We start from the raw sequence: 57,236 nt of genomic DNA, 5'->3' as shown, positions 1-57,236 counted from the left end.
CAATTGGCCTTGTTCCAGCCAGGCCAACGCTTCAACAATCATCTTGCCGCCCAACGCAGCCAGCTTGTCGTGCAGGCTGCCGGTGGTGTCGTCGTCGGTGATCGGCAAGCTTTCAATCAGCAGCATGGGGCCGGTGTCGAGCCCTTCTTCCATCTGCATGATGGTGATACCGGTCTCGGCGTCGCCCGCTTCGATGGCGCGGTGGATGGGGGCGGCGCCGCGCCAGCGCGGCAAGAGCGATCCGTGGATGTTGATGCAGCCCAGGCGCGGGATGTCGAGCACGCTGCGCGGCAGGATCAGGCCGTAGGCAGCCACCACCATGACGTCGTGCGGCGTCGCATGCAGCAGCTCATGCGCTTCTTTGGCGACGTCGGGATACTTGCCGTCCAGCCGCAGCGAGACCGGCTGCGCTACCGGGGTACCGTGCTTCTGCGCACACTGCTTGACCGGCGAGGCCTGCAATTGCATGCCGCGGCCGGCGGGGCGGTCGGGCTGGGTCAGCACCAGCGTGATGTCGTGGCCTGCAGCGTACAGCGCTTCGAGTGCGACGGCGGCGAATTCCGGCGTGCCGGCGAAAATGATCTTCATGGGGACTCCAGATGCTGCCGCCGGCAATCACCGGCGGCAGCAGAAATTACAGGTTGCGTTTCTTGTGCGGGGCGCGCGCGAATGCCATATCGTACAGCCAGTTGGGCGCCATCCTGAGCAGCTTGGCCACTACGCCCATCTGCCACGGGATGACACGGTAACTGGCGCCGTCGGCAATCGTGCGCAACGCGCGTGCGGCGAATTTTTCTGCCGTCAGCAGGAAGGGCATGCGGTAGTGGTTGACCTGGGTCATCGGCGTGTCGATATAGCCCGGCGCGATGGTCACCACCTTGATGCCGCTGCTGCGCAACTCCACGCGCAGCGATTCGCAGTAACTGATGACCGCGGCCTTGGATGCGCTATAGGCCTCGGCGCCCGGCAGGCCACGGATGCCGGCCACGCTGCCGATGCCGACCAGCCGGCAGCGGCGGCGCTCATCCTCGGGCAGCGCCTTCATGCGCGCGACGAAAGGCGTGAAAGTTGCAAACGTGGCGGTGACGTTGACCGCCATGATGCGCGCGAAGGCGGCCAGGTCTTCGCGGTACTCGGTCAGCGTGCCTTGCGAGATGCCGGCATTGGCGATCACCACGTCGGCGCCGCCGAACTCGGCCATGAAGGCATCAGCCGCCGCTTGCAGCGCTGCGTGGTCGGTAACGTCGAGTACATAAATGCGATGGCGTTGCGGATCAGGCAGGCTGGCGCGCAAGGCCTCCAGTTCGGCCGCGCGCCGCGCCACCAGCCCCAGCGTCGCCCCCTGCTGCGCATAGGCGCGCGCCAGCGCCATGCCGATGCCGCTGGAGGCGCCGGTCAGGAAAACGCGCTGCGCTTTCGTCGTGCCGTGGGAATCTGCCATGTCGGCTCCTGTCTGTTCTGATGAATACGAATGGACAGCTGGAAATGAAAACGGCCCGCGGCCTTGCGGACGCGGGCCGTTTCCGGATCGGCTGCGCTTACTTCTTCTTCGCTGCGCCGGCCGCCTTCTCGGCTGCGGCCTTGGCCACCAGGTGGTCCATCACCTGCAACGCGGCTGCCTGCTGCATCGACTCCGGCTGGTTGGCCAGCGCCACGCCGACCACGGCCGGCGAGGTGACGTAACGGCCGTCGATCGCGATCATCGGTACGCCGTCGACCTTGTAGGCTTCCTGCAGCTGTGCTGCGCGGCGGGCCTTGGTCTGCACGCCGAAGGAGTTGTACAGGTCGAGGAATTTCTGCTTGTCCAGGCCGATCTTCTCGATATAAGCCAGGATGGTCTTGTCGGTGTTGATGCGCTGCCCTTCAACGTGGATAGCCTGGAAAATCTTCGGCGTCAGTTCTTCCGCACGGCCCATCGCTTCCAGTGCGTAGTACAGCTTCTGCTGCGGCACGAAGCTGTCGCGGAAAGCCACCGGCACCTTCTTGAAGTTGATCTTGTCGCCTTGCTTCTTGACCCAGGCCGTCAGCGACGGATCCCAAGCGGCGCAATGCGGGCAGTCGAACCAGAAGAACTCCGTGACCTCAACCTTGTTGCCCGAATCGGTAGGCTGGGCTTGGTCCAGCACGCGGTAGTCGGCGCCCACTTGCGGGTTGGCCGGCGAAGCGCCCGCATTCACGCTGGCCGACAGGGCCAGCACGCCAAAGCTGACTGCCGCCAGCAGCTGTTGATAGAAACGCATGAAATTACCCTTCTCTGATGGATATTCGAAAAGGGCCGATGACACGGCCCCCGAATCCGACTAGCCCGCCAGCTATCCCCAGTTGCCGGGACGAATCGGATTCTTGTTTGAGGGACTACCTGGGAATGCGGACGATCGCCGCATCAACCCCGTTATCGGACAATTTGCTGCGCGTCCGGTTCATCGATTCTGCTTGCTCGAAGGGGCCGATACGCACGCGGTACAGCACCCCGCTGTCGGCGGTGCGCTCGGTGACCTTGGCTTCGAAGCCGAGCAGGGCCAGCTTGGCGCGGGCGCTTTCCGCATCAGCCTGGTCGCGGAAGGCGCCGGTCTGCAGGAAGTAGGTCCATTTGTCGTCGACGGCATCGTTCTTGGCTGGCGCCTGGGCAGCAGGCTTGGCGTCCGCAGTCTTCGTTTCAGCCGGCTTGGCCGGCGCGGCCGGCGGCGGCGGGACAACCGGCTGGGCTGCGGCCGTGTTGGGGGGCACCGGCGTCTGCGATTGCGGCTGGTCGCGGTTGGCGTCGCGGTTGCCGTACAGCGGACGGTTGGGGTCGGCGGCCTGGGCCGGGGTCGGATCGGCGCGTTCCGGCCGGACGACCTTGTTGACGAAGGGAATCGGCGACTTGGTGATCATCAGCGCCACACCGACGGCAATGCCCAGCCCGACGATCAAACCCAGGATCAGGCCCAGCAGCGTGCCGCCGGCCTGTTTGTGATGTTTCGCGTTCAACTGTTTCACGTTTCTCTTGATTAGCGGCTTGGTTAGCAATTTACATTCTGGCCGGCGCCGATACGCCCAAGAGCGCCAGGCCATTGCGCAGCACCTGGCGGGTAGCGGCCATCAGCGCCAGGCGTGCAAGCCTGGTTGGGACATCGTCGACCAGCACGCGTTCCGCATTGTAGTAGCTATGCAGTTCGCCTGCCAGATCGCGCAGGTAGAAGGCCACCTGGTGCGGACCCAGCTCCTGCAGCGCATGCGCCAGCATCTCCGGGTATTCGGCCAGCTTGGCCAGCAGTGCAGCCTCGCGCGGCGCGGTCAGCGGCGACAGGTCGGCCACGTTCTTGAGTTCGTCTTCGTTGCCGCCCCATTTGCCCAGCACGGTGCAAATGCGCGCGTGGGCGTACTGCACGTAATAGACCGGGTTTTCGTCTGACTGCGCCAGCGCCAGGTCGACGTCGAACACGAATTCTGTGTCGGCCTTGCGCGAGATCAGGAAAAAGCGCACCGCATCGCGGCCGCGGGTCAGGTCTCGTTCTGCGCCTTCAGCCGCTTCGCCGGTCGACCATTCGATCAGGTCGCGCAGCGTGACGTAGGAGCCGGCGCGCTTGGAGATCTTTACCTCTTCGCCATTGCGCATGACGGTGACCATCTTGTGCAGCACGTAGTCGGGGTAACCCTGCGGGATGCCTACGCCGGCGGCCTGCAGGCCGGCGCGCACGCGCGCGATAGTGCCGTGGTGGTCGCTGCCCTGGATATTGATGACCTTGCCGTAGCCACGCTGCCATTTGTTGATGTGATAGGCGACATCCGGCACGAAGTAGGTATAGGTGCCGTCGGTCTTCTTCATGACGCGATCCTTGTCGTCGCCATAGTCGGTGGTGCGCAGCCACAGTGCGCCGTCCTGCTCGTAGGTCTTGCCGGCCTTGACCAGCGCCTCGACCGCAGCAGCCACCTTGCCGTCGGCATACAGCGAGGACTCAAGGTAGTAATTGTCGAACTTCACGCCGAAGGCCTGCAGGTCGAGATCCTGCTCGTGGCGCAGGTAGGCCACGGCGAAACGGCGGATCGACTCGATGTCCCCGACATCGCCGCTGGCGGTGACCGGTTCGCCGTCGCTGGCGGAGACAGTTTTCTTGTCGAGGAAATCGCGTGCGATGTCGGCAATGTAGTCGCCGTTGTAGGCCGACTCGGGCCACTCGGCGTCGCCCGGCTTGAAGCCGCGTGCACGCGCTTGCACCGACGTGGCCAGCGTAGCGATCTGCACGCCGGCGTCGTTGTAGTAGAACTCGCGCAGCACGTCGTAGCCCTGCACTTCCAGCAGCGACGACAGCGCATCGCCGAGCGCGCCCTGGCGGCCGTGGCCGACGTGCAGCGGACCGGTCGGATTGGCGGAGACGAACTCGACCAGCACCTTCTTGCCTTCGCCGGCACGGCTCTTGCCGAAGTCGGCGCCCTGTTCGTGGATCGCCTTCACCACCGCCTGCTTGGCGGCAGCCGCCACGCGCAGGTTGATGAAACCGGGACCGGCGATCTCCGCCGATTCGATCAGGCCATCGCGCGCCGGGTCGGCCAGCACGGCAGCCACGATGGCTTGCGCCAGTTCGCGCGGGTTCTTCTTGAGCGGCTTGGCCAGTTGCATGGCGATGTTGCAGGCGATGTCGCCATGCGACGGGTCGCGCGGGCGCTCCAGCGTGATGCTGGGTTGCAGGTCGGTGCCGGCGACGAGCGGCTTCAACGCGGACGAAAACAGGTCGGAGATGCTTTGTTTCTGTTGTGCGAGCATGGGAATGGCAAAAAGACTGAAGCGGATCAGCGACGGAATCACACACGCCACGATAAGTCAGTATTTACTTATTGATTGAGCAGCCGAGATTATACCGGCTTGCCGATCCGCTTTGCGCCCGGGGACGCTGCCATTCCAGCTTTTTGCAGCCTTGCTCAGCCCGGCACCGGGCCCGTCCGGACGTGTCCAGCCAGTGAACGGCGATAAAGATGCACGATTCGCAACAATCGGCCGGCGAAGATACCTGCAAAGGCGCCATACAACGCGGCCAGCGGCAGGGCAAACCAGACGTTGGACGCCAGTTGCGGATGCAAGGCCAGCATGATCGCGGCGCTGTATTTGACGGTAAAAATCCCCAGCGTCAGCAACAATGGCATCCAACTGCCGCGCTGGGCGATCCGGTGGCGCGCGGCATCGACGCGGATGGCGGCAGCAGCACGGCTATGGAAACTGAAAAAGCCGGTGGCCAGCATGGCGACGGCACCCAGCGCGGCATTGACCGGATGGGCGCTGAAACTGAGCAGCAAGCCCGACAACGACAAGCCAAGCATCACCACCGGCATCGCCAGCGCCTTGACCAGCGGGATTTCCCGGTCGCGGCTGGCCTGCCAGCCACGGTACAGCAGGAAGGCCAGCAAGGGCCAGACCCATAAGGGAGTGTGCGTAACGATGCCGGTGATCATGAGATGCTCCTGTGCAATGGATGAGTGACGGGAGCAAGCTTAGTGGCCGGTGCGGCGCCGGCACAGCGCCTTGCGACGAAATGCATGGCGCCGGCGGGCAAGCGCGCTGGCGGCGGCGTGAAATGCGGCTTAGAAAGGTTCTTAGATATCGACCGGATCGACCTCAAGCGACCAGCGCACCCGCGTCTTCACCTGCCTGAGTTCGGCCAGCCACTCCTTCAGGAAAGCCTGCAAGGCAGGGCGCGAGGGGCATTCCACCAGCAATTGCGCACGCTCGACGTTGGCCACGCGCATCATCGTCATCGGGATGGGTGCGTTGATGGTGATGGCGGGCGCCTCCAGCATGACGGCAGCCTCCTGCAGGAAGCCGATGGCCTGCTCCAGCTCACGCGCCTCGGCGCGCAGCAGCGCCTGGTACATGAAGGGCGGGAAACAGGCTTGCTGGCGCTCTTCCAGCAGCGTACCGGCGAAGCCGTCGTAGTCGTGGCGCATCACCGCCTGGTACAGCGGATGGTGCGGATAGCGGGTCTGGATCAGCACCTCGCCCGAGCTGCCGTCGGCCGACAACCCGGCGCGGCCGGCGCGGCCGGCCACCTGCATCAGTTGCGCGAACAGGCGCTCGCTGGCGCGGTAGTCGTGCGAAAACAGCGCGGTGTCAGGGTTCATCACGCCCACCAGGGTCAGTTTTTTGAAGTCGTGTCCCTTGGCCACCATCTGGGTGCCGATCAGGATGTCGACCTCGCCGCGGTGCACGCTGTCGAAGGCAATCTGGGCGGAGCCCTTCAGGCGCGTCGAATCGGCGTCGATGCGCAGCACCCGCGCCTCCGGGAAGATCGCGTGCAAGCCTTCTTCCACGCGCTGGGTACCGCGCCCCAGCGGCTGCAAGTCGATGTTGCCGCAGGTCGGGCAGGACTTGGGGATGTGCAGTTCCAGGCTGCAATGGTGGCAGCGCAGGCGGCGCTCGGGCCGATGCACCACCATGAAGGCGTCGCAGCGCATGCAGTTGCTGATCCAGCCACAGGCATCGCAGGCCAGCACCGGGGCGTAACCGCGCCGGTTGAGGAACAGCAGCGACTGCTCGCCATTTTCCAGCCGCTTGCGGATGGCGCCGATGAGCGTGGAAGTCAGCCCGTCCTGGGGCTTGTCGCGCTCCATGTCGACCACCTTGACCTTGGGCAGCACCGCCTGCTGCGCGGCGCGCTGGCGCAGCTCCAGGCGGCGGTAGCGGCCGGCCTGGGCATGCTGCCAGGTTTCCAGCGACGGCGTGGCCGAGCCCAGCACCACCGGGATGCTTAGCTGGTGCGCCCGCCACACGGCCAGGTCGCGCGCGGAATACCGCAGGCCTTCCTGCTGCTTGTAGGACGGATCATGCTCTTCATCGATGACGATGAGCTTGAGGTGAGGCAATGAAGAGAGAATGGCCAGGCGCGTGCCCAGCACAATATGCGCCTGCCCGAGGTGGGCCGCCAGCCAGCTGCGGGTACGCTCGCCCTCGGCCAGCCCGCTGTGCAGCGACACCACATTCAAGTGGGGGAAGCGCGCGCGGATATTGCCTTCGAGTTGGGGAGTGAGGTTGATTTCCGGCACCAGCACCAGGATCTGCGCGGGCGCCTCCTCCGGCGCAACAGGCTCGCCCGTTGCAGTCCTGGCATCGGCCGCACGTTTCAGGATGGCGGCAGCAGCCTGCAAATAAACTTCGGTCTTGCCGCTGCCGGTGACTCCGTACAGCAGCAGCGGCGCGAAACCCTCGGCTTGGGCGATGACGTCGACCGCCTGTTGTTGTGCGGCATTGAGCGGCGGCGCGGCGCCGAACTGCATGGGATCTGCGAGAACCTCGGCCGGTTGCGCCGGCTCGTCCGCCTGCACGATGTCGGCGGCCTTGGCCTTCGCCTTGCGCTTCTTGGGAGGCGCGGCCATCCGACCCAGCGCCTTGAGCGCCTTGTCCAGCGCCACCGTAGTCAATGCGCGCAGGTTCTTGGGCAGGCCCGGCAGCATCACCTCGCCCAACGGACGCTGGTAATAGTCGGCGGCAAACCCGCACAGCGCCAGCCAATGTGCCGACAACGGCGGCAACTGGCTGCGTACGGCAATCACATCCTTGATCTTGTCTGCGCTGAGTTCTGTCCCGGCCGCATGGCCGACCACCACACCAACCGTTTCGCGCCGCCCGAAAGGCACCACTACCAGTTGGCCGACGACGGGAATCGCCTCATCCTCCCGGCCACGCCAACAATAATCGAAGACGGTATGCAAGGGGGTATCGAGCGCGACTTGGAGGATGCACTGTTCCACGAACTTAATGTAATTCCTGAAAAACTGAGCTAACTATAGGTTTCAGCGGTATTTTTTGACCTATCCACAAATCCTGTGGATAACTTTGGGGACAAGTCGCTATTGACAGGCTTTCCACCAGACTGGAGGCGGCTTTCAATAAATTGCCCAAATCAAAAGCAAAAAAATAATTCAATAAAATCAAATACTTATATTTTCCCTTGGCGAGCAGAAAATTTATTTGCTAATTTTTTTTCAGCCGCCGTCCCAAGCTCTTCCATGTGCATAAGTCCTAAATGCACTAGACCACCGCAATCATTTGTCAAGGGTTAGTCATCGGCCATGACCCATCATTTTTCACACTTGCCCGGCCAGAACGACCGCGCGTATTTAAAGTAAAACTTCACAAGTACGCGTAAGCGGCGGTTTACTAAGCGCTTTTAAGGTTATTCACAAATCCTGTGGATAACTTTGTTGAAAAGTGCCTCTTGACAGCCTGCGAGCCCGCCAAGGCTGGGCCTTTCAATAGATTGCCCAAAAGCGGGGCAAAAAATAACATCAATAAAATCAATTACTTATAAACACAGTCCCGCCAAAGAAATTCGCATGTCGATATTAGCGATTCTTAATTAGGAGCAAGTCCAAAATGTGCATAAGTCAAAAGGACTTATCAAAAGACTCATGGCCTGCGCCATGCCGGCTCACGTTACCGCAAAGTACGGTAAATCAGGCCCGGACGTATCAGCCGCGCTCCCCGGACAACCATCAAAGCCTCATGCTGCGGCTGATTTCGTGGACTGCGCTAGCCAGTGTAGTCACCGCCTCGGGCGGGGTATGCTGGGAAATGCCGTGGCCGAGATTGAAGACATGGCCGTTGCCCGCGGATGGCTTGCCGAAGGATTCCAGCAGCTTGCGCACCTCGGTGCGGATGGCTTCGTCGCCGGCGAACAGCACGTTGGGGTCGAGATTGCCCTGCAACGCCACCTTGTCGCCGACACGGCGGCGAGCCTCGCCCAGGTTGACCGTCCAGTCCAGGCCAACGGCGTCGGCGCCGATGGCGGCGATCTGCTCCAGCCACAAGCCGCCGCCCTTGGTGAACACGATCACGGGGATGCGCGCGCCGTCCTGCTCCCGCTTCAACTGGCGTACCACGTCAGCCATGTAGGCCAGCGAGAATTGCTGGTAGATGCCATCGGCCAGGGCGCCGCCCCAGGTGTCGAAGATCATCACCGCTTGCGCGCCGGCATCGATCTGCGCGTTCAGGTAGGCCGCCACTGCAGCGGCGTTGGTCCTGAGGATGTGGTGCATCAGGTCCGGGCGGCCGTAAAGCATGCTCTTGACCAGGCGGAAGTCGTCCGAGCCGCCGCCTTCGACCATGTAGCAAGCCAGCGTCCAGGGGCTGCCGGAAAATCCGATCAGCGGCACACGGCCGTCGAGCTCGCGGCGGATTTGCGTCACGGCATCGAACACGTAATTAAGTTTGGCGAGGTCAGGCGTCTGCAGCGCCTTGACCGCCGCTTCGTCGCGCAATGGACGCTCGAACTTGGGGCCTTCGCCTTCGGCGAAATACAGCCCCAGGCCCATCGCATCCGGTACGGTGAGGATGTCCGAGAACAGGATGGCCGCGTCCAGCGGGTAACGCTCCAGCGGCTGCAGCGTGACTTCCGTGGCGTAATCGGGGTTGGTGGCCAGGCCCATGAACGAGCCGGCGCGGGCGCGCGTGGCGCGGTATTCCGGAAGATAGCGGCCGGCCTGGCGCATCAGCCACATCGGTGTGTAATCGGTCGGCTGGCGCAGCAAAGCGCGCAGGAAAGTATCGTTTTTCAGCGGAGCAAATCGGGACATGGTCGACCTGGGAAGATAGCGAACGGCAAACCTCCATTATCTCATCCAAACCGGAAAAGCCCGGCTAATTATCGGTATTGGCCTGCACCGATATTGACCTGGATCGTCGCTGCCGCACATGGCGATACTTGCTTCCTGCGCCGGATTTCTCCGCGATCAATGGCCCCGTGAAAGGCGAATCGCCCTGCGAAAGCGCAAGCATTTTTGTTATGATCGGCGGGCAACAACAAGACAAACAGGCGGCACGCCATCACTCAAAAAATCACGCGCCGCATTGCCAAAAACCCATCAGGAGACAACATGAAAAAGTTTCTCGGCGCCGCCTTGCTGGCCGCCCTCACCCTCGTTTCGCTGTCGATGCGCCCGGCCCTCGCCGCCGACGGCGACGCCAATCCATCACGCCTGGACCAGGTGATCAAATCCGGCAAGCTGCGCGTATGCATGACCGGCGACTACAAGCCGTTCACCTTCTACCGCCCCGACCAGACTTTCGAGGGCATGGATGTGGAGCTGGCCACATTGCTGGCCAAGTCGCTGGGGGTGGAAGCGCAGTTCGTGAAGACCACCTGGAGCAACCTGATGAATGACTTCATCGCCCAGTGCGACATCGCCATGGGTGGCGTCTCGATCACGCTGGAACGCCAGAAGAAGACGGCGTTCTCGGCGCCGACCATGGTGGATGGCAAGGCGCCGGTGGTGCGTTGCGCCGACAAGGACAAGTTCCGCAACTTCGACCTGATCGACCAGCCGGGCACACGCGCCATCGTCAATCCCGGCGGCACCAATGAACGCTTCGCACGGGCGCACTACAAGCGCGCGACGCTGACGCTGCATCCCGACAACGTGACGATCTTCCAGCAGATCGTCGACGGCAAAGCCGACGTGATGGTGACCGATGCCAGCGAGACCATGTGGCAGTCCAAGCTCCATCCCGAATTGTGCCCGGTCAATCCCCAACAGCCGCTGCAGTTCGCCGAAAAGGCCTACATGCTGCCGCGCGGCGATCTCGCTTTCAAGGAGTATGTGGATGCTTGGCTGCACCTGGCCAAGGCCACCGGCGAGTACCAGCAGGTTTTCGACAAGTGGCTGAAGTAAGCATGCACGCAGGCCGGCCTTGAACCTTGCCTCGTCATCCCGGCGCAGTCCGGGATGACGGCGGTGCGTTCACTCGAATTTGAGTTTCTTCAGTTCAGGCTTCGGATCCGGGAACTTGAGCTTCAACGCCTCCAGCGTCTCCAGCACGATGTTGGCGATCACCAGGTTGCGATGCGTCTTGGCATCGGCCGGCACCACGTACCAGGGCGCATGTTCCGTGCTGGTGGCGCGCAGAGCATTTTGGTAAGCCTGCTGGTAGGTATCCCAGCTCTTGCGCTCTTCAATATCCTGAATCTCGAATTTCCAGTGCTTGTTGGGATCGTCGATGCGCGATTGCAGGCGCACCTTCTGTTCGTCCTTCGAGATATGCAGGAAGAACTTGAGGATGACCGTGCCGGTCTCGCTCAGCAGCCGCTCGAAATCATTGATCTGGGCGTAGCGGCGCTTGCACTCCTTGTCGTCGATCCAGTCGTGCACGCGCGTGATCAGCACGTCTTCGTAATGGCTACGATTGAACACGACGATCTCTCCCGCCGCCGGCACCTGCTGGTGGACCCGCCAAAGATAGTCGTGCGCCAGTTCGATCGACGTCGGCGCCTTGAAGTTGGCAATACGGATACCTTGTGGATTGACACCGGCAAACACATCGTTGACCGTGCCATCCTTGCCGCTGGTGTCCATTCCCTGCAGGATCACCAGCAACTTGTGCCGGCGGCCGGCATAGAACATCTGCTGCTGCTCGCCGATGGCAGCGGCGAGGCGGCCGATCTCGGCCTTGTCCTGCTCCTTGTTGCCGGACGACAGCGGCTTGGACGAAGCGCTGCTGTCATTGATCTCCACCTTGCCGTCGGCGATGAATTGCTCTGCGATTTTTTTTGGCATGCCTGGTCCCTTCGGTTGTTGTGGGGATACCCTTGTTACGACTCGCTGCCTGCATTACCCGTGCGGCCACGCATTCAGAGCACGCCGAGGTAATTTCCCATCCGGTGCTCGATCTTGATGCACTTGTCCATGATCACCTTCAACCCGGCAGCACGGGCCTTGGCGGCGGCTTCCTCGTGAAAGATGTCGAGCTGCATCCAGACGCATTCGGCGCCGATGGCGATGGCCTCATCCACCACCGGCGGGATGTCGGACGATTTACGGAAACAGTCAACGATGGCGATGCGCAACCCTTCTTTCGCCAGCGCCGCCGCCGCTTCCTGCAAGGTGGCGTGGCAATGTTCACCCAGGATGGTCTGGCCGGCATACATGGGATTGACCGCGACAATGCGATAGCCTGCGGACTGCATATAAGCTGCGACATCGTAACTGGCTCGCACGGGGCGATTGGACAAACCGACCACGGCAATCACCGGCTTGCCGCCGGCATGGGATGAGAGTGGCTGTGCGTTGCCAGTCTGCGGCATGAAGTTCTCCTGTCTCTTTCGGTTCCGGCGATATGTGCTTGCAATGAAGAGCGCCGTTTATATTTGTCCAGACTAGCGCAATATGCGCCAACGCGCATCCATCAGCCATGCGCGCCAATGAAAAAAGGCAGCCGAGGCTGCCTTTTGACTTCTTGCTTGCGCCATTCCTTTCGGAGATGGCGATGCCGACGAATCAGCGCTTCTGACGCAACTTCTGGATCGCGGCCAATTGCGCCACAGCGGCAGCCAGTTCGGCTTGCGCAGCAGCGTAATCGATCTTCGAATCGCGATTGGCCAGTGCTTCTTCCGCCAGCTTCTTCGCTTCCGTTGCCTTGGCTTCGTCCAGGTCGGCGCCGCGGATCGCGGTGTCGGCCAGCACGGTCACGGTATCCGGCTGAACTTCCAGCAGGCCGCCCGCCACGAACACGAACTCCTCGGCTGCCTGGCCCGGCACCTTGATACGGACGGCACCTGGCTTGATGCGCGTGATCAGCGGAGTGTGGCGGGGATAGATACCCAGCTCGCCCGCTTCACCCGGCAACGCGACGAATTCAGCCTCGCCGGAGAAGATTTCCTCTTCCGCCGAAACCACGTCCACGTGAATAGTATGTGCCATGTCGTTTCCTATCCGATTGACCGCTTCCGTTCATCAGCAATGAACGGAAGCGGCGCCGAAAATCAATGAATGCTTAGTTGATCTTCTTGGCTTTTTCGATTGCTTCTTCGATCGTGCCGACCATGTAGAACGCTTGTTCCGGCAGGTGATCGAGTTCGCCGCTGGCGATCATCTTGAAGCCCTTGATCGTGTCCTTCAGCGAAACGTACTTGCCGGGCGAACCGGTAAACACTTCAGCAACGTGGAAAGGCTGCGACAGGAAACGCTGCATCTTACGAGCGCGCGCCACCAGCAGCTTGTCTTCCGGAGCCAGTTCGTCCATGCCCAGAATCGCGATGATGTCGCGCAGTTCCTTGTAGCGCTGCAGGGTACCTTGAACAGCGCGGGCTGTTTCGTAGTGTTCCTGGCCGACCACTTGCGGGTCCAGCTGGCGCGAGGTCGAATCCAGCGGATCGACCGCAGGGTAGATACCCAGCGAAGCGATGTCACGCGACAGAACGACGGTCGAGTCCAAGTGGGCGAAGGTGGTTGCAGGCGACGGGTCGGTCAAGTCATCCGCAGGGACGTACACGGCCTGGATCGAGGTGATCGAACCGGTCTTGGTCGAGGTGATACGCTCTTGCAGGCGGCCCATTTCTTCGGCCAGTGTCGGCTGGTAGCCCACGGCGGAAGGCATACGGCCCAGCAGCGCGGACACTTCGGTACCGGCCAGGGTGTAACGGTAGATGTTGTCGACGAAGAACAGAACGTCCTTGCCTTCATCACGGAAGCCTTCAGCGATGGTCAGGCCGGTCAGCGCGACGCGCAGACGGTTGCCCGGCGGTTCGTTCATCTGGCCGTAAACCATGGCAACCTTGGAGTTGGCAGGGTTTTCCAGATCCACGACCTTGGCTTCAGCCATTTCGTGATAGAAGTCGTTACCTTCACGGGTACGCTCACCAACACCGGCGAACACGGACAGACCGCTGTGCGCCTTGGCGATGTTGTTGATCAGTTCCATCATGTTCACGGTCTTGCCCACACCGGCGCCCCCGAACAGGCCGACCTTGCCGCCCTTGGCAAACGGGCACACCAGGTCGATCACCTTGATGCCGGTTTCCAGCAGCTCTTGCGATGGCGACAGTTCGTCGTAGGCAGGAGCCTTGCGGTGGATCTCAGCGGTTTGCGCGTGGCTCACCGGACCGCATTCGTCGATCGGGTTGCCCAGCACGTCCATGATGCGGCCCAGGGTCGCAGTGCCGACCGGCACGGTGATTCCATGGCCGGTGTTCGTGATGGTCAGGCCGCGGCGCAGACCGTCCGACGAACCGAGCGCAATGGTACGAACCACGCCGTCGCCCAGCTGTTGCTGGACTTCCAGGGTCAGTTCAGAACCTTCCAATTTCAAGGCATCGTAAATCTTGGGCATCGCATTGCGCGGGAACTCTACGTCCACCACAGCGCCGATACACTGAACGATTTTGCCATCAGCCATTTTCGTTCCTTCAATAGATAAAATTTAAAATCTGATTCGCATCGCTGCGTTACGTCTGCCGCTATCAGCCAACCGCGGCCGCACCAGCAACGATTTCCGACAGTTCTTTGGTGATCGCTGCCTGGCGGGTCTTGTTGTAGACCAGCTTCAGCTCTCCGATCACACTGCCGGCGTTGTCGCTTGCAGCTTTCATCGCCACCATCCGCGCCGATTGCTCGGACGCCATGTTTTCAGCGACAGCCTGATAAATCAGTGCTTCAACGTAACGCACCAGCAGCTCGTCCACCACGCTTTGCACATCGGGCTCATAGATGTAGTCCCAGGAGTGCGAACCCTCGTCAGCCTTGAGCTTGTCGCTGGTCAGCGGCAGCAATTGCTGCAGGGTTGCTTCCTGCTTCATCGTATTGATGAACTTGGTGTACACCAGGTACACCGCGTCCAGCTTGCCTTCCTGGTATGCATCGAGCAGCACCTTCACGGGGCCGATCAGCTTTTCCAGGTGAGGCGTATCGCCCAATTGCGTTACGTTGGCGGCCACGCGGGCGCCAATACGATTCAGAAAACCGAGACCCTTGTTGCCAATGGCAACGGTCTCGATTGCAAGGCTCTGGCCTTCCAGTTCACGAATCTTCGCAGTCAGCAGACGCAGCGAATTGGTGTTCATGCCGCCGCACAGACCCTTGTCGGTCGTCACGACGATGAAACCAACGCGCTTGGCGGTATCCTGCTTGACCATGAACGGATGCGTGTATTCCGGATTGGCCTGCGACAGGTTGGCCGCAATATTGCGGATCTTGTCGCTGTATGGGCGGGCAGCGTGCATCCGGTCCTGCGCCTTGCGCATTTTGGATGCCGCGACCATTTCCATCGCCTTGGTGATCTTCTTCGTATTCTCTACGCTCTTGATCTTGCCACGTATCTCTTTACCTGTAGCCACGAGTAAGACTCCTTATAGCTTCAGTAAAAATTAGTACGCGCCGGATTTTTTGAAGTCAGCGATGGCAGCTGCCAGGGCCGCTTCAGCATCCTTATCCAGTTGCTTGGTGTCTTCGATCTTCTTCAGCAGGTCAGCATGGCTGGTCTTCACGAAGTTGTGCAGACCGGCTTCGAATGCCAGGATCTTCTTCACTTCGACGTCGTCCATGTAGCCCTTGTTGACCGCGAACAGCGTGACGGCCATGATCGAGATCGATTGCGGCGTGTATTGAGCCTGCTTGAGCAGTTCAGTCACACGTGCGCCGCGATCCAGCTGCTTGCGGGTAGCTTCGTCCAGATCGGAAGCGAACTGCGCGAACGCAGCCAGTTCACGGTACTGCGCCAGGTCGGTACGGATACCGCCGGACAGGCCCTTGATGACCTTGGTCTGAGCAGCGCCACCGACGCGCGACACCGAGATACCGGCGTTGATCGCAGGACGGATACCGGCGTTGAACAGCGAAGTTTCCAGGAAGATCTGGCCGTCGGTGATCGAAATCACGTTGGTCGGAACGAAGGCAGACACGTCGCCGGCTTGTGTTTCGATGATCGGCAGTGCAGTCAGCGAACCGGTCTGGCCCTTGACTTCGCCATTGGTGAACTTCTCGACGTAGTCGGCGTTCACGCGGGCTGCGCGCTCCAGCAGGCGGCTGTGCAGGTAGAACACGTCGCCCGGGTAAGCTTCACGGCCCGGCGGACGGCGCAGCAGCAGCGATACCTGACGGTAAGCCACGGCTTGCTTGGACAGGTCGTCATACACGATCAGGGCATCTTGACCGCGATCGCGGAAGTATTCGCCCATGGCGCAACCCGAGTAGGCCGACACGTATTGCATCGCTGCCGATTCGGAGGCGGTTGCGGCGACCACGATGGTGTATTCCATCGCGCCGTGCGCTTCCAGTGCGCGCACCACGTTCTTGACCGACGAAGCCTTCTGGCCGATCGCAACGTAGATGCAGGTCATGTTCTGACCCTTCTGGTTGATGATGGCGTCGATCGCGACGGCGGTCTTGCCGGTCTGGCGGTCGCCGATGATCAGCTCACGCTGGCCACGGCCAACAGGCACCATCGAGTCGATCGACTTCAGGCCGGTCTGCATCGGTTGCGACACGGACTGACGTGCAATAACGCCCGGAGCGATCTTTTCGATCGGGGCGGTCAGCTTGGCGTTGATCGGACCCTTGCCGTCGATCGGCTGGCCCAGTGCATTGACCACGCGGCCGCACAGTTCCGGACCGATTGGCACTTCCAGGATGCGGCCGGTGCACTTGACGACATCGCCTTCGGAAATGTGCTCATACTCGCCCAGGATAACGGCACCGACCGAGTCGCGCTCCAGGTTCAGCGCCAGGCCGAACGTGTTGCCGGGGAATTCCAGCATCTCACCTTGCATCACGTCGGACAGACCATGGATACGGCAGATACCGTCGGACACGGAAATAACCGTGCCCTGATTGCGAATCTCAGCGGTATCGCCAAGGCCTTGGATCCGGCTCTTGATCAGCTCGCTGATTTCAGATGCGTTGAGTTGCATACTAACTCCTAAAAATTTTTCTTTCGCTTACGCCAGGGTCCGGCTATTCACGCGGCCAAAGCAGCATGCAGCTGCTGCAGTTTCGCGCGCACGGAGGTATCGAACACTTCGTCGCCAACCACGACACGCACGCCGCCGATCAGGCTGTTGTCCACTTCCACAGAAGGGTTCAGCTTGCGGCCGAACTTCTTCTCCAGAGTGGAAATCACATCCTTGACCTGCGCATCGCTCATCTCGAATGCGCTGACGATATGTGCATCGGCCGAACCTTCCTGGGCGTTTTTCAGCGCATGGAATTGTTCGGCGATCTGCGGCAACAGGGTCAGACGGCCGTTGTCGGCCAAGGTCTTGACGAAGTTCTGCGCTTCGATGGAAAGCGGAGTCTTCACTGCTGCGGCAAACACTTCGGCCAGCTTGGCATGCGAAACGGAAGGATTTTGCGCCAGGGCGTTGAGCTCGGGATGCGCTGCCACCTGGGCCATCTCGGTAACGAGATCGGACCAGGCTGCCAGGCTGCCTGCCTTGGCCACACGGAACAAGGCTTCGGCGTAAGGGCGAGCGATCGTTGCGAGTTCGGCCATATTACAGCTCTGCCTTCAATTGGTTCAGCAATTCGGCATGCGCCGCTGCGTTGACTTCGCGCTTCAAGATCTGCTCAGCACCCTTGACCGCCAGCGTTGCGACTTCGCCGCGCAGTTGTTCGCGCGCCTTGTTCACTTGCTGTTCGGCATCGGCTTTGGCATTGGCGATGATGCGGGCTGCTTCGTCAGCGGCCGTCTTCTTCGCTTCTTCGATGATCAGCTGCGCGCGCTTTTCGGCGTCGCCGATGCGCTTCTGGCCTTCATCGCGGGCCGACGACAATTCAGCCTGCACGCGCTTTTCGGCGGCGGCCAGATCTGCCTTGCCGCGGTCGGCGGCTGCCAGGCCGTCCGCAATCTTCTTGGCGCGCTCGTCGAGCGCCTTGATCAACGGCGGCCACACGAATTTCATCGTGAAGCCGGCGAGGATGAAGAAGACCACGAACTGCGCAATCAATGTTGCATTTAAGTTCACGGTAATTTCCTTCTCAGAATAACGAGTGCCGGAACCAATCGTCCGGCAGGGTGAGAGTGGCTATGAAGCCCGAATTACTTGGCGATGAACGGATTTGCGAATGCGAACAGCATGGCGATACCAACACCGATCAGGAACGCAGCGTCGATCAGGCCGGCCAGCAGGAACATCTTGGTTTGCAGGGTATTCATCAGTTCAGGCTGACGTGCGGATGCTTCGAGGTACTTACCGCCCATGATCGCGATACCGATACAAGCGCCGATAGCACCCAGGCCAATGATCAAACCGCAAGCCAAAGCAACGAAAGAGACATCAGTCATGACAATTCCTTAAGAAAAGTTAGTAAATACAAAAAATCAAAAAACAAACCAAAAAACAGGTACGGCAAGCCTTGTTGTTAGTGCGCTTCGTGCGCCTGGCCCAGGTAAACCAGTGTCAACATCATGAAGATGAATGCTTGGAGCAGCACGATCAGGATGTGGAAAATTGCCCAGATAGAACCAGCGATCACGTGGCCGACAAAGCCGAAAGCGGTCGCAGTCGATCCCAGCAATGCGATCAGCAGGAACAACAGTTCGCCTGCATACATGTTGCCGAACAGTCGCATGCCCAGGGACACGGTCTTGGCGGCGAATTCGATGATATTCAACAGCAGGTTGAACGGCGCCAGCCAGATGCCGAACGGTGCTGCGAACAGTTCGTGGATGAAGCCGCCGGCGCCCTTGATCTTGACGCTGTAATACAGCATCAGCGCCAGCACGCCCAAGGCGATGCCTAGGGTGCCGTTCAGGTCGGCGGTCGGCACGATGCGGTGATGCATTTCACCCATGCCGAAGAGACGGAAGATGCCCGAAGCCAGGTCGACCGGCAGGAAGTCCAGCGAGTTCATCAGGGCGACCCAGACGAACACGGTCAGGGCGACCGGCGCAATGAAGGTACGGTTGCCGTGCACGATGGCCTTGGACTGGTCTTCGACCATCTCCACCACCATTTCAACAAACGCCTGGAAACGGCCCGGCACGCCCGAGGTGGCCTTGCGGGCCGCCAGGTACATGAACAGGCAGGCGACTACACCACTGAACACGGACCAGAAGATGGTATCCACGTTCAGGATGGAGAAATCGACGATCTTGGTTTGGTGGTGCGTGGAGAAGTGTCCGAGGTGGTGGACAATATATTCGGAGGCTGTTGGCGCGTGCTCAGCGGCTTCTACGGTCATGGTCGATGTCTAAACAGTAAAATGAAATAACTCTTAAGCACCACGATGAAGCTCAGCATAAATGCGAGCCAGTTGACACCGTGATACAACCAAACGATCACGCCCATGAGCGCAAAAGTCGTAGCAATCTTGATAAATTCCCCGAAGAAAAACGTCATCGGGTTGGTACCACCAGGTTTACGTGCGCTGATGTGGAGTCGCAAGGCAAACAGGGCGTTGGGAACCACGCAGCAGATTCCGCCCAGCAAGGCGGACCACAGCGCCGGAAGTCCGCCCAGCATGCCTGCCACCAATGCAGCGACGACCGTGGTTACGAGCTGCAAAAGGATGATGCGCAGCATATATATCCAATATCGTGCATGCGCCGCACTCATTACGAGCAGACGGCAGCTTAAAAGCCCGGCGATTATAAAGGTTCGTTTTCAGGTTAGTCAAACCTTTTACAGCCAGATCACGGCGTTATCTCGGCCATTTATCAGCGAGATGTGGAAAATAGTGTACGAATTGAATTTTGCGCATTGCAACAAATTACGCGATGGGAAATTGCCGGATGGTTGCGATTTGTAGCAGCAGGAAAATCGATGATGCCCGATCGCGGCGCATTTTCACCCCGCCATCCAACCCCGTCGCACCTGCCGTAACCTGACAATCCTGTCAGCAAAGGGGTTTCCGCTCAATGTAGTCAAATTCGCCCTGACACACCAGCAGAAACTCATGAAAATTCAAGGATTTACCTGACAAGATCCCGCGCTCGCAATCAGTTGGCAAGCCACCTTGGCGCGAACAAGCCGTATGCAAGTTGTCCGACGACCAAGCTCGCTTTTATCATTTTATGCTGCAGCACAGCGTAGCCTCATGGCCGATATCCGCCCTACCGTAAAACCACGGTACCCGGGACGGCGGACAGCACCGCCAATTCAACAAAAAAAACGCCGCAGGGAACGTGCCCCGGCGGCGCCTGAAACGACGAAGAAAAGGCTGCGCGCCCAACCGCACGCGCAGCCCAGGTGCATCAGAAGTCGACCTTGGCCGACAGCACGAAGGTGCGGCCGGAGGAAGTACCGACATAGCCGTTCTGCATCACCCAATAGTTCTTGTCGAACAGGTTCTCGATGTTGGCGCGATAGGTCACGACCTGGCCGGCGGTCTTGGTGATGTAACGTGCGCCGACATCCATGCGGGTCCAGCCGGGCACCTTCAGCGCATTGGCGTTGCTGTACCACATGGAACCGGTATTGGTGACCCGGGTGTTCAGCGCCAGGCCGGCCAGCCATGGCGTATCCCAGTCCAGGCCCAGATTGAAGTTGTGATTCGGCACCGCGCCCACATCCTTGCCATCGGTCGCGCCATCGCCGGTATGCGATTGCTTGGTGTCGAAGAAGGTACCGCTGGCATTGAAGCGCAAGCCGCGCTGCAGCTCGCCGTAGGCGCTCAGCTCGAGGCCACGGATGCGTGCACGGCCATCCTGGGATGTATAGGTCGTACCGTTGATGGTCGTCGATGTGCTGTTGGCCTGTTCAATCTGGAAGACCGCGGCGGTCGTTGTCACGCGCCCCCAGTCGGCTTTCACGCCCGCCTCGTATTGCTTTGACTTATACGGAGGAAACTGCTGATTCGGGTTGCCGTCGTTTGCACCGGTGAACCCGCCCGCGCTGAGCGCCGCCGTGTAATTCGCATACACCGACAGGTTTTCCAAGGGCTTGACCACCACCGCCAGCACCGGAGAAATGGCCATTCTGTTGGAGGTCTGCGCGGCGTCAGTCAGGCTGTGCTGATAGACCTGCTGGCGACGCAGGCCGGCAATCAGGCGCAATCTGTCATCGATAAAAGACAGGGTATCGGTCAGCGCAAGGCTGGTCAGGCGGATCTGGTTCTGCGGCATCGGTTGGCCACGCACGCCTGCGGCGGCGGGAAGCGGAACCGGGTTATACAGGTTCGAGGTCACGCCAGTACTCTGGGAATCGAAGAAGTAATCCGTCTGCTGGTCGAGCATGTTCGCCCCCAGCATCAGGGTGTGCTTGATGCCGCCCGTGTCGAAGCGTGCGCGCAGGCCGACGTCGGCCGAGGTGGAAGTGACGCGCTGGTCATAGTAGCCGTTGTATAAAGTACCGGTGTCGCCGCGCACGTTCATGATGCTGGTGCCCGGCCAGCTTTGCGCCGACTCCGCCACGTGGTAACCGACCGCGCCGTAGGCGGTCAGCTTGTCGTTGATGTCATATTCCAGGCGCGTGGCGACGGCCTTGTCGTCGGATTGCAGCGTCGTGCCCGGATACAGGTTGGTCTTGCCGGAGGGTGCGGCCGGCATGGTGGCTAGGCTGCTGTCGATGCTGAACTGCGGACGGAAGTTGCGCGCATCCTCGTGCTGGGTGTACGCATCCAGGCTCCAGCGGACGCGGCCGCCGTTGTAGTCCAATGCGACCGAGCCCATGGTTTGCTGCTGGTTGCTGCCGGACAGGCCGGTATTGCCGTCGGCGTACAGCGCGTTGACCCGTATCCCCCATTCCTGGTTCTCCCCGAAACGGCGCCCCAGGTCGGCCTTCAAGCCGAACTGGGCATTGGACAGATAAGTCGCGGTCACGCTGGAAATGGGATCCTCCGTGGCGCGCTTGGGCACCAGGTTGACCGCACCGCCAATACCGCCAGCGGGCCCCATGCCATACATCAGCGTGCCCGGCCCCTTCAGCACTTCGATACGCTCCACCATCGCGATCGGCATACGGGTCAGCGGCACCAGGCCGTACAGGCCATTGAAGGCCACATCGTTGGCCGACATCGTGAAACCGCGGATCTGATAGCTATCGCCGAAGCCGCCATTGCCGTTGGTGTTGCGCACGGAGGCATCATTGGTAATCACATCGCCGATCGCGCGCGCCTGCACGTCTTCGATACCCTGGGACGTGTAGTTGGTGGTGCTGAACGGCGTATCCATCACACTGGCCGTACCGAGCACACCCAGGCTGCCGCCGCGGGCAACCAGGCCGCCGGCATAGGGCGCGGTGGGATCGGCGCTTTCGGTGACGGTGACGGTGGGCAGCACCGCGTTGCTGTTGCTGCCTGTCGTGGTGGTGGTAGCCGTCGCCATGCTGCTACCGGTCGAAGTCGGCGCAGTCTGCGCATAGGCCACTGGGGCAGCCAGCATCGGCGCCATCAGCACCAGATGGCGCACAGCGGAGGCCACGGCCTTCATGTGGAAAACGGAATTGTGTTGGCGCTTCGACGCCCGGACCTGCCCCATGATCTGACCTTTCGTTTGGACATAAGAAAATTGAAAAACCCGCTTTTGGGAAAAAGAAGCGTTCTCACTTCCAATGACTAACGAAAAGCCAAAACAGATCACCTCTGGGGAAATTTTATCCAGCGCCACGCGCACATGCAGGCTGCATTCCCTGCTGAAAGCGCAGGCAGCGCTAACGTGACCACCGACAAATACGGCAATGGCAACAAGCCGGCATTCTCAGCCTTTTCTTTTTGATGCCCCTGGCATTGGAATTGCTTAATGCCAACACTCATTAATTGTAGATTGTGTATTGGATATTGTATAAAATTTGAAGGCATCATAAACTGAGGCCAGCTTAGAGGCTGCAATATGAAAATTTCGAGGAGATATCAATGACGAGTCAGTACGGGGATGCAGTAACGCCCGGCAGCGAGGTGAAAGCCGCCGGCGCGAGCAGTGAATTGAAGCGCGTTGTCGCTGCTTCCATGGTCGGTTCTGTAGCGGAGTGGTATGAGTTCTTCCTTTATGGAACCGCGTCGGCGCTGGTGTTCGGCACCCACTTCTTCAAGAAGACCGGCAACCCGGTTGATGGCCTGCTGGCAGCGTTCGCTTTGTACGCCGTCGGATTTGCCGCACGCCCTATCGGCGGCCTGGTGTTCGGCTACTACGGCGACAAGTTCGGCCGCAAGCATCTGCTGCAGGTGAGCCTGGTTATCGTCGGCATCACGACGTTCCTCATGGGATGCCTGCCGACGTTCGATTCGATTGGTTACTGGGCGCCGGCGCTGCTGGTCACGTTGCGCCTGATTCAAGGCTTTGCATTCGGCGGCGAATGGGGCGGCGCAATCCTGCTGGTGAGCGAGCATAGCCCCGACAATCGCCGTGCCTACTGGGCAAGCTGGCCGCAAGCAGGTGTGCCGGCCGGCAACCTGATCGCGACCGTCATTCTTCTGATACTTTCCAGCTCCCTGTCTGAAGCGGACTTCCTGGGATGGGGCTGGCGAGTGGCGTTCTGGTTCTCCGCGGTGGTAGTGCTGATCGGTTTCTGGATTCGCCGCAAGGTCGACGACGCACCCATCTTCAAGGAAGCCCAGGCGCGCCGGGAAAAGAAGCAAGAGAAGCAATTGGGCGTGACCCATGTCCTCAAGCACCACTGGCGCCAGGTCATCATCGGCATCGGCGCGCGCTTTGCTGAAAACATCCTGTACTACATGGTGGTGACGTTCTCCCTGACATACCTGAAACTGGTGGTGGGTGCGGACACGACGCGGATTCTGAAACTGATGTTCGGCGCCAACGTCATTCACTTCTTCTTCATCCCCTTCATGGGCCTGATGTCGGACGTCATCGGCCGCAAGCCGGTCTATCTCACCGGCGCCGTGCTGACTGCCGGCTGGGGTTTCGTCGCATTCCCCATGATGGACACGGGTAACGACTGGATCATCATGTCGGCCATCGTGCTGGGCCTGTTCATCCAGTCCATGACCTATTCGCCGTACTCGGCCTTGATGACCGAGATGTTCCCGACGAATGTCCGCTATACGGCACTGTCGCTGTGCTACCAGGTCGCGCCGCTGATGGCCGGTTCGCTGGCGCCGCTCATCGGCCTCTCGCTGCTGGAGCGCTACCACTCGTCAACGCCTATCGCTCTCTACCTGGTGGTTGCAGCCGTTCTCTCGATCATCTGTGTGAGCTTTGCCAAGGAGACCCGGGGCAAATCGTTGCATGACGTCGATGCCGAAGCGACTCACCGGGTCAAATCGTAAGCGGCACAAAACCCGTTGGACCGGCAGTTCCCGAAGCCACCCGAAAGGGTGGCTTTTCCGTCTAAACGCGCCGGCATATGTGGCCGGCGCCATCAGTTTGAAGGAGTTGTGGTGGCTGAAGCGACCGTGAACCTATCCCTTGCCCAGGTACATCAACTCAGCGTCGATACGCTGGTCCATCACGGAATGGCCCTGGAACATGCGGAATCAATCTCCAGGGTCATTACCGCTGGGCAGCGAGACGAGTGCAACTCTCACGGCCTGTATCGACTGATCAGTTGCGTGGATGCGATCCGAAAAGGAAAGGTAGTGCTCGACGCGGTGCCGGAGGTGGAGGACGTTTCCCCCGCCATCACGCGCGTCGACGCCAAATTCGGATTTTCGCAACTTGCGTTCGACCGCGGCGTGGAGAGCCTGATCGACAAGGCGCATGTGATCGGCATCGCCGCGTTGGCGGTCAACAATTGCTACCACTTTTCCGCCCTGTGGCCGGAAGTCGAACGCATTGCCGACGCCGGCCTGGCGGGCTTGGCAATGACGCCAAGCCATAGCTGGGTGGTGCCGGCCGGTGGGACGAAACCAGTCTATGGAACCAACCCGATCGCCTTCGCCTGGCCGCGCCCCGGCATGCATCCTTATGTGTTCGATTTTGCGACCAGTGCCACGGCGCGCGGTGAAATCGAACTTCATCGGCGAGCCGGGAAGAAGATCCCGTTAGGATGGGCGCTTGACGCAAACGGACTGCCCACGGAAGACCCGGAAGAAGCACTCAAAGGAGCGATGCTTGCATTTGGCGGCCACAAGGGCTCTGCACTGTCGGCGATGATTGAATTGATGGCGGGGGCGCTGATAGGAGATATGCTGAGCAGCGATTCACAGGAATTCGATGACGGCGCCAAGGTGACGCCCTGCCATGGGGAGCTTCTGCTGGCGTTCAGTCCGAAGATGTTCGGAGGGGCAGGCGCCGCTTCGGGTATGGAGCGCGCAGAGGCCATGTTCAATAGCATCACGTCACAAGGGGCACGCCTGCCTTCGCAACGTCGCTTCGAAGCGCGCAATCGTAGTATCGACAATGGCGTATTGATACCGGAAGCGCTTTATAAAGACGTACTCGCCCTGACCGGGCGCTGAGATGAAGCGCCGGCAATACGGACGCTTTTTGGCGCGCATACTTGCCAGGCGCTTCGTGAAAGGGGCTTTCTGCTAAGATTGTAGAAAATATGCAATATTCACTGCCAGGCCAGCATGGCTTGGCAGCCCTTCCAGTCACACACCGAAATATGAACGAGAAACGCCCTTCCCTTGGATTTGCAACACGCGCCGAAGCGGCTGCAAATGAACTGCGACGACGCATTTTGACAGGGGAATATGTCGACGGCTACCAGCTTCGGCAAGACGCACTCGCCACCGACCTGGGCATCAGCCGCATCCCGCTCCGGGAAGCGCTGGTACAGCTTGAAAGCGAAGGGCTGGTGAAAATTCTGCCACACAAGGGGGCGGTAGTATCGGAGTTGTCTTCTGAAGACATCACCGAGCTTTTCGAACTCAGGGTCCTGCTGGAACCGGTGTTGCTCCGCAAGTCCATTCCCAAGCTGACGATCCAGGATTTCGCCCAGCTGGAGGCAATCCTCAAAGAGTACAGCGAAGTGCTGCATGCGAGCCAGCCGGGACGTTGGGGCGAACTGAATACAGAGCTTCATCAGTTGCTGCTGTCGCGCGCCGACCAGCCAAAGACATCGGCCATCGTGGCATCCTTGTTGCAGCAAACCGACCGTTATACCCGCATGCAGCTTTCGCTATCGGAAGCCGCACGCGATGTGGCCGAATCCGAACACGCGGAGCTGGTTGCGCTGTGTCGCAAAGGGGACGCGCGTGCTGCAGCATCCCTCCTGAAGCGGCATATCGAACATGCCGGCGAAGAGCTGAATGCATTTTTGCGTGAGCGCCGCCAAGGGCGCTGACTACCCTGCGCCTGGCCTTCGCCTGTATCGACGGCCACCCGTTTCCATCATTGCCCGCATCGCCTTGCACGGCACACCGGCAACCAGAACCTGCAATGGTAAATGCAGGCGCCACTTTGCCCGCCTCCTTTAATCACGGAATTGCCGCGGCACTCGTTCCGGCAATGAGCATCCTCCCCAATACCGTCCAACGGCGCAGGTCATCAGCAGTGTGATGCCCTGATTCCGGTCATACGCTTTTTCATTCAGTCCCCCCTCCTCATCCCGCAGAACAATTACTATTCAAGCAACTTTTTATTTTATATTGTATAAAATATCCAAATTAAGTAAAATCGTTCCCGGCATACACCACAGGGCGCACCGTTCGTGCTGCGCACTTTGAGAACAACTCCAATTTGCATAAACGAGGAAACGTGATGAGCGACAATATTTTTACCGGCACCATTCCTGCACTGATGACCCCATGCACCGCTGACCGTCAGCCGGATTTCGACGCGTTGGTAAAAAAGGGCAAGGAACTGGTGGAAATCGGCATGCGCGCAGTGGTGTACTGCGGCTCGATGGGCGACTGGCCCCTGCTGACCGAAGCACAACGCCAGGAAGGCGTCGCACGCCTGGTGGCAGCCGGCGTCCCGACCATCGTTGGCACTGGCGCCGTCAACTCGAAGGAAGCGGTCTCCCACGCCGCGCACGCCGCCAAGGTGGGCGCGCAAGGCCTGATGGTGATCCCGCGCGTCCTGTCCCGCGGCGCTTCGGCGGCGGCACAGAAGGCCCACTTCGCCGCCATCCTGAAGGCAGCGCCGAACCTGCCGGCGGTGATCTACAACAGCCCGTACTATGGCTTCGCAACCCGCGCCGACCTGTTCTTCGAACTGCGCAGCCAATTCCCCAACCTGATCGGCTTCAAGGAATTCGGTGGCGCGGCAGACATGCGTTATGCGGCTGAAAACATCACGTCGCAAGACGAAAACGTGATCCTGATGGCAGGCGTCGACACCCAGGTATTCCACGGCTTCGTGAACTGCGGCGCTGCCGGCGCCATCACCGGCATTGGCAACGCGCTGCCGCGTGAAGTGCTGCAACTGGTCGACCTGTGCAACAAGGCCGTCAAGGGCGATGCCATTGCCCGTGCACGCGCCAAGGAACTGGAATCGGCGCTGGCCGTGCTGTCGTCGTTCGACGAAGGCTGCGACCTGGTGCTGTTCTACAAGTACCTGATGGTCCTGAACGGCGACAAGGAATACACCCTGCACTTCAACGCGACCGACAAGCTGAGCGATGCGCAACGCCGTTACGCTGAGTCGCAGTACAACCTGTTCCGTACCTGGTACGCCAACTGGTCCAAGAGCATCAACTAATCGCTAGTAAATGCTGAAAAATAAAAAGCTCGCCGCGGCGAGCTTTTTTCATGGTGCGACAGTTTTCCTTGTGTCAATTTTTCCCGGATTGATATCGCGCAAAGTAAATGCCAGACAAAAACAGCATCATATGGTCAGGCAAATTACGTTGTTAAAAACGCAATCCCGGAACGACGGCCTTGGTACCAATGGAAAATGGCCGCCTGTGAAGACTGGAAACCTGTTCTTGCCGAAACGACAGCATTGATAAGGTTCCAACTTCAATATTTGAACCGGGGGAAAGAATTCTGTGGCGCGGCTGGCGGGGATCGAACCCACGACCCTTGGCTTCGGAGGCCAATACTCTATCCACTGAGCTACAGCCGCGTTGTGGGGCAAAACCCGAAGAGGCCTGAAGAATACCGTTTTTCATGCGGGCCGTCCATTGGAGTAGGCGTTTTTACGTGTCAAATGGAAAGCATTGTGACTATAATCAAGGGTTCGGCGAGAGAGCGCAATGAAAGCCCTGCCTGATAATGAGTCCATACAAAGCCAGGCGATACAAAGGGAACCGACGTTTTCCGCCCCAATTTCGAGGAAACATTACGGAGGGACACTAATGAGCACAGCTCATCATGATGAACACGAGTCGGCAATCAAGACTCCCAAGCAATTGATCGCAGCTGTCGTAGCAGGTTTTCTGGTTCCAATCGTCTGCATTGTGCTTCTGGTCGAGTATGTGACCAACGGCCAGAAGACCGGTGCCGGCTCGGATGGGCAAACCCCCGAGATGATCGCGGCGCGCATCAAGCCAGTCGCCGACAATGGCTTCACCTTCCGTGACGCCAATACTCCCAAGCAACTGCAATCCGGCGAAGAAGTCTTCAAGTCGACTTGTGCCGCCTGCCATGCCGCCGGTGTCGCGGGCGCCCCCAAGGTTGGAGATGACGGCGCCTGGAAAGCCCGTATCGCCGAGGGCTACGACAAACTGGTTTCGCACGCCATCAACGGCTTGCGCGCCATGCCGCCAAAGGGTGGCAATCCCGACCTGGACGACGTGGAAATCCAGCGCACCGTGGTCTATATGGCCAATCAGTCCGGCGCCAAGTTCAAGGAACCGGAAGTGAAAGCTCCGGCTGCAGCTCCCGCTGCAAGTGACGGTGCCGCAGCACCGGCCGGCGATGCGCCTGCCGCTGCCACATCGGCCGCCCCAGCGAAATAAGGCGCTGCCAGCAAAAAGCCCCGAATGCTATTCGGGGCTTTTTATTGCCCGGCCTGCTCAACCGGGATCGGACCACCATCAATAACGTTGTGGTGGAGGTGGCGGAGGCGCATATCCGGCAGGCGCTTGTTGCTGCGCTTGCTGCTGCGGTTCAGCCACAAAGATTTCCACGCGGCGGTTCTTGGCGCGATTAGCGTCCGATGTATTGGGCACGAGCGGCTCATGCGAACCGCGGCCTTCGATCATGAAGCGGCCGACACCAACGCCGCGCGTGACCAGATAGTCGCGCGTGCGTGCTGCGCGCTGGGTGGACAACGGGTCATTGATCGCATCGCTGCCGGTATTGTCGGTATGACCAACGATAGTGATCGTGGTGGCTGGGTTCTCGACCAGAGTCGAGGCGAAGCGGTCCAGCACGGGGCGCATCTCAGGCTTGATGTCGGCACGGCCCGTATCGAAGGAAATATCGCTCGGAATCTCCAGTTTCAGGCGGTTGTCCTGGGTCTGGGTCACTTGCACGCCAGTGCCTTGGGTGGCCTGTTCCATGGCGCGCTTCTGGTTCTCCATCCGGTTGGACCAGATATTGCCGGCTACCGCCCCGATGGCGCCGCCGATGGCCGCACCGCCCAATGCCCGTCCGCCGCCGCCACCACCGGTGACTGCGCCAAGAATACCGCCGATACCGGCGCCAATACCCGCACCGGTGGCCGTACCGCGCTGCGTCTGGCTCATATCGGCACAACCGGAAATCGCCAGGACGCCGGCGATGGCGGCAATCGATAATGTCTTCATCTCGTTTCCTTTCTTCCCTTCTCAGCGTTGTTGTTCAGGCCTCGCGGCCGGTCAGATTCAGAGCAGGATGAACGCATTAATGTTCCGCTGCCAGCGATATTTTGCCTCCTGAAAAAAACAAAGGTATCCGGCGCACCGAATACCTTTGTCTCAACCGGGGGCGACTTCGCCAAAAAATCAGCGTCGCCTGCTGCCGCTCATGATACTTCCGGCGGTTCTTCCTGCCCGTCAGGTTCATTGTCGGCATCCTGGCCGCCGGAACGTTGGCTAAGGTAATACGCCAAGCCGCCGACCACACTGATGATGCCGCCATACAAAAGCGGCTTGCGCAGCCATCTCCTGGACAGCATGGATACGCCCGTTATCAGCAATGGCGTGACCGACTGCAAGCTGACGCCGCCAAGCCCGCCTGCGGCCAGCGACTTGATCGACTGCAGGGTCTTGCCGCCGCCGATGAAGGAGGTGGCAAAATGCGCGGCCCGGCTCAAGGCCCCCTTGGCCAACGATTCGGCGCTCAGATTGTGCCGCACCACTTCACGCGCCTCCATCACGCCCAAGCGATACAAGGCCCCTTGCGCCAGCACTTTGCGCTTGCGCTCTTCGTGCGTCATGCCGTCATCATGGTCTGCTTGCATACGGCTCCTTTTCGCTCTGTCGGTAGACGCCGCCATGATTACAGCAAGGCATCGCGGTCCTTGCGCAGTTCGGACATGGTGGCCGGCAGCGAGAGCTTGCCCTGCAGCAGCACGGAACGCGCATAAAACACCAGCCCAACCGTGACAACGCTGAAGATGGCGCCGAGCAACGCCAGGATTTTCCAGCCCCAGGTATCCCACGCCAGCATGACAAGCAATACAGACCAGAATGCGACCGCAAACCACAATGCGATCGCCGCCAGCACGAAGATGACCGCGAAGCGAACCAGGTTGGCGCCGATCTCCGACATCTCCAGCGATGCCAGTTCGATACGGCTGATGATAAGGCCGAGCAGGTTCTTGGCCAGGCCAAGCAAGCCAGCGGTCAGCCCGGGAGGTGCGGGCTGCGCCGGCTGGCCTTCTTTGTGCGGGGTCGCCATCGGGGCGCTGCTTACTTGCTGCGGCCGATGACCAGGCCCACCAGCAAACCGATGCCGGCCGAGATGGCCACGGCGCGCCACGGGTTCTCATGCACGTAATCGTCCGTCTTGGCGGCAACGACCTTGCCCTTTTCGATGGCGGCGGCCTGGGCGCCCTGCGCAGCTTCCGCAGCGGCTTCCAGCAGGGTCAGTCCCTTGGCGCGCAACACATCGGCCTTTTCACCGGTGGCGGCAGCGGCTTCAGCGAACAGGGCCTGGGCGTCCTTGACGAGGGTTTTCATATCGTTCCTCACGGTCTTGAGAGCGGCGGATTGGGTCATGCGGATTCTCCTTTTTATCCCAGTTGGTGAAATGACAAAACTGAATGCAGGCAGCGACACGATCAAGCTCAGCGTATCGGCCCGGCTTCAGCCGATTCTACAGAGGCGATTCATCGACGTGTAGCCGGTATGGCGCAATATTGCGCCAGCGCAAAGAAACTTCGATGACACATCCCGGCATTAGTTTCCCCCAAGGAAATACATGCCATGCGCGAACAGGCAGCACGCCGACGCCTGCATTCAGAAACGCGTCTCGCGCGCGGTACGCAGAAAGCTATCGAGGATCGGCGTGCAATCCAGCAGCTCGGCGCCGCCGGAGCGGTGGAATTCCGGGTGCCACTGCAACCCCATGACGAACGGCGCCTTGCGGTAGCGGATCGCTTCGACGATCTGGTCGGGGCCGGATACTGCTTCCACCGACAGGTCGCGCCCGAGGTCGCGTACCGCCTGGTGGTGGATCGAATTGACGATCGCGTTCTCGGTCTTGACCAGCGTCGCCAGCGAGGAACCCGGCGGGAACTGCAGCGCATGGAAATTGCTGTCGTACATCTCGTTGACGTGCGGGATCGCGGACGGCACATCGGTGGCGATGTCCTGGTACAAGGTGCCGCCGAAGGCCACGTTGATCAGCTGGCAGCCGCGGCAGATGCCCAGTACCGGTTTGCCGGCCTCGATGAATTCGTGCAGCAGTTCCAGCTCGTACATGTCGCGCGCGCGGTCGCCGCTCCATTCAGGCCGTGTCGCCGCCTGCGCATAGCTTTGCGGCGAAACGTCCGCCCCGCCTTGCAGCACCAGGCCGTCGAGATTCTTGGCATAGTCGCGCAAACGGATATTGCTGGGATGGACCAGGCCGTTGGTATTGACCGTCGGAATCATGAACACCAGCACGTCACGCGACATCACCCACTGCGCAATCGACTCTTCCAGGTATTGCAGCGTCTTGCTGCGCAAGCCCTTGGAGCCGGACTCGGGATGGAAGATACGGGCCGACACGCCGATCTTGAGCGTACGCTGCATGACACGGCGCCCGGCCTTGTCGGACATCGCGCGCAACCGCGCAGCCAGGAAATGCCAGGTCTGCGCCCACGGCGCATCGGTGGCATGGTGCGGTGGCGGCGGCAGGGGAGCGTGCTGGGCAGCTTGCGGCGGCACCGCCTTGGCAGGCTGCTCCGCCGGCTTCGGCTGGGCCGTCGCATCGGCGGCTTGCGGGGTGGCTGGGGATGCGGCAGGAGCGGGCTTGGCCGGATTGGGTTCGCGTGGCTGGCTGGCTTCGGAATCTTGGATGTCGGACATGGCTGCAATAACAAGTGAATATGAATAAACTGCGGCGAGTGTCATCTGCTGCAGCGTCCACATGCACTCATGGCGCAAGAGGGAGCTGCTGGGGGATGGCTGAGTATAAGCGCATTGCCCGGCTTTTGATACCCGCAGGAAAACCCGGAGAAAGGGCGCCGCCTTTGAATACGCATACCGCTTTGTACAAGCGGCCATCTGCGCTTTCGTGGCAAACTCCCCTTCCCTCGATAAAACAGACAACGGACAGTCCGTGCATGTTCCGGCTAATTTCGGCGAACTGCGCTCCCTGCCCGATGACAACGCCAGCCTCGCCACTGCCATGCCTAACGTACTCATCCTGTATGCCCACCCCGCCGCCGAACTCTCGCGCACCAATCGCCTGATGGTCGAGGCCGCCGCCAAGCTGCCCAACGTGGTGGTGAACGACTTGTATGAGCGCTATCCGGACTTCCACATCGACATCGAGCGAGAACAGCAACTGCTCACGCAAGCCGACCTGGTCGTGATGCAGCACCCGATCCACTGGTACAGCATGCCGGCGCTGCAGAAGGAATGGCTGGACCTGGTGCTGGCGCGCGGCTGGGCCTTCGGCCATGATGGCAACGCGCTGCGCGGCAAAGAGTTCTGGCTGGTGGCAAGCACCGGCGGCGAATCCGAGGCGTACGTACCCGGTGGACGCCATGGCCATCCCTTCAGCGACTTCCTCCCGCCTTACCGGCAAACCGCGCAACTGTGCGGCATGCGCTGGATGGAGCCGCTGATCCTGCACGGCGCCCACCACATCGCACCGGTCGAGTTCCAGCAGCACGTGGAACACTATCTCGACAAGCTGGAACGCTATCCGAACTGGGATTGAATGAATCCGGCATACCAACCGGCCCTTTCCGCAACCGACCACATCTCAATCCAATAAAGATAACGCCGCCATGGATGAACACTTACTCAAAGCCCTGGTTTACCTGCTCGCAGCAGTCGCCGCCGTGCCCATCGCCAAACGCCTCGGCCTGGGCGCGGTGCTGGGCTACCTGCTGGCCGGGATCGTGATTGGCCCCTGGGGCCTGGGCCTGATCAGCGAGGTCAAGCACATCCTCGAATTCTCCGAATTCGGTGTGGTGCTGCTGCTGTTCCTGATCGGGCTGGAACTCGATCCGAAACGGCTGTGGGCACTGCGGCGCTCCATCTTCGGCTGGGGTAGCGCGCAGGTGCTGGCAGTCACCGCCGCCCTGCTGGCGGCGGCCCTGGCTGCTGGCGTACCCTGGCGCATCGGCCTGATCGCGGCGCTGGGCATGTCGCTCTCTTCTACCGCGATTGCCCTGGCCACACTGGGCGAACGCAAGCTCACCGCCACGCCGGCCGGAGCGGCCGGATTTTCCATCCTGCTGTTCCAGGACATCGCCGCAATCCCGATGATGGCGGCGGTGCCGCTGCTGGGCGTAGCCGCCAGCCAGGGCAGCAGCCAGGGCTGGCTGCATGCAGGCCAGGTGGCGCTGGTGATCGCCCTGCTGATTTTCGGCGGACGCGTGCTGATGCGCCCCATCCTGCGCATCATCGCCAAGACCGACATGCGCGAGATTTTCACCGCCTTCGCCCTGCTGCTGGTGATCGCCACCGGTCTCCTGATGCAGTCGGTCGGCATGTCGATGGCGCTGGGTACTTTCCTGGCCGGCGTGCTGCTGGCCGATTCCGAATACCGCCATGCGCTCGAAAGCGACCTCGAACCGTTCAAGGGACTGCTACTGGGATTGTTCTTCATCGCCGTGGGCATGTCGGTGGACTTCGGCGTGTTCCTCGCGCAGCCCTGGCGCATTGTGGGCTTGGTAGTGGCCTTCCTGGCGATCAAGACGGCCGTGATGTGGTTCCTCGGGCGCTGTTTCGGCATCCCTCGCGGCCAGCAATTGTTCTTTGCATTCCTGCTCTCGCAGGGCGGCGAATTCGCCTTCATCGTATTCGGCGCCGCAGTCGGCGCAAAAGTATTGACGCCTGATGTCTCCTCCATCCTGATCGTGGTGGTAGCGCTGTCGATGCTGGTCACGCCGCTGCTGCTGCTGATCCATGACCGCTTGCTGATACGCTGGCTGGACACCGGCAGCCGCCGCCCGGAAGACGAGATCGAGCAGCAGGAGCATCCGGTTATCATCGCCGGCTTCGGGCGCTTCGGCCAGATCGTCGGACGCCTGCTGCATGCCAATGGCATCCACGCCACCGTGCTGGACCACGACCCGGACCAGATCGACTTCCTGCGCAAGTTCGGCTTCAAGGTGTTTTACGGCGACGCCACCCGCATCGACCTGCTGCGCACCGCAGGTGCCGCCCAAGCGCGCCTGCTGGTGATCGCCATCGACGACGCCCAGGCGGCGCTGGAGCTGGTCGACAAGGTGAAAGAGGAATTCCCGCACCTGGCGATCGCTGCCCGCGCACGCAATGTCACGCATTACTACGACCTGCTCGACCGCGGCGTCACGGTGCTGGAGCGCGAAACCTTCGAGAGCGCATTGCAGATGGGCCGGCGTGCGCTGGAGCAGCTCGGCTTCGGCGCCTACCGCGCGCGCCAGGCGGCGATGAAATTCCGTGCGCACAACATCAAGACGCTGCACGAGCTCTATCCCCACTACAAGGACCAGCAGCAGATGGTCTCGATGGCGGTGCAAGCGCGAGAAGAATTGCAAGCCATGTTCGCCAGCGACCGCGAAGCGATGGAGCGCGAACATACGCATGACCATTGGCGCGGCGAACCGGTAGTACAGGAAAAGCCGCCCGCAGATCCGGCCTGACCGGCGTGCGCCACCGGACGAAAAAAAGCCGGGCATGCTTGCGCATGTCCGGCCACTCCCTCACTGCTTGCTGCTTCCCACGGACTACCCTCAGGACTACAGACACTACTCGCTACAGGCGACAACAATTTGCTACAGAAAATCAGTTCAGCGCCAGCGGGACGAAGATCTTCTCATCGCCGCGCTCCACCAGCAGCGCCACGCTCTTGCCGGCCTGGCTGGCCAGCGTGCGCAACTGCTCGACGCTGGAGACCGGCGTGCCGTTCAAGGCCAGGATCACGTCGCCGCTCTGGATACCGGCAATTGCCGCCGGACCGTTGACGTCTTCCACCAAGAGGCCGTTCTGGCCGCCCAGCTGCTTGCGTTCATCCGAGTCCAGCGGGCGCACTGCCAAACCCAACCGGCCTTGATTCTCGGCCTTGCTGGCAGGCGCGTCATTCTTGGCGGACTTCATCTCGCCCACCGTCACGTTGATGGTGCGCACCTTGCCGCCACGCATCACTTCCAACGCCCTCGATGTGCCAGGTGCAGTATCGGCCACCAGCGTGGGCAGATCCACCGAACGGTCAATGGCATGGCCACTGAAGCTGAGGATCACATCACCCGCCTGCAAGCCGGCCTTGTCGGCCGGGCTGCCCTTTTCCACCGAACTGACCAGCGCGCCTTGCGCATTCTTCAGGCCGAACGATTCGGACAGTGCCTGGTTCAGATCCTGCACCGACACGCCCAGGCGGCCACGCGTGACCTTGCCATGCTGCGCCAACTGCTGCTCGACCTTCATCGCCACGTCGATCGGAATGGCAAACGACAAGCCCTGGAAGCCGCCGGTCTGGCTGTAGATCTGCGAATTGATGCCGATCACTTCACCCCTCAGGTTGAACAGAGGACCGCCCGAATTGCCGGGGTTGACCGCCACATCGGTCTGCAGGAAAGGCACGTAATTGTCGTCCGGCAAGCTGCGCGACTTGGCGCTGATGATGCCGGCGGTAGCCGTATTGTCGAAACCGTAAGGCGAGCCGATGGCCAGCACAGGTTCGCCAACCTTCACGATGGACGGGTCGCCGATCTGTACCGTGGGCAGGTTCTTGGCATCGATGCGGATCACCGCGATGTCGCTCTGCTTGTCCACACCCAATACCTTAGCCTTGAATTCGCGGCGATCGGTCAGCTTGACCACCACTTCCTGCGCACCCTCGACCACATGGGCATTGGTCAGGATCACGCCGTCAGGCGAAATGATGAAGCCCGACCCCAAACCATGCATGACCTGCGGCTGGCGCGGTATCTGCAGTTGCGGGCCGAAACGCTTCAGGAACTGGGAAAACGGATCGTCCGGATCTCCACTGTCGCTGTCGTCGGCCACCTTCTTGACCTTGCCGGTGACGCTGATGTTGACCACTGCCGGCCCCGCACGCTGCACGATGCCGGAAAAATCGGTGGCCGCCGCGATCACTGGCCCGGCCGGCGCTGTCGGTCCGGTATTGGAAGCGACCAGCGGCGTGTTGATTGGAGCCGCATGGGCCATAGGCAGGTCGGCGCCACGGAAATACACATAACTGCCGCCGACGACGGCAGCCAGCATCACAGCCAATGTGTTGCGAACGAAAACGATTCGACGGCTCATCATGCACTCCTTTTCTTCCCAGAGAAATATCGGTGGCCCGGCAGCCGGATGGCCTTTGGATGCCGCGGCTGCCCGACCGTTGGAGTGAAGATTAAGGCGGGAAAATTAAGACAAACTTAAGACGGGAAAAATCGGAAGACGACAAAAAACTGCAGTCCTGACGAAAGCCAGGACCCGGCGTCTTTCAAAGATCTGAAACTACGCGCCGAATGAACTATGGCAGCAGCGCAAACGTGACGCGCGCCTGAAGCCCCTTGCCGGTATTTTTCAGCTCCACCGGCACGCGGTGCAGGTCGGCAATCTGGCGCACGATAGCCAGTCCCAACCCGCTGCCTAACGCGGCGCGGCCGGTGTTCTGCTCTTGCGGACGGCGGGCGCGATAGAAGCGGTCGAACACGCGCGGCATCTCGCTCTCGGCGATGCCCGGGCCGCTGTCCTGGATGAGCACCACGCACTTACTGTTGTCCGGCGTGATGAACGATACGTCCACCACACCGCCGGCCGGCGTGTAACGCAAGGCGTTGTCGACCAGGTTGTTGAACAGGATGCGCAGGGCGTCGGCATTGCCGCTCACCATCAACGGACCGCCGTCGCCATCCTCGCTGGACAGCCCAAGGTCGATATCCCCATCGCTGGCCACCGAAGACAGGTCGGCCACCACGCCGCGCAGGAGTTCGCGCAGGTCGACCGGCGTGAAGCTCATCGCATCGGGCTCCTGGCGCGCCAGGGTCAGCAACTGATGCACCAGGTGCGTAGTGCGCTCCAGGCCGTTCTTCAAATCGGAAAAAGCCGCCTTGCGCTCCCCTTCATCGGCCGCGCGTTCAGCCAATTGCGCCTGCAGGCGCAAGGCCGTCAGTGGCGTGCGCAGTTCATGCGCGGCATCGGCCACGAAGGCGCGCTGCGCCTCGGTCGATTGTTTCAGGCGTGCCAGCAGGTCGTTCAGCGCATGGGTCAGCGGCTGGATTTCCTGCGGCAGGCCGACGTCGGCGATCGGCATCAGGGAATTCATGTCGCGCGCCTGCACCTCGGCGGCCGCCCGCCGCACCGGCGCCAGCCCGCGGCTGACCGCCAGCCATGCCAGGATGCCGATCAGCGGGAACAGCAGGAACAACGGCGCCACCGTCTTGACCGCCATCTGCGCGGCGATCTCGTCGCGCGCGCTTTGCGGCTGCGCCACCTGCACCACCGTACTGCCGACCTGGGCGCTGTAGACGCGCCACATGCCGTTGGGCCCGCGCACGTTGACGAAGCCCAGTTCAGCCTGGCGCGGCATGGCGCTGCGCGCGTGCGAGTGGTAAATGACGGTGCCGCTGCTGTCCCAGATCTGCATCATGATCTCGTCTTCCAGCTCCGGCAGTTGCTGCCCCGGAGAAATCGGCGAGAAGGCTTGGCGCGGCAATGAAGCTGCGATCTGGCGCATCTGGTAATCGAAGATCTGGTTGGCCTCGCCGCGCGCCTGGAAATACAGGCCGACGCCGGCGGCCACGATGATGGAGAACAACCCCAGCCCGAGCCACAGCAGCAGCTTGTTGCGCATCGAACTCATGCCGGCACCAGATAGCCGACGCCGCGCACGTTCTTGATGAAGTCGCTGCCGACCTTCTTGCGCAGCGCGTGGATGTGCACTTCGACGGCATTGCTTTCGATGCTGTCGTCCCAGCCGTAGAGCTTCTCTTCCAGCTGGGCGCGGGACAGCACCACGCCGGGGCGGTCCATGAAGGCATGCAGCAGGGTGAATTCGCGGGCCGACAGGTTGACCGGCTGGCCGGCCACGGTGACTTCATGGGTAGCGGGGTTCAAGACCACCTCGCGCACCTGCACCAGGCTGTCGGCACGGCCGGACTGGCGGCGCAGCAGCGCGCGCATGCGGGCGGAGAGTTCTTCCAGGTCGAAGGGCTTGATCAGGTAATCGTCGGCGCCGGCGTCCAGGCCGGCCACGCGGTCCGCCACGGCATCGCGCGCGGTGGTGATCAGCACCGGGATGCGATTGCCCCGCTCGCGCATGGTCTTCAAGACCGCCAGCCCGTCCTTTTGCGGCAAGCCGAGGTCGAGCAGCAGCATGGCGTAGTCTTCATTGCGCAGGGCGGCATCGGCCGACTTGCCGTCCTGCACCCAGTCGATGGCGAAACCGTCCTGACGCAAGCCCTTGCGCACCGCTTCGCCCACCATGGGATCGTCTTCCACCAGCAATACCCGCATATCCGCTCCGCGCTCTTTTACAAGATCTTCGCCAGGATGAACACCACCGTCGACAACAAGATAGTCGAAGCGAACGGCAACGAGAAGGTGCGGCCGAACAGGCGGAAACGCAAGTCGCCCGGCAAACGGCCTATGCCCAGCTTCTCCAGCCAGGGCAGCAGCGATGAAAACACGATCACGGCAAGAAAAATAACGACAACCCAGCGTATCACGTGCGCTCCTTTACAGCCGGTGGGTGCGGTCATGGCGCAGCATGCGCTGCGGCCATTCCGCGTTCTTGCCGATGGCCAACACCTTGAACAGCTCGCCCATCTCGGCAGGGGAAATCAGTTTCTGCATGGCGTTGGCTTGCGGCAGATATTGCAGGCTGTCCTCCGGCGAGGTGCGCAGCAGCAGTTCGCCGATGCCTGCATTGAGCAGGAAGGCGCCCTGGCTGGTATAGGCCAGCACGTCCGCGCCCTCCTCCACCGCGGCCACCGCCATGGCGGTGAAGTCGACGTGGGCCGTGATGTCCTGCAGCCCCGGGAGGTAGAAAGGGTCGGGATGCGCATGATGGCGGTAATGGCACATCAGCGTGCCTTGCGAGCGGTCGTCCAGATAGTATTCGGCCGCCGGGAAACCGTAATCCGGCAAGATCGCCACCGCCCCCGCGCCGCGCGCGATCATGCCTGCCAGCGTGCGCATGAAACCGGTGGCCACCGGCGCCAGTTCTGTCAGGTAACCTTCCGGCAATTCCTCGGCGTCGGGGATCTGCGCAACCGGCAGCCCATCCACCGCACGGTCGGAAAATACGAAAGTGCCCTGGGCATTGACGGCCACGCCGCGCTCCAGCCAGGCGCCATCCGACTTGACCGCTAGGCGCACCGGCATGGCATCCAGCACCTCATTGCCCAGCACTACGCCGGAAAAGCGCTCAGGCAAGGCATCCAGCCACTCGACCAGGGCCGCGAACCCGCCCAGCGTCTCGCGCTGGCGTGCGCGTAGCTGGGCCGATATTTCCACAATGAAATATTTCTGCGGCAATTGGTTGCGGGATTGCAGTTCCGACAGGATGTCGAACGCCAATTTGCCGGTGCCGGCCCCGAATTCGAGGAAAACATTGGCAATCGATTCATTGACAGCGATCAGTTCTGTCGCCAAATGCGCCAATGTCGCGCCAAACAGGGGCGAAATTTCCGGGGCGGTTGTAAAATCACCATCTTTGCCCAATTTGGCCGCGCCGCCGCTGTAATAGCCGAATTGCGGCGCATACAGCGCCAGCTCCATGTAGCGCTCGAAGGATATCCAGCCACCCGCGGCAGCGATCTCGCCGGCGATCAGTTGCCGGAGGGCGTGTGAGGCGGCCTGTGCATCGGCGCCTGGTTCAGGTAATTGCAATTGCATGGGCCGTATTGTATTTGAACTTATGAAATCCCAACCCCATTCCCATACAGCTCCACGCATAGCCCTGGTAACCGGCGCCGCGCGCCGTATCGGCCGCCACATTGCACTAGCGCTGGCGCATGCCGGCTGGGATGTGGCCGTGCACTACAACCGCTCGCGCGACGAAGCCGATGAAGTGGTGCGTGAGATCGAGGCGCTGGGACGCCGCGCACTGGCTGTGCGCGCCGAACTGGGCGACGAAGGGCAAGTCCGCGGCCTGCTGGCGCAAGCCGCGCCGCTGGGGCGCGTGTCGTGCGTGGTCAACAACGCCTCCCTGTTCGATTTCGACGACGCCGCCAGTTTCGGCAATGAGCGCCTGATGCGCCACATGTGCGCCAATGTCGGCGCCCCGGTATTGCTGGCGCAGGCGCTGTTCGAGGCTACGCCCGAAGGCGCCCAGTCCGTAGTGGTCAACCTGCTGGACCAGAAACTGTACAATCCCAATCCCGATTACCTGTCTTACACGCTGTCCAAGGCCGCGCTGCACAACGCCACCACGCTGCTGGCGCAAGCGCTGGCGCCACGCGTGCGGGTGGTCGGCGTGGCGCCGGGCATCACGATGGCATCAGGCGACCAGACTGCCGAAGAATTCGACCGCGCCCACCAGGTGACGCCACTGGGCAAGAGCAGCACGCCCGACGACATCGCCGCCGCGGTCTGCTACGTCGCCTCGGCGCCGGCTGTTACCGGCACCACCTTGCTGGTCGATGGCGGCCAGCATTTGCTCCCCCTTTCGCGCGACGTCATGTTCGTGGCGAAATAATCTTTTTCTTTTCTTATCATGCTCGCATTGTTCCATCCGTCCCTGCAAGATTGCCGCCGCCTGTTCCTGCGCAACTATGAAGTGCTCATCAACATCGGCGTGCACGAATTCGAGAAGAAGGGCGAGCAGCGCATCCTGGTCAACGTCGACCTGTTCATCCCGCTGGCCGACTCGACCCCCAAGGCCGACTTGCTGGATGAAGTGGTGGACTACGACTTCATCCGCTCCACCATCGCCCGCCGCATGGCGCAGGGCCACATCCACCTGCAGGAAACCCTGTGCGACGACGTGGTCGCCGCCATGCTGGCGCATCCCAAAGTGCGCGCGGCACGCGTATCGACTGAAAAACCGGATGTCTACCCCGACTGCGACGCAGTCGGCGTGGAAGTCTTCCGCATCAAGCGCGGCAACTGAACCAACCAACGGGCAGCACCATGAACGACCGACTCCATCCCTCCGCCGACACTCCCTCCGGCGACGCATCCGACCAGGCCGCCATCAGCGCCAAGAAGGCGGAGAAGATCGCCTACGAGAACAACAAGCTGCACAAGCGGCTGTGCCGCCAGGTCGGCCAGGCCATCGGCGACTTCAACATGATCGAGGATGGCGATAAGGTCATGGTCTGTCTCTCGGGCGGCAAAGACAGCTATGCGCTGCTGGACATCCTGCTGACGCTGCGCGAGCGTGCGCCGATCCATTTCGACATCGTCGCCGTCAACCTCGACCAGAAGCAGCCCAACTTCCCGGCCGACGTGCTGCCGGCCTACCTGGAAAAGATCGGCGTGCCCTACCACATCGAAAACCAGGACACCTACAGCATCGTCAAGCGCGTGGTTCCTGAAGGCAAGACCACCTGTGCGCTGTGCTCGCGCCTGCGCCGCGGCATCCTGTACCGGGTAGCCACCGAGCTGGGCGCCACCAAGGTAGCGCTGGGCCACCACCGCGACGACATCCTGGAAACCTTCTTCCTCAACATGTTCTTCGCCGGCAAGCTCAAGGGCATGCCGCCCAAGCTTCAATCCGACGACGGCAAACAGATCGTGATCCGCCCGTTGGCCTATGTAAAGGAAGCCGACCTGATCCGCTACGCCGAGGTCAAGCAGTTCCCCATCATCCCCTGCGACCTGTGCGGCAGCCAGGAGAACCTGCAGCGCAAGCAGATCAAAGGCCTGATGCGCGAATGGGAAAAGAAATTCCCGGGCCGGGTCGACAATATCTTCTCGTCGCTGTCGACCGTGGTGCCCTCACACCTGATGGACCGCGACCTGTTCGGTTTCACGGCCCTGCAAGCCACCGGCGAGGCTGACGCCAATGGCGACATCGCCTTCGACGAAGAACCCTGCAGCACCGGCGCCGGCCAACCGGCCGACAACGCGTTCGGTTCGCAAATCATTTCGCTGTTTCCAGCCGACTGATTGGAACGTACGCCGCCACATCAATTCACGTGCTGGCGGCGCCAACCCCAACTGCGGCATAACGCCGCAGCTGGCGATACACCTCGTTCCACCACCTCCCCCGGCAAAGCCGCTCCACAACTGGCTTTGCCGGATTCCCTGCACTCCCCGGCGGCACCAGAAGTAAATTTTTGTTGACGCAAAGCATATACGCCGGGATTAGATGACAAATACCCTCCTGATCCTCGCTTGAAGCTCAAAATCCACATGTTCTAATCTGATCGTCGCAGTTGATGCCGCAAGGCACTGCTGTGAGGGAAGAACAACCATAACCATGAGTCGTGGTTTCGCAGGGAAACGTGGCCCCGACACGGAAAAAACAGGGAGGCCTGCAGCGTTGTCTTTGCCGGTCATCCGCGTGAAACATCGCATTCTCGCCTCTGCACTCAAACGACTCTCTGCAATATGTGTATGAGGCTGCCTGATGGCTAACTTTTGGCGCGACAAGCGCGTTTTCGTAACCGGACATACGGGTTTCAAGGGCAGCTGGCTGACCTTGTGGCTGCACCTCATGGGGGCAAAAGTCAGCGGCTATTCCCTGCCTGCGCCGACCAATCCCAGCCTGTTCCATCTTGCGCGCCTGCAAAACTGCGTGCAAACCACGACCGGCGACGTACGCGATGCCAAGCACGTGGCCGAAACCATTGCCGCCGTCCAGCCCGACATCGTGTTCCACCTGGCGGCGCAGCCGCTGGTGCGCGAAGCCTATATCACGCCGGTCGACACCTATGCCACCAACGTCATGGGCACCGCGCATGTGCTCGAAGCCGTGCGCAACACGCCCAGCGTCCGTTCGGTCGTAGTCGTCACCAGCGACAAATGCTATGAGAACCGCGAATGGCTGTGGGGCTACCGCGAGGATGACCCGATGGGCGGGCACGATCCTTACAGCAGCAGCAAGGGCGCAGCCGAACTGGTCACCTCCGCGTATCGCCGTTCCTTTTTCGCCAAGGACCCCGACAACCAAACCGGCATCGCCAGCGTGCGCGCCGGTAACGTGCTCGGCGGCGGCGACTTCGCCGCCGACCGCCTGATCCCCGACTTCATCCGTGCGCTGGAAAAGGATGAGCCGGTCAATATCCGCAACCCGCATGCGGTACGCCCCTGGCAGTTTGTGCTGGAACCACTGTCGGGCTACCTGCAAATCGGCCGGCTGCTCTACGAACACGGCAACAAATATGCCGAGGGCTGGAACTTCGGCCCGGCCGATACCGATCTGCAGACGGTCAGCCAGTTGTGCGCTACGTTCAACCATTCGCTGCAGAAGAATGACGTGGCGCCGGTCGAAGTGCGCCTGGAACCCCAACCGCATGCGCCGCATGAGGCGGCCTTCCTGCGCCTGGACATCTCCAAGGCGCGCCAGCGCCTGGACTGGATCCCCAAGATGGAACTCTATACTGCGCTGGAGCTGACGGCGCAATGGTATGCGGGCTACCTCAACAATGAAGACCTGCGCACGCTCTCCGAGAACCAGATCGCTTTCTACCAGAGTCTGACATAATCGCTCTGTCGCGATTTTCAGAATCGGAAGCACCCATGAACATCCTCGTCACCGGCGGCGCCGGTTACATCGGCTCGCACACCTGCGTGGAACTGCTCAAGGCAGGCCACGAAGTCATTGTCTTCGACAATTTCTGCAACAGCAGCCCCGAATCGGTCGCCCGGGTCCAACGCATTACGGGCAAGGCCGTATCGCTGGTCAAAGGCGACGTCCGCAACCGCGAACAGCTCGAAAGCGTACTGCGCGAATTCAAATGCGAGGCGGTGATCCACTTCGCCGGCCTGAAAGCGGTCGGCGAATCGGTCGAGCAGCCGCTCATGTATTACGACAACAACGTCGTCGGCACCGTACGCCTGCTGGAAGCGATGGCTGCCACGGGCGTCAAGACCATTGTCTTCAGCTCATCGGCTACGGTCTACGCCCCTCCCCAATATCTGCCGCTGGATGAAAATCACCCGCTGGCGGCCAGCAGTCCCTACGGCCGCAGCAAGATGGTCGTCGAAGACCTGCTGCGCGACTGCCATGTCGCGCACCCCGACTGGAAAATCGCCCTGCTGCGTTACTTCAACCCGGTGGGTGCGCACGAAAGCGGCCTGATCGGCGAAGACCCCGACGGCATCCCCAACAACCTGATGCCGTTCGTGGCGCAAGTCGCCATTGGCCGCCGCGAGCGGCTCAGCATCTGGGGCGGTGACTACCCGACGCACGACGGCACCGGCGTACGCGACTTCATCCACGTGGTCGACCTGGCCGTTGGCCACCTGGCCGCGTTGCAAGCGCTGACCTCACCGCAGTGTTTCGCCATCAACCTCGGCACCGGTACCGGCCACAGCGTGCTGGACGTGGTCAAGGCCTACGAAAAGGCCTGCGGCAAACCGCTGCCCTACATCATCGCCGAGCGCCGTCCAGGCGACATCGCCGAGTATTACGCCAACCCCACCGCAGCCAAACACAAACTGGGCTGGGAGGCCAAACGGGGCTTGGATGCCATCTGCGCCGACTCATGGCGCTGGCAACAGATGAACCCCAACGGTTTCAAGTCATAACAGAACCAACCAAGAAAGATATGCTTTTCATTACAGGCGGTGCCGGCTTCATCGGCAGCAATTTCATTCTCGATTACCTCGCACTTGGCCGGGATGAGCGACTGCTCAACATCGACAAGCTGACCTATGCTGGCAATCCCTACAACCTGGCCGGCATCGCTAACGATGCCCGCTACTGTTTCTCGCAAACGGATATCTGCGACGAAACGCTCATTGCCGCGCTGTTCGCCCAACACCGGCCACGGGCAATCCTGCATTTCGCAGCGGAGAGCCACGTCGACCGCTCGATCGCCAGCCCGGACGAGTTCATCCGCACCAATGTCAACGGCACCTTCAACTTGCTGGAAGCAGCTCGCCGCTACTGGAATACGCTGCAGGATGAGGAGCGCGATACCTTCCGTTTCCTGCACGTCTCCACCGATGAAGTCTATGGGACACTGGGGCCACAAGACGCGCCGTTTTCCGAAACCACGCCATATGCCCCCAACAGCCCTTACTCAGCCTCCAAGGCAGCCTCGGATCATCTGGTGCGGGCCTACCACCATACCTATGGCTTGCCCACGCTGACCACCAATTGCTCCAACAATTACGGCCCCTATCACTTCCCGGAAAAGCTGATCCCGCTGGTGATCTCCAACGCAGTCGAAGGCAAGCCGCTGCCAATCTACGGCGACGGCTTGCAAGTGCGCGACTGGCTCTATGTAGGCGACCACTGCACTGCCATCCGAGAAGTGCTTGCCAAGGGAAAACCGGGCGAGACCTACAACATCGGCGGCTGGAACGAGAAACCCAACCTGGAAGTCGTGCATACCCTGTGCGACATCCTGGACCAGCTCAAGCCCAAGGCCGCCGGCAGTTACCGCGACCAGATTACCTTCATCAAGGATCGCCCGGGACACGACCGCCGCTACGCCATCGACGCCCGCAAGATCGAGCGCGAACTGGGCTGGAAGCCGGCCGAGACGTTCGAGAGCGGTATCCGCAAGACGGTTGAATGGTACCTGGCCAATCCACAATGGGTGGCCAATGTGCGTTCAGGCGGCTACCTGACATGGATAGAACAGCAATACGGCGCGAGGGGATAAAAATGGAATATACAGCGAACCGCCGCAAAGGCATCATCCTCGCCGGCGGCTCTGGCACGCGCCTGTATCCGGCCACCACTGTGGTCTCCAAGCAGCTCATGCCGATCTACGACAAGCCGATGGTGTACTACCCGCTGACCAGCCTGATGCTGGCCGGCATCCGCGACATCCTGGTGATCTCCACACCGCAGGACACGCCGCGCTTTGCCGAACTGCTCAAGGACGGCAGCCAATGGGGCCTCAATATCCAGTACGCCGTGCAACCGTCACCAGATGGGTTGGCGCAAGCCTTCATCATCGGCAGCGATTTCATCGGCAATGATCCTTCGGCACTGATCCTGGGCGACAACATCTTTTACGGACGCGACCTTGAACCACCGATGCGCGCCGCCAGCGAACGCACCGATGGCGCAACCGTCTTCGCCTACCACGTGCAGGACCCTGAGCGCTATGGCGTAGTCGAGTTCGACAAGCAACGCAAGGCCATCGGAATCGAAGAAAAGCCGGCACAGCCGAAATCCAATTTCGCAGTCACCGGCCTGTATTTCTACGACAATCAGGTAGCCGGCATCGCCCGCTCGCTCAAACCCTCGGCGCGCGGCGAGCTCGAAATTACCGATGTCAACAAGGCCTATCTGGAGCTCGGCCAACTGCAAGTAGAACTGATAGGGCGCGGCATCGCGTGGCTGGACACCGGCACCCACGAATCGCTGCTCGACGCGAGCCAATTCATCGCGACGATCGAAAAACGCCAAGGCCTGAAAGTGGCCTGCCCGGAGGAAATCGCCTATCGCCGTGGCTACATCGATGCAGCGCAACTGGAGAAATTAGCAACGCCTTTGAAAAAAAATGCCTACGGCCAGTACCTGATGCACTTGCTGACCGATATGAGCTACTGAAACCCAGCATCTGGAACCACAATAATATGCAGGTCAAACCCACCCCTCTATCCGGCGTGCTCCTTATCGAGCCACGCGTGTTCGGCGACAGCCGAGGTTTTTTCTACGAAAGTTTCAACGCCCGGCGCTTCCAGGAAGAAACTGGCGTCGACGCACAATTTGTCCAGGACAACCACTCCAAGTCTGCCCGCAACGTATTGCGCGGCTTGCACTACCAAATCCACCATGCGCAAGGAAAACTGGTGCGCGTCATTCGCGGCGCAGTGCTGGACGTGGCGCTCGACATCCGCCGCAGTTCGCCGACCTTTGGCCAATGGTTCAGTACCGTATTGAGCGAAGAAAATAAATTGCAGCTATGGGTCCCCCCGGGATTCGCACATGGCTTCTCGGTATTGGAAGACGATACCGAATTCCTCTACAAGACCACCGATTACTGGATGCCCGAGCATGAGCGCTGCATCCTCTGGAACGACCCTGCCATCGGCATCGACTGGCAACTGCGGGATGCGCCCGTCATGTCCGACAAAGACAAGCTGGGTATCTTGCTGAACGCGGCCGAAGTGTTCGAATGAAAGCCAATCCATGAAAGCCATGCGCATCCTGCTGACCGGCGCCAGCGGCCAGGTAGGCGGCGAGTTTTTGCGCCGCCTGCGCGCCATGCCGAATCGCATCGAGGTGATCGCCCCGAACCGCGCGCAACTGGACATGGCCGATCCGCAAGCCATACGCCAGGCCGTCCAGGCCGCCAAACCCGACCTGATCATCAATCCGGCTGCCTACACCGCGGTGGTCAAAGCCGAATCGGACAGCGCGCTGGCGTGCGCCATCAATGCCGATGCGCCGGGCGTGCTGGCGGAAGAAGCGAAAAAGATCGGCGCAGCGCTGCTGCATTTCTCCACCGACTACGTCTTCGACGGCAGCCACGCCGGCGCCTACACCGAAGACATGCCGACCTGCCCGGTCAACGTCTACGGCGCGACCAAGCGCGACGGCGAACTGGCCATCGCCGCTACCGGCGCGGCGCACTGGATACTGCGCACCAGTTGGGTGTACAACCTGCATGGCGGCAATTTCATGAAGACTGCGATCCGCCTGGCACAGCAAAAAGAGGCTTACACCATCGTCGGCGACCAGTTCGGCGCGCCGACCTGGGCCTCGACCATCGCCGCGGTATGCTGCCGCATGCTGGCCGGCGAACACGGCGGCAAGGAACGGGTGCACGCCACCAGCGGCACCTATCACCTGACCGCGGCCGGCGCCACTTCCTGGCACGGCTATGCCTCGATGGTCGCCCGGGAACTGATGGCGCGCGGTGTCCCGGTCAAGCTCAAGGGGCTGGAACAGATCACGCCGGTGCCGACCTCCACCTATCCCACGCCGCCGCAACGTCCGCTCAATTCGCGCCTGGCCTGCGGCAAACTGGAACGCACCTTCGGCATCACGCTGCCGACCTGGGATGAAGATGCGCTGGCCTGCCTGCAGCAGATCATCGCGCACTATGGGCTGGACCAGGGCAAGTTGCTGCCGGACTGACCCGCGCACCCGCCCGTATCCAAAACAACAGCGCCGCCGCACTTTCAACAAATGCGGCGGCGCTGTCGCTTCCGGCACAACCCATCAGTGGCTGGGCACGTACTGTTTCTGGTCGCCCCTGGTAATCAGGTTGAGCTGGCCGAAGAAACGCTGGTAAGCCGGCTCGCCATACCGCGCACGCAACTCCCGCAGCAGCAGGAAACTGCCCAAACGCTCGGCGCAAAAAGCCCAGGCGCGGGTCTGGTAGCCCTCGCGGCGGGTGTCGTAGCGCTGCACGCAATACCAGGTCACGGCCTCGATCTGGCCGATGGCCTGCAGCCAGAACTGGGCCGGGAACACGCCCAGTTCGACGCCGCCCATGAAGAACACTTTCTCGCTGAAGAACGCCTCGGCTTCGGCCTTGCCGAACACCCCCAGCTCGATCGCCGCCGCCGCGTAGCGCAACAGGTCCTCGGCATAATGCGCATGCGCATAGTGGGTCAGGTAGCCGGCGCTCTGCCCGCCATAGTTGAAGCCGCAGGTCTGGCCGATCACGAAATCCTGGGAACCCGGCTCCAGCATCTGCTCCAGGCTCTGGTGGGCGAACTCCCGGTCGGACACCACGTCCATCATCCAGTTATCGTCGGCCGGCACGCCGCTGATGCGCTCGCGCGAGACGAACTTGCGGTACATGCACACGCCCACGCGCTGCACCTTGGGGTACTCGCGCAGGATCAGGTTGCGCAGCGCGAAATTGCCCAGCATGCCGCCCACGATGGGATGGTAAGGTACCCACTCCGGCGCAAGGTCGCGCAGGTTAAGCGCGCCGTCATGTTGCGATTCGCCCAGATAGATCGGCAAGACGTAATCGGGAAACTTCACCGGTAGCGGCACGTGGGTCATGCAGCCGAACACCAATTCGCCACGCGCGGCCTGTGCCGCCGCATCGGACGCCGCAACGGGAGAACTTCCGCCCAGCCGGAGCCCGGATGACGAAATCGCCGCAGCGGCGGAAGAAATACTGAGCGGACGCTGCTCAGCCGCCACCGCCGAAGGTGGACGGGCCGGCGCTGCGTTCACTTCGCGCAGCAGACGCGCGCCCAGTGCGTCGAAACGGGAGCGCACGAGCGCATCATTCTGTTGCGCATAAGCGGCGCGCAGCGCGTCGAGCGCCATCAGGTCCTGCGCTGCAAGCTGCTGCGCCGCAGGCATCTGCGCAGGCGGGCAATGCCAGATTTGCAATTGCTGATCCAGCGCCAGCACCAGCGAAGCCAGCCGCTCGCCCAGCAGGCGTTTGACGCTCACCGTCTCGTTCGTCGGCACTGTGCCGTTAAGCTGGTCAGTGAGCTGCCCGTTCTCTTCGCCGGCAAGCTGATACAGCCGCTCGGCCAAATCGAACCAGGTCCGCCAGAACACAGGTTTGGCCAACACGAAACCATTGAGCACGTTGCTCTGCCAGGCCGGGACAAAATTCTCCGGATCGAGCGCCAATCCCACACTGTCCAGGAAAGCACGCGCGGAGGCGACCAGGCCCGGCAACTGGTGCTCGCCCTGCAGGAAAAGATTGAAATGCGCGGCCGCATCGAGTGTGCGCGGGAAGAAGGTATAGGCGTCGCGCCCCGGCTCGGTCTGCACCAGCCCAACCAGGCGGGCAGCACTCAGGCCGGTCTGCGCGACAAAGCCGCGCGGCACGAAGGCATACCAGTGCTCATCATCCACCGCCTGCGTATGGAAGAAGCCGCGGATCGCGGCAAAGTCGCCCCAGGCGCCGGACTCAGGGTTAGCCAGCGGCGTAAAGCCGGCATCCCCGGCGTCGCCGCTATCGGGGCAGATCTGGAAAAGATGGATGTTCATGGATGCCTTATCGTGTCGCCGCGCGTATCACCAGACCTGCAACTGCGGCACGGCAATGGCGAAGCGGCCGCCCCAGCCGCGGATCTCGGCCAGTTGCTGGGCAACCTCGTCCTTGATGTTCCATGGCAGGATCAGCACCACGTCGGGCTTCTCCTGCAGCAGGCGCGCAGGCGAGACGATGGGGATGTGGCTGCCCGGCATGTACTTGTCCTGCTTGGAAGGCGCGGCATCGGCCACCAGCGGCAGCAGGTCGGGATGGACACCGGAATAATTGAGCAGCGTGTTGCCCTTGGCAGCGGCGCCGTAGGCCAGGACCTTCTTGCCGGCGCGCTTTTGCGCCAGCAGGAATTCCAGCAGGCCGGCCTTGATCTCTTCGGCCTTGCGCTGGAAACCGGCGTAGGCATCGATGCTTTCCAGACCGAAGGCGCGTTCGCGCGCCAGCATGGCGGGCACCGCCGGCGCCGTGGCCAGCGCGGCATCCAGATGGCAGGCATAGATACGCAGGCTGCCGCCGTGCGTAGGCAGCTCCTCGACATCGTACACGCGCAACCCTTGCGCGCGCATCACGCGCTCTACCGCCACCAGCGACAGGTACGAGAAATGCTCATGGTAGATGGTGTCGAACTGCGACTGCCCGATCAGGTTGAGCAGGTGCGGGCACTCCACCGTCACGGTGCCTTGCGGCGCCAGCAGCGCCGCCATGCCGCCGACGAAATCATTGATGTCAGGCACATGGGCCAGCACATTGTTGGCGGCGATCAGGTCGGCCGCGCCATGGCTCTGGCGCAAGCGCTGCCCGAGCGCCACGCCGAAGAATTCCTCGACGATGGGAATGCCCTTCTCGCGCGCGGCGTCGGCGGTACTCTTGGTCGGTTCCACGCCCAGGCAAGGAATCCCTTTTTGCTGCACATATTGCAATAGGTAACCATCGTTGGCGGCCAACTCCACCACCAGCGACTTTGCATCGAGGTTCAGCCGCGCGGCGATCATGTCGACGTAGCCGGAGGCGTGCTTGAGCCAGGTGCTGGAAGTCGACGAGAAGTACGCGTAGTCGGTAGCAAACAACTGGTCGTAATGAGTGTAATCCTCGGTCTGCACCAGCCAGCACTGGCGGCACACCATTACCTTCAGCGGGTAATAGGTCTCGGGCCGCTGCAAGTCCTCTGCCCTCAGGTAGGCATTGGATGGCGGCGAGAAGCCCAGGTCGATGAAGGTGTCATGCAATTCGGTCTGGCAGTGGCGGCATTTCATAGCGAGATTCCATCGAAATCGGAAGCCAGCAGCGGGTGCTGGAGGTCGCGCGGCGACAAATTCTTCGGCGGCAATGGCCAGGCGATCGCGGCACGCGGATCATCATGGCGCACGCCGCCTTCGGCGGCCGGCGCATAGGCCGCAGTATGCAGGTAAAGCAGGGAGGCGTCAGCCGAGAGCGCCTGGAAACCGTGCGCGCAGCCCTCGGGAATCAGGATGGCGCGGTCATCCCCGGCAGCCAGTTCGACCGTGCGCCATTGCAGGAAAGTCGGCGAGCCGCGCCGCAAATCCAGCACCACGTCGAACACGCTGCCTGCGATGCAGCGGATGAGTTTTTTTTCGGCATGCGGCGCATATTGGAAATGCATGCCGCGCACGCTGCCGGGCTCGGCCGTGACCGAGTTGTTGATCTGCACGATGTGGCTGCCGTCCAGCACGGACGCCAGTTCATCCTCGCAGAACCAGCGCGCGAAACCGCCACGCGCATCGCCGCGGCGCAGGCTGGAGACGACCACGGCGCCGGCGATGCCGGTCTCCTCGATCCGCAGGTTCACGGCGTCAACTCCAGGTCTTCCAGCGCGCCTGGTCCTGGTCCCACATCTGGTTCAGCTGGATCTTGTCGCGCAGTGTATCCATGCACTTCCAGAAACCGTGGTGCGGCCAGTTCAGCAGTTTGCCATCGGCGGCGATCTGCTCCAGCGGCGCGCGCTCGAAGATCGTGCCCTCGCCGTCCTTGAGGTAATCGAACACGCCCTGGCGGCACACCATGAAGCCGCCATTGATCCAGCCCAGGTCGCCCGGCGGCTTCTCGCGGAAGTCGCGGATCAGGCCGGCCTCGTCGGTCTGCACCATGCCGAAACGCGCCTCGGGCTGCACCGTGGTCATGGTCACTACCGGCTGGTGGCTGCGGTGATGCCGCACCAGCGCGCCCACATCCACGTCGGAAACGCCATCGCCATAAGTCAGCATGAAATCGTCGTCCTTGAGGTAATCGCGCGCAGCCAGCAGGCGCCCGCCAGTCTGGGTATGCAGGCCGGTTTCCACCAGCGTGACCTTCCACGGCTCGGACTTGTTGCGGTGCACTTCGACGCGGTTGTCGGCCAGGTCGATGGTAACGTCACCCTGATGCAGGAAATAATTGGCAAAGAACTCCTTGATCATGTAGCCCTTGTAGCCGAGCAGGATCACGAATTCGTTGAAGCCGTGCTGCGAATAGCCCTTCATGATGTGCCACAGGATCGGCTTGCCGCCAATTTCGACCATCGGTTTCGGCCGCACATCGGTTTCTTCCCCGAGCCGCGTGCCCAGGCCACCTGCGAGAATGACAACTTTCAATTTCTGCCCCTAACACTGGATGATGAGCGGCCCTGCCCGCCAGGCACGGCCGCGCGGAAAGCATTTCCATCAGCCAATGGATGCCCTCCGGCGAAGAAGATATGTTACCGGCTTTGCCATGGGGATATCCGCCGGTCTGCACGGTTTATCGGTTCCAATTTGGCTTTTTGCGGCTCCAGGGGAATCTGCCTGATCCGACGATTTGTCGGCATCTTTACCGCCAATTCGCCCAATTCACGGCAAAAACGCACTGCTATACTGGCCCGCAAACCCGACCGCCCCCAGCCATGAAACAAGATTTGTTCGCCCGCCTGAACCTCCCCTATTACATCCATGGCCCAGCCTATGCCGAAAATACGGACGAGGCACGCGCACTGCACCACCTGTGCCACGCACTGAACCTGGCGGGCGAAGAAGCCTATGTCACCGAGGAGGGCAATGGCGCGCTGCATACGCCGCGCGTGACGCAAGGGCGTATCGAAGCCCATTTGCACGCCGGACGCCGGGCCATCGTCATCTACCCCGGCCACATCGCCGGCAATCCGCTGGGCGCAGACCATATCGTGCGTTACCTGCTGGCGCCGCCCAGCGCGCCGGGCGCGGCCACTGCAGAGATGCTGCTGGCGTGGTGCCCCGGACTGGCCAGCGCCGCCGTGCCGCTGCTGGAGACGCCTCTGGCCGATGACGCCGCCTATGCGCAGGGCAAAGAGGCCTTTGCCGGCCAGCTCCGGGCTTTCATCGATGCCAGCCAGCGCCGCTTCAATCCAGTCACGCCGGTTGTGCCGGCCGTGCCCGCGCAACGCGCCGCCGTACCGCAGGTCATCCCGGGCCGGCTGGCGCGTCCGCTGGCAAGGCTGGCACAGGCTGGTGCCACGGCGCCCGCCGCTTCAGCCGCCCCTCGTCCGCCTGCAGCCACGGCCCGCCCACCGATGCCGGGCTCCCAGCCGCCCCCTGCGGTGCAACCCTTGCCCAGCGCCGTGGCGGCAGTCCCGGCCAGACGCAAAAAACGCATCGTCGTCTATTCGGTGGAGTCGACCTGGAGCCCTTGCCCGCAAATTCGCCTGATCCGCCCGTTCGCCCACCTGCAAGGCGACTGGGAGATGGTCTGGGGCATCGACAACGGCAAGCTGCAAACCGATGCCCTCGACCATGCCGACCTGATCGTGCTGCACCGCTTCACACCGGGGCTGATGTCGCTCTCGACGCTGCAAGCCATCTTCAACCTGAACGTGCCGGTGATCTACGAATCGGATGACCTGCTCAACGATATCCCGCACGACCATCCGGAAGCGCAACAAAGCGCAAGCTGGAAAGAAGGCATCGAATATGCCGTCAGGCATGCGAAGGCGGTAGTGGTGTCGACCGAATTCCTGGCGTCCAAGTACCGCGATCTCAATCCGGCGGTACATGTGCTGCCCAACTATATCGACTTCGACCTGTTCCACCGTCCGGTGCCGCAGGGAAACGGCGCCGGGAAGATCAATATCGGCCTGCTCGGCTCTTCGATCCAGCCGTCCAACTTCGCACTGGTGGACGAGGCGCTGCGCGCACTGGCAGAACGCTACGGCGAACGCCTGCACATCGATTTCGTCGGCTGGGAATGCCCCAGGGGCTGGGCCGGCCATCCCTTGACGACCTTCCATTCCTTCGTCCACCAGTACGTTGACTATGCGGCGCAACTGCGCCAATGGAATTGGGATATCGCGCTGATCCCGCTGGCCACGGACGAGTACAACCAGTGCAAGAGCTATATCAAATGGCTGGATTATTCGGCTGCCGGCATCGCTTCGGTGTTCAGCGACGTCTCGGTCTACAACGAGGTCGTCACGCACGACGTAACGGGCTTGCTGATGCCCAATTCCGGGGATGCCTGGCGGGAGGCCATCACGATGCTGATCGAATCCCCGGCAAAGCGCCATGCGCTTGCACGCGCAGGCCAGAAGGAAGTGCAATCGGGTTTTGACCTCGCGCACAAGGCCGCGCTGTACCACCAGACGTATGCGGGCCTGCTCTGAACGGCATCCCCGCAGGCACAAGGCAACGACCAAAAAATAGGGAAAAGCAATGAGCAATGCGCTGACAAACATCTGGAAATGGCAAGCGGACATGGAAAAATCCTTGCGTTTCCCCTTCAGCAACGCGAAACGCATCCGCCAGAACCATTCACAGGCATGGCAAGACCTTTACGTGCTTTCCATGCTGGGCGGGAAGACCAACGGCCGCTATCTGGAAGTGGGCGCGAACGTGGCAAGTTTCCACAGCAATACCTGTCTCCTCAATACGGCGTTCGACTGGCAAGGCATCTCGCTCGAATACGACCCGTCGTGCCTGCAGTCCTGGATCAAGGAGCGCCCGGATGCGGATTTCGTCATTGCCGACGCTTTGACCCTGGACTATGCGCAAGCCCTCCCCCGCTGGTTCGGCGAAGAAAACAAGCGCATCGATTACCTGCAGCTGGATATCGACCCCAGCTTCAACACCCTGCAGGTGCTGAAAAAGCTGCCGCTGGATACTTACCGCTTTTCCGTCATCACCTTTGAGACCGATGCCTATTCGGGCGACCATCGGGCGCGCAATGAAAGCCGTGAGCTTCTGCGAAGCCACGGATATCAATTGGTGGCGCCCGACCTGTGCGTGATGTATGCCGTGGTATCGCCCAATCCGATTCCGTTCGAAGACTGGTGGGTCGATCCGCAAGGCGTGGATGCCGCGAAAATCGAGGAACTGCTGCGGCTCCCGCATTCGCCGCTGATGCCCCAGAACGTCCTGTTCCGCGACTGACCGCGCGCCACAATGACTATCAACAAGATCACACAGGCAAAACTCTGGCCCAGGTTCGATGAGCCAAATTACCTGGAATTTTGCCCCTCGGTCGTCGCCCTGCCCAACGGAGAGCGCTGGGTCGCATTCCGGCGCAACAAGAGGCCGCCCGTATGGGGCGCCGGCGAGATATGGATGGTCCGGGTCGACCAGGACCTGCAGCCGGCCGGGGAACCGTTCCAACTGATCCCGGAGGGCGAGGACCCGCGCCTGCTGCTGGTCGGCGACCGACTGTTCCTGTTTTACGTCTACGTCGACAGGAGCGCCCAGGGCGAAATCATCGGCACCACCATTGCCCTGGCGGAATTGAACTGGCAACGCGGCTTCGAACTGGTCCATCACGTCAAGCTGCCGCAAAATCCGCTCGGTACTGGCAAAAAGCCCGACAATTCGATGCTGGGCTACGAAAAGAACTGGGTACCGTTCTTCATCGACCTGAATACGATCGGCATCCTCTACTCGCACTCACCCTGGATCGTGCTGGAACTTTCCATCACAGGCACGCCGGCGAACTGGAGTTTCGGCGCCACGCACCAGGGCCCGGGGGTGGAATGGGGCTACGGAGAAATTCGCGGCGGCAGTGTCCCCATCCCCTACGGAAATGACGAATACATCACCTTCTTCCATTCTTCCGCCAAGACCGGCGGCAAGAAAATCTACTATGGCGGCGCCTGCATCTTTTCACGGCGCGCGCCTTATTCCCCGCGCCATTTCACGCCGCTGCCGCTGACCACCTCACCGTTCAAGTCCGGCAGCGACAAGCATGGCTGGTACCTGGGACAACCCATTATTTTCCCGCTCGGCGTCGCCTTCAACGAGAGCCGCGGCAGCTATGAGATCCTGTGCAGCCTGGACGACTCTTCCATCTGCCTGTATTCGGTTCCCGGCGACTACCTGCGCGAACGCCTGCTGGGCATGGAAAACGACCCGGAAGTGCTGCGCACGCTGAGCTACCGCAAGAACTCTCCCGGCGACCGCGAACTCTTTATCAGCACCAGGAAGAGCCGCGTCGCCTTCCAGGATGAACTGGTCCGTTTTTTCAACGCCATGGAAGTCGACGGCGATCTGTACATCGACATCGGCAGCGACGACGGCGGCCTGCTGGCCGCGCTCAACAACCAGTTCGACCGCAGCATCGCAGTGACGCTGACGGAGCCGGCACAGGCCATGCGCGAGCGTAACGCCAGGATCAACCAGCTCGACAACCTGACGCTCCTGAATCTGCAAGACTTCAGGCCGATGGCCTCGTCGCTCGCTGCCGAGCTGGCTACGGGCGAAAGCCAGACCTGGATGCGCTTCGACTGCAGCGAAGCCGACATCGACCTCGACCACTACATTCCCCTGGCCTTGCAGATGAAGGCTTCCATGCTCTTCGCCGGCGTCCCCCAGCAAGCCATGCAAGCCCTCTACGGCCAATACAAGATGACGGGTTATGCCGTATCGACTATCGCAGCCGACAACCGGCTGATGTACCTGTTCATCGCCGCGCATCAAGTACCGAAATACCAATGGTTCATATGAAACTGCCGCGATCAAGCGGCGTGCTGCCGACTCAATGTTTTCCGAAACTTCGAGTCCGCAGTACGCTTTCAACACTGTCAAAAGACGGGATCCCGAGCCTATAATCTGCTCTATATTCGGATATGGAAGTCATCACCCCATGAAGGGCCGTCATATGGGCAAAGGGTTTCCGACTAAATCAATCTACTGGGGGATACATGACGATCGATGAAGCATTGAAGGCGCTTCCTGATGCATTTGCGCAAAAGAACTATGCATGGTGCGAGCAGATATCT

At 61.2% G+C, this 57,236-nt stretch carries 54 protein-coding genes and 1 tRNA gene (1 of these 55 running past the window's edge); 20 read left to right on the top strand and 35 right to left on the bottom strand.

The genetic code is table 11. The features are described from left to right. From fmt to hemE, 8 genes are all read right to left on the bottom strand, one after another. Positions 1–588, bottom strand: the 5' portion of a protein-coding gene (gene fmt, locus AKL28_RS08755; RefSeq protein WP_050467740.1) for a methionyl-tRNA formyltransferase. It extends 366 nt beyond the left edge of the window; only the first 588 of its 954 coding nucleotides appear in the window; it begins with the start codon at positions 586–588; the stop codon falls past the left edge of the window. A 46-nt stretch (positions 589–634) separates the two neighbouring features. Beyond that, a complete protein-coding gene (locus AKL28_RS08750) occupies positions 635–1,441 on the bottom strand; it encodes an SDR family oxidoreductase (protein ID WP_050467739.1) in 807 nt (268 codons plus the stop codon). Between the two features lie 97 nt (positions 1,442–1,538). After that, on the bottom strand, positions 1,539–2,240 hold the full coding sequence (locus tag AKL28_RS08745; RefSeq protein ID WP_050467738.1) for a thiol:disulfide interchange protein DsbA/DsbL: 702 nt from the start codon (positions 2,238–2,240) through the stop codon (positions 1,539–1,541). Positions 2,241–2,355: 115 nt separating this feature from the next. Then, positions 2,356–2,979 (bottom strand): SPOR domain-containing protein, encoded by a 624-nt coding sequence (locus AKL28_RS08740; RefSeq protein WP_050467737.1) that lies wholly within the window; start codon positions 2,977–2,979, stop codon positions 2,356–2,358. A 31-nt stretch (positions 2,980–3,010) separates the two neighbouring features. After that, complete coding sequence (gene argS / locus AKL28_RS08735; protein ID WP_050467815.1) at positions 3,011–4,744, bottom strand: arginine--tRNA ligase; 1,734 nt, start codon at positions 4,742–4,744, stop codon at positions 3,011–3,013. Positions 4,745–4,899: 155 nt separating this feature from the next. Beyond that, positions 4,900–5,445, bottom strand: coding sequence for a DUF6622 family protein (locus AKL28_RS08730; RefSeq protein ID WP_414735694.1), 546 nt, complete (start codon positions 5,443–5,445; stop codon positions 4,900–4,902). Positions 5,446–5,568: 123 nt separating this feature from the next. After that, a complete protein-coding gene (locus tag AKL28_RS08725) occupies positions 5,569–7,719 on the bottom strand; it encodes a primosomal protein N' (RefSeq protein ID WP_050467735.1) in 2,151 nt (716 codons plus the stop codon). A gap of 744 nt (positions 7,720–8,463) precedes the next feature. Next, entirely contained in the window at positions 8,464–9,543 is a 1,080-nt protein-coding gene (gene hemE / locus AKL28_RS08720) for a uroporphyrinogen decarboxylase (RefSeq protein WP_050467734.1), read from the bottom strand. A gap of 300 nt (positions 9,544–9,843) precedes the next feature. Between hemE and AKL28_RS08715 the strand changes: the two genes are divergently transcribed. Then, the gene (locus tag AKL28_RS08715) at positions 9,844–10,638 is read left to right on the top strand and encodes a transporter substrate-binding domain-containing protein (RefSeq protein ID WP_050467733.1); all 795 of its coding nucleotides are present in this window, start codon (positions 9,844–9,846) and stop codon (positions 10,636–10,638) included. Positions 10,639–10,707: 69 nt separating this feature from the next. Here AKL28_RS08715 and AKL28_RS08710 read toward each other — a convergent pair whose 3' ends face one another. The 12 genes from AKL28_RS08710 to AKL28_RS08650 form a co-directional block, all read right to left on the bottom strand. Beyond that, positions 10,708–11,520 (bottom strand): polyphosphate kinase 2 family protein, encoded by an 813-nt coding sequence (locus AKL28_RS08710; RefSeq protein ID WP_050467732.1) that lies wholly within the window; start codon positions 11,518–11,520, stop codon positions 10,708–10,710. A gap of 74 nt (positions 11,521–11,594) precedes the next feature. Further along, positions 11,595–12,047: a CoA-binding protein gene (locus AKL28_RS08705; protein WP_050467731.1), complete on the bottom strand. Its 453-nt coding sequence runs from the start codon at positions 12,045–12,047 to the stop codon at positions 11,595–11,597. A gap of 193 nt (positions 12,048–12,240) precedes the next feature. Beyond that, on the bottom strand, positions 12,241–12,663 hold the full coding sequence (locus AKL28_RS08700; protein WP_050467730.1) for a F0F1 ATP synthase subunit epsilon: 423 nt from the start codon (positions 12,661–12,663) through the stop codon (positions 12,241–12,243). Positions 12,664–12,736: 73 nt separating this feature from the next. Next, a complete protein-coding gene (gene atpD / locus AKL28_RS08695; protein WP_050467729.1) occupies positions 12,737–14,137 on the bottom strand; it encodes a F0F1 ATP synthase subunit beta in 1,401 nt (466 codons plus the stop codon). Between the two features lie 64 nt (positions 14,138–14,201). Then, positions 14,202–15,074 carry a F0F1 ATP synthase subunit gamma gene (atpG, locus tag AKL28_RS08690; protein WP_050467728.1) on the bottom strand — a complete coding sequence of 291 codons (873 nt, stop codon included), beginning with the start codon at positions 15,072–15,074 and terminating at the stop codon, positions 14,202–14,204. Between the two features lie 30 nt (positions 15,075–15,104). Beyond that, entirely contained in the window at positions 15,105–16,646 is a 1,542-nt protein-coding gene (gene atpA, locus AKL28_RS08685) for a F0F1 ATP synthase subunit alpha (protein WP_050467727.1), read from the bottom strand. 47 nt (positions 16,647–16,693) lie between these two features. Continuing rightward, positions 16,694–17,227 carry a F0F1 ATP synthase subunit delta gene (locus AKL28_RS08680; protein WP_050467726.1) on the bottom strand — a complete coding sequence of 178 codons (534 nt, stop codon included), beginning with the start codon at positions 17,225–17,227 and terminating at the stop codon, positions 16,694–16,696. Between the two features lies 1 nt (position 17,228). Continuing rightward, positions 17,229–17,699: a F0F1 ATP synthase subunit B gene (locus AKL28_RS08675; protein WP_050467725.1), complete on the bottom strand. Its 471-nt coding sequence runs from the start codon at positions 17,697–17,699 to the stop codon at positions 17,229–17,231. A gap of 74 nt (positions 17,700–17,773) precedes the next feature. Further along, entirely contained in the window at positions 17,774–18,019 is a 246-nt protein-coding gene (gene atpE / locus AKL28_RS08670; RefSeq protein WP_006461334.1) for a F0F1 ATP synthase subunit C, read from the bottom strand. A 77-nt stretch (positions 18,020–18,096) separates the two neighbouring features. Next, complete coding sequence (atpB, locus tag AKL28_RS08665; RefSeq protein ID WP_050467724.1) at positions 18,097–18,918, bottom strand: F0F1 ATP synthase subunit A; 822 nt, start codon at positions 18,916–18,918, stop codon at positions 18,097–18,099. Beyond that, positions 18,915–19,259 (bottom strand): ATP synthase subunit I, encoded by a 345-nt coding sequence (locus AKL28_RS08660; RefSeq protein ID WP_050467723.1) that lies wholly within the window; start codon positions 19,257–19,259, stop codon positions 18,915–18,917. Before AKL28_RS08660 ends, atpB begins: the two co-directional genes overlap by 4 nt. Before the next feature lie 671 nt (positions 19,260–19,930). Beyond that, on the bottom strand, positions 19,931–22,105 hold the full coding sequence (locus AKL28_RS08650; protein WP_414735693.1) for a TonB-dependent receptor: 2,175 nt from the start codon (positions 22,103–22,105) through the stop codon (positions 19,931–19,933). 422 nt (positions 22,106–22,527) lie between these two features. Between AKL28_RS08650 and abaF the strand changes: the two genes are divergently transcribed. From abaF to AKL28_RS08630, 4 genes are all read left to right on the top strand, one after another. After that, positions 22,528–23,901, top strand: a complete 1,374-nt coding sequence (gene abaF / locus AKL28_RS08645) for a fosfomycin efflux MFS transporter AbaF (RefSeq protein ID WP_050467721.1) — start codon at positions 22,528–22,530, stop codon at positions 23,899–23,901. Positions 23,902–24,012: 111 nt separating this feature from the next. Next, entirely contained in the window at positions 24,013–25,032 is a 1,020-nt protein-coding gene (locus AKL28_RS08640; protein ID WP_050467814.1) for an Ldh family oxidoreductase, read from the top strand. Positions 25,033–25,181: 149 nt separating this feature from the next. Next, positions 25,182–25,862, top strand: a complete 681-nt coding sequence (locus AKL28_RS08635) for a GntR family transcriptional regulator (protein WP_050467720.1) — start codon at positions 25,182–25,184, stop codon at positions 25,860–25,862. Between the two features lie 416 nt (positions 25,863–26,278). Continuing rightward, positions 26,279–27,220, top strand: coding sequence for a dihydrodipicolinate synthase family protein (locus AKL28_RS08630; protein WP_050467719.1), 942 nt, complete (start codon positions 26,279–26,281; stop codon positions 27,218–27,220). A 290-nt stretch (positions 27,221–27,510) separates the two neighbouring features. Here the strand turns inward: AKL28_RS08630 and AKL28_RS08625 are convergent. Next, positions 27,511–27,586, bottom strand: a tRNA-Arg gene (locus AKL28_RS08625). Between the two features lie 232 nt (positions 27,587–27,818). Here AKL28_RS08625 and AKL28_RS08620 point away from each other — a divergent pair. Next, positions 27,819–28,421: a c-type cytochrome gene (locus AKL28_RS08620; protein WP_050467718.1), complete on the top strand. Its 603-nt coding sequence runs from the start codon at positions 27,819–27,821 to the stop codon at positions 28,419–28,421. 78 nt (positions 28,422–28,499) lie between these two features. Here AKL28_RS08620 and AKL28_RS08615 read toward each other — a convergent pair whose 3' ends face one another. From AKL28_RS08615 to AKL28_RS08595, 5 genes are all read right to left on the bottom strand, one after another. Beyond that, positions 28,500–29,213, bottom strand: a complete 714-nt coding sequence (locus AKL28_RS08615) for an OmpA family protein (protein WP_050467717.1) — start codon at positions 29,211–29,213, stop codon at positions 28,500–28,502. A gap of 197 nt (positions 29,214–29,410) precedes the next feature. Next, complete coding sequence (locus AKL28_RS08610; RefSeq protein WP_050467716.1) at positions 29,411–29,848, bottom strand: hypothetical protein; 438 nt, start codon at positions 29,846–29,848, stop codon at positions 29,411–29,413. A gap of 38 nt (positions 29,849–29,886) precedes the next feature. Then, positions 29,887–30,288: a phage holin family protein gene (locus tag AKL28_RS08605; RefSeq protein WP_050467715.1), complete on the bottom strand. Its 402-nt coding sequence runs from the start codon at positions 30,286–30,288 to the stop codon at positions 29,887–29,889. 11 nt (positions 30,289–30,299) lie between these two features. Then, on the bottom strand, positions 30,300–30,608 hold the full coding sequence (locus AKL28_RS08600; RefSeq protein WP_050467714.1) for an ElaB/YgaM/YqjD family protein: 309 nt from the start codon (positions 30,606–30,608) through the stop codon (positions 30,300–30,302). Between the two features lie 240 nt (positions 30,609–30,848). Next, entirely contained in the window at positions 30,849–31,901 is a 1,053-nt protein-coding gene (locus AKL28_RS08595) for a gamma-glutamyl-gamma-aminobutyrate hydrolase family protein (protein ID WP_050467713.1), read from the bottom strand. Between the two features lie 253 nt (positions 31,902–32,154). Here AKL28_RS08595 and kefF point away from each other — a divergent pair, with 253 nt between their 5' ends. Both kefF and kefC read left to right on the top strand, forming a co-directional pair. Next, positions 32,155–32,760: a glutathione-regulated potassium-efflux system oxidoreductase KefF gene (kefF, locus tag AKL28_RS08590; protein ID WP_231602374.1), complete on the top strand. Its 606-nt coding sequence runs from the start codon at positions 32,155–32,157 to the stop codon at positions 32,758–32,760. Between the two features lie 70 nt (positions 32,761–32,830). Continuing rightward, positions 32,831–34,675: a glutathione-regulated potassium-efflux system protein KefC gene (gene kefC / locus AKL28_RS08585; RefSeq protein ID WP_050467712.1), complete on the top strand. Its 1,845-nt coding sequence runs from the start codon at positions 32,831–32,833 to the stop codon at positions 34,673–34,675. Between the two features lie 142 nt (positions 34,676–34,817). Here kefC and AKL28_RS08580 read toward each other — a convergent pair whose 3' ends face one another. From AKL28_RS08580 to AKL28_RS08560, 5 genes are all read right to left on the bottom strand, one after another. Beyond that, entirely contained in the window at positions 34,818–36,299 is a 1,482-nt protein-coding gene (locus AKL28_RS08580) for a DegQ family serine endoprotease (protein ID WP_050467711.1), read from the bottom strand. Between the two features lie 214 nt (positions 36,300–36,513). After that, complete coding sequence (locus AKL28_RS08575) at positions 36,514–37,845, bottom strand: ATP-binding protein (protein WP_050467710.1); 1,332 nt, start codon at positions 37,843–37,845, stop codon at positions 36,514–36,516. After that, positions 37,842–38,498: a response regulator gene (locus AKL28_RS08570; protein ID WP_050467709.1), complete on the bottom strand. Its 657-nt coding sequence runs from the start codon at positions 38,496–38,498 to the stop codon at positions 37,842–37,844. The genes AKL28_RS08575 and AKL28_RS08570 overlap by 4 nt, the downstream gene beginning before the upstream one ends. Positions 38,499–38,515: 17 nt before the next feature. Further along, on the bottom strand, positions 38,516–38,710 hold the full coding sequence (locus tag AKL28_RS08565; protein WP_050467708.1) for a DUF2905 domain-containing protein: 195 nt from the start codon (positions 38,708–38,710) through the stop codon (positions 38,516–38,518). Positions 38,711–38,720: 10 nt separating this feature from the next. Further along, complete coding sequence (locus AKL28_RS08560; protein ID WP_050467707.1) at positions 38,721–39,881, bottom strand: class I SAM-dependent methyltransferase; 1,161 nt, start codon at positions 39,879–39,881, stop codon at positions 38,721–38,723. Positions 39,882–39,903: 22 nt separating this feature from the next. Here AKL28_RS08560 and AKL28_RS08555 point away from each other — a divergent pair, with 22 nt between their 5' ends. The 9 genes from AKL28_RS08555 (at position 39,904) to rfbD (ending at position 48,201) form a co-directional block, all read left to right on the top strand. Further along, the gene (locus AKL28_RS08555) at positions 39,904–40,683 is read left to right on the top strand and encodes an SDR family oxidoreductase (RefSeq protein WP_050467812.1); all 780 of its coding nucleotides are present in this window, start codon (positions 39,904–39,906) and stop codon (positions 40,681–40,683) included. A gap of 18 nt (positions 40,684–40,701) precedes the next feature. Continuing rightward, positions 40,702–41,097, top strand: a complete 396-nt coding sequence (locus tag AKL28_RS08550) for a dihydroneopterin aldolase (protein WP_050467706.1) — start codon at positions 40,702–40,704, stop codon at positions 41,095–41,097. A 20-nt stretch (positions 41,098–41,117) separates the two neighbouring features. Continuing rightward, the gene (gene ttcA / locus AKL28_RS08545; protein WP_050467705.1) at positions 41,118–42,098 is read left to right on the top strand and encodes a tRNA 2-thiocytidine(32) synthetase TtcA; all 981 of its coding nucleotides are present in this window, start codon (positions 41,118–41,120) and stop codon (positions 42,096–42,098) included. 463 nt (positions 42,099–42,561) lie between these two features. Further along, positions 42,562–43,638: a CDP-glucose 4,6-dehydratase gene (gene rfbG, locus AKL28_RS08540; RefSeq protein WP_174525364.1), complete on the top strand. Its 1,077-nt coding sequence runs from the start codon at positions 42,562–42,564 to the stop codon at positions 43,636–43,638. A gap of 35 nt (positions 43,639–43,673) precedes the next feature. Next, positions 43,674–44,684, top strand: a complete 1,011-nt coding sequence (gene galE / locus AKL28_RS08535) for a UDP-glucose 4-epimerase GalE (RefSeq protein ID WP_050467703.1) — start codon at positions 43,674–43,676, stop codon at positions 44,682–44,684. 20 nt (positions 44,685–44,704) lie between these two features. After that, positions 44,705–45,769: a dTDP-glucose 4,6-dehydratase gene (gene rfbB / locus AKL28_RS08530; RefSeq protein WP_050467702.1), complete on the top strand. Its 1,065-nt coding sequence runs from the start codon at positions 44,705–44,707 to the stop codon at positions 45,767–45,769. Positions 45,770–45,771: 2 nt separating this feature from the next. Further along, a complete protein-coding gene (gene rfbA / locus AKL28_RS08525; protein WP_050467701.1) occupies positions 45,772–46,668 on the top strand; it encodes a glucose-1-phosphate thymidylyltransferase RfbA in 897 nt (298 codons plus the stop codon). Between the two features lie 26 nt (positions 46,669–46,694). After that, a complete protein-coding gene (gene rfbC / locus AKL28_RS08520; RefSeq protein WP_050467700.1) occupies positions 46,695–47,240 on the top strand; it encodes a dTDP-4-dehydrorhamnose 3,5-epimerase in 546 nt (181 codons plus the stop codon). A gap of 10 nt (positions 47,241–47,250) precedes the next feature. Further along, positions 47,251–48,201 (top strand): dTDP-4-dehydrorhamnose reductase, encoded by a 951-nt coding sequence (gene rfbD, locus AKL28_RS08515; RefSeq protein WP_050467699.1) that lies wholly within the window; start codon positions 47,251–47,253, stop codon positions 48,199–48,201. A gap of 84 nt (positions 48,202–48,285) precedes the next feature. On the opposite strand, the gene AKL28_RS08510 is transcribed toward rfbD, so the two are convergent. Genes AKL28_RS08510 through rfbF form a run of 4 tightly spaced genes read right to left on the bottom strand, consistent with a single transcriptional unit; the run spans position 48,286 to position 52,620 of the window. Next, a complete protein-coding gene (locus tag AKL28_RS08510) occupies positions 48,286–50,034 on the bottom strand; it encodes a hypothetical protein (protein WP_050467698.1) in 1,749 nt (582 codons plus the stop codon). A gap of 27 nt (positions 50,035–50,061) precedes the next feature. Then, complete coding sequence (locus AKL28_RS08505) at positions 50,062–51,285, bottom strand: class I SAM-dependent methyltransferase (protein WP_050467697.1); 1,224 nt, start codon at positions 51,283–51,285, stop codon at positions 50,062–50,064. Then, positions 51,282–51,839 (bottom strand): dTDP-4-dehydrorhamnose 3,5-epimerase family protein, encoded by a 558-nt coding sequence (locus AKL28_RS08500; RefSeq protein ID WP_082221422.1) that lies wholly within the window; start codon positions 51,837–51,839, stop codon positions 51,282–51,284. The genes AKL28_RS08505 and AKL28_RS08500 overlap by 4 nt, the downstream gene beginning before the upstream one ends. A gap of 4 nt (positions 51,840–51,843) precedes the next feature. Continuing rightward, complete coding sequence (rfbF, locus tag AKL28_RS08495) at positions 51,844–52,620, bottom strand: glucose-1-phosphate cytidylyltransferase (RefSeq protein ID WP_050467696.1); 777 nt, start codon at positions 52,618–52,620, stop codon at positions 51,844–51,846. A gap of 287 nt (positions 52,621–52,907) precedes the next feature. Between rfbF and AKL28_RS25020 the strand changes: the two genes are divergently transcribed. The 3 genes from AKL28_RS25020 (at position 52,908) to AKL28_RS08480 (ending at position 56,961) form a co-directional block, all read left to right on the top strand. Next, positions 52,908–54,635 carry a glycosyltransferase family protein gene (locus AKL28_RS25020; protein ID WP_231602373.1) on the top strand — a complete coding sequence of 576 codons (1,728 nt, stop codon included), beginning with the start codon at positions 52,908–52,910 and terminating at the stop codon, positions 54,633–54,635. Positions 54,636–54,726: 91 nt separating this feature from the next. Further along, on the top strand, positions 54,727–55,401 hold the full coding sequence (locus tag AKL28_RS08485; RefSeq protein WP_156226273.1) for a class I SAM-dependent methyltransferase: 675 nt from the start codon (positions 54,727–54,729) through the stop codon (positions 55,399–55,401). Positions 55,402–55,413: 12 nt separating this feature from the next. Beyond that, complete coding sequence (locus AKL28_RS08480) at positions 55,414–56,961, top strand: hypothetical protein (RefSeq protein ID WP_050467694.1); 1,548 nt, start codon at positions 55,414–55,416, stop codon at positions 56,959–56,961. Positions 56,962–57,236: the final 275 nt, after the last annotated feature.

It is taken from the genome of Herbaspirillum chlorophenolicum, assembly GCF_001189955.1.
Lineage (GTDB): Bacteria > Pseudomonadota > Gammaproteobacteria > Burkholderiales > Burkholderiaceae_D > Herbaspirillum > Herbaspirillum chlorophenolicum.
This window is presented reverse-complemented; position numbering and strand designations above follow the sequence as displayed.

What these genes read in the sequence shown, in the direction of transcription:
- AKL28_RS08680 (WP_050467726.1), bottom strand. Translation starts at nt 17,227, where the DNA reads ATGGCCGAACTCGCAACGATCGCTCGCCCTTACGCCGAAGCCTTGTTC.
- AKL28_RS08485 (WP_156226273.1), top strand. Translation starts at nt 54,727, where the DNA reads ATGGAAAAATCCTTGCGTTTCCCCTTCAGCAACGCGAAACGCATCCGC.
- AKL28_RS08555 (WP_050467812.1), top strand. Translation starts at nt 39,904, where the DNA reads ATGAAATCCCAACCCCATTCCCATACAGCTCCACGCATAGCCCTGGTA.
- AKL28_RS08595 (WP_050467713.1), bottom strand. Translation starts at nt 31,901, where the DNA reads ATGTCCGACATCCAAGATTCCGAAGCCAGCCAGCCACGCGAACCCAAT.
- AKL28_RS08615 (WP_050467717.1), bottom strand. Translation starts at nt 29,213, where the DNA reads ATGAAGACATTATCGATTGCCGCCATCGCCGGCGTCCTGGCGATTTCC.
- AKL28_RS08510 (WP_050467698.1), bottom strand. Translation starts at nt 50,034, where the DNA reads ATGAACATCCATCTTTTCCAGATCTGCCCCGATAGCGGCGACGCCGGG.
- rfbC (WP_050467700.1), top strand. Translation starts at nt 46,695, where the DNA reads ATGCAGGTCAAACCCACCCCTCTATCCGGCGTGCTCCTTATCGAGCCA.
- rfbG (WP_174525364.1), top strand. Translation starts at nt 42,562, where the DNA reads ATGGCTAACTTTTGGCGCGACAAGCGCGTTTTCGTAACCGGACATACG.
- galE (WP_050467703.1), top strand. Translation starts at nt 43,674, where the DNA reads ATGAACATCCTCGTCACCGGCGGCGCCGGTTACATCGGCTCGCACACC.
- AKL28_RS08605 (WP_050467715.1), bottom strand. Translation starts at nt 30,288, where the DNA reads ATGGCGACCCCGCACAAAGAAGGCCAGCCGGCGCAGCCCGCACCTCCC.
- AKL28_RS08710 (WP_050467732.1), bottom strand. Translation starts at nt 11,520, where the DNA reads ATGCCAAAAAAAATCGCAGAGCAATTCATCGCCGACGGCAAGGTGGAG.
- atpB (WP_050467724.1), bottom strand. Translation starts at nt 18,918, where the DNA reads ATGACCGTAGAAGCCGCTGAGCACGCGCCAACAGCCTCCGAATATATT.
- ttcA (WP_050467705.1), top strand. Translation starts at nt 41,118, where the DNA reads ATGAACGACCGACTCCATCCCTCCGCCGACACTCCCTCCGGCGACGCA.
- atpE (WP_006461334.1), bottom strand. Translation starts at nt 18,019, where the DNA reads ATGACTGATGTCTCTTTCGTTGCTTTGGCTTGCGGTTTGATCATTGGC.
- AKL28_RS08570 (WP_050467709.1), bottom strand. Translation starts at nt 38,498, where the DNA reads ATGCGGGTATTGCTGGTGGAAGACGATCCCATGGTGGGCGAAGCGGTG.
- argS (WP_050467815.1), bottom strand. Translation starts at nt 4,744, where the DNA reads ATGCTCGCACAACAGAAACAAAGCATCTCCGACCTGTTTTCGTCCGCG.
- AKL28_RS08575 (WP_050467710.1), bottom strand. Translation starts at nt 37,845, where the DNA reads ATGAGTTCGATGCGCAACAAGCTGCTGCTGTGGCTCGGGCTGGGGTTG.
- AKL28_RS08745 (WP_050467738.1), bottom strand. Translation starts at nt 2,240, where the DNA reads ATGCGTTTCTATCAACAGCTGCTGGCGGCAGTCAGCTTTGGCGTGCTG.
- AKL28_RS08600 (WP_050467714.1), bottom strand. Translation starts at nt 30,608, where the DNA reads ATGACCCAATCCGCCGCTCTCAAGACCGTGAGGAACGATATGAAAACC.
- rfbA (WP_050467701.1), top strand. Translation starts at nt 45,772, where the DNA reads ATGGAATATACAGCGAACCGCCGCAAAGGCATCATCCTCGCCGGCGGC.
- AKL28_RS08705 (WP_050467731.1), bottom strand. Translation starts at nt 12,047, where the DNA reads ATGCCGCAGACTGGCAACGCACAGCCACTCTCATCCCATGCCGGCGGC.
- rfbB (WP_050467702.1), top strand. Translation starts at nt 44,705, where the DNA reads ATGCTTTTCATTACAGGCGGTGCCGGCTTCATCGGCAGCAATTTCATT.
- hemE (WP_050467734.1), bottom strand. Translation starts at nt 9,543, where the DNA reads ATGTCCCGATTTGCTCCGCTGAAAAACGATACTTTCCTGCGCGCTTTG.
- AKL28_RS08660 (WP_050467723.1), bottom strand. Translation starts at nt 19,259, where the DNA reads ATGCTGCGCATCATCCTTTTGCAGCTCGTAACCACGGTCGTCGCTGCA.
- AKL28_RS08700 (WP_050467730.1), bottom strand. Translation starts at nt 12,663, where the DNA reads ATGGCACATACTATTCACGTGGACGTGGTTTCGGCGGAAGAGGAAATC.
- AKL28_RS08550 (WP_050467706.1), top strand. Translation starts at nt 40,702, where the DNA reads ATGCTCGCATTGTTCCATCCGTCCCTGCAAGATTGCCGCCGCCTGTTC.
- abaF (WP_050467721.1), top strand. Translation starts at nt 22,528, where the DNA reads ATGACGAGTCAGTACGGGGATGCAGTAACGCCCGGCAGCGAGGTGAAA.
- AKL28_RS25020 (WP_231602373.1), top strand. Translation starts at nt 52,908, where the DNA reads ATGAAACAAGATTTGTTCGCCCGCCTGAACCTCCCCTATTACATCCAT.
- rfbD (WP_050467699.1), top strand. Translation starts at nt 47,251, where the DNA reads ATGAAAGCCATGCGCATCCTGCTGACCGGCGCCAGCGGCCAGGTAGGC.
- AKL28_RS08630 (WP_050467719.1), top strand. Translation starts at nt 26,279, where the DNA reads ATGAGCGACAATATTTTTACCGGCACCATTCCTGCACTGATGACCCCA.
- AKL28_RS08480 (WP_050467694.1), top strand. Translation starts at nt 55,414, where the DNA reads ATGACTATCAACAAGATCACACAGGCAAAACTCTGGCCCAGGTTCGAT.
- kefC (WP_050467712.1), top strand. Translation starts at nt 32,831, where the DNA reads ATGGATGAACACTTACTCAAAGCCCTGGTTTACCTGCTCGCAGCAGTC.
- AKL28_RS08610 (WP_050467716.1), bottom strand. Translation starts at nt 29,848, where the DNA reads ATGCAAGCAGACCATGATGACGGCATGACGCACGAAGAGCGCAAGCGC.
- AKL28_RS08650 (WP_414735693.1), bottom strand. Translation starts at nt 22,105, where the DNA reads ATGAAGGCCGTGGCCTCCGCTGTGCGCCATCTGGTGCTGATGGCGCCG.
- AKL28_RS08715 (WP_050467733.1), top strand. Translation starts at nt 9,844, where the DNA reads ATGAAAAAGTTTCTCGGCGCCGCCTTGCTGGCCGCCCTCACCCTCGTT.
- AKL28_RS08580 (WP_050467711.1), bottom strand. Translation starts at nt 36,299, where the DNA reads ATGAGCCGTCGAATCGTTTTCGTTCGCAACACATTGGCTGTGATGCTG.
- AKL28_RS08750 (WP_050467739.1), bottom strand. Translation starts at nt 1,441, where the DNA reads ATGGCAGATTCCCACGGCACGACGAAAGCGCAGCGCGTTTTCCTGACC.
- AKL28_RS08560 (WP_050467707.1), bottom strand. Translation starts at nt 39,881, where the DNA reads ATGCAATTGCAATTACCTGAACCAGGCGCCGATGCACAGGCCGCCTCA.
- atpA (WP_050467727.1), bottom strand. Translation starts at nt 16,646, where the DNA reads ATGCAACTCAACGCATCTGAAATCAGCGAGCTGATCAAGAGCCGGATC.
- atpD (WP_050467729.1), bottom strand. Translation starts at nt 14,137, where the DNA reads ATGGCTGATGGCAAAATCGTTCAGTGTATCGGCGCTGTGGTGGACGTA.
- AKL28_RS08620 (WP_050467718.1), top strand. Translation starts at nt 27,819, where the DNA reads ATGAGCACAGCTCATCATGATGAACACGAGTCGGCAATCAAGACTCCC.
- AKL28_RS08505 (WP_050467697.1), bottom strand. Translation starts at nt 51,285, where the DNA reads ATGAAATGCCGCCACTGCCAGACCGAATTGCATGACACCTTCATCGAC.
- AKL28_RS08635 (WP_050467720.1), top strand. Translation starts at nt 25,182, where the DNA reads ATGAACGAGAAACGCCCTTCCCTTGGATTTGCAACACGCGCCGAAGCG.